This is a genomic window from Hydrogenophaga sp. L310 (assembly GCF_055703065.1).
Map to the genome: position 1 here is coordinate 53378 of NZ_JBVPZA010000008.1, position 55018 is coordinate 108395.

54 protein-coding genes, 1 pseudogene and 1 riboswitch (2 of these 56 cut by a window edge) are annotated in these 55018 nt (G+C 66.2%); of the genes and pseudogenes, 26 read left to right on the top strand and 29 right to left on the bottom strand.

All coding sequences use genetic code 11. The annotated features are described in order from the left end of the window. The 7 genes in view from AC0GNO_RS14385 to AC0GNO_RS14415 are tightly spaced (at most 52 nt apart) and all read right to left on the bottom strand, a layout consistent with a single transcriptional unit that may run on beyond the window. On the bottom strand, nucleotides 1-162 hold the 5' end (the start) of the coding sequence (locus AC0GNO_RS14385) for a tripartite tricarboxylate transporter substrate binding protein (protein WP_472904434.1). The gene continues 834 nt to the left of window position 1, outside the view; 162 of the gene's 996 nt are visible here — the first part of the coding sequence; its start codon is at nucleotides 160-162; the stop codon falls past the left edge of the window. A 52-nt stretch (nucleotides 163-214) separates the two neighbouring features. Beyond that, complete coding sequence (locus AC0GNO_RS14390) at nucleotides 215-1195, bottom strand: Bug family tripartite tricarboxylate transporter substrate binding protein (protein ID WP_472904435.1); 981 nt, start codon at nucleotides 1193-1195, stop codon at nucleotides 215-217. Nucleotides 1196-1224: 29 nt separating this feature from the next. Then, complete coding sequence (locus AC0GNO_RS14395) at nucleotides 1225-1968, bottom strand: enoyl-CoA hydratase/isomerase family protein (protein WP_472888293.1); 744 nt, start codon at nucleotides 1966-1968, stop codon at nucleotides 1225-1227. A 44-nt stretch (nucleotides 1969-2012) separates the two neighbouring features. Further along, nucleotides 2013-3212, bottom strand: coding sequence for a CaiB/BaiF CoA transferase family protein (locus tag AC0GNO_RS14400; protein WP_472888294.1), 1200 nt, complete (start codon nucleotides 3210-3212; stop codon nucleotides 2013-2015). An 11-nt stretch (nucleotides 3213-3223) separates the two neighbouring features. Next, nucleotides 3224-3940, bottom strand: a complete 717-nt coding sequence (locus AC0GNO_RS14405) for an enoyl-CoA hydratase/isomerase family protein (RefSeq protein ID WP_177134183.1) — start codon at nucleotides 3938-3940, stop codon at nucleotides 3224-3226. Further along, on the bottom strand, nucleotides 3940-4575 hold the full coding sequence (locus tag AC0GNO_RS14410) for a cysteine dioxygenase family protein (RefSeq protein ID WP_472904436.1): 636 nt from the start codon (nucleotides 4573-4575) through the stop codon (nucleotides 3940-3942). Before AC0GNO_RS14410 ends, AC0GNO_RS14405 begins: the two co-directional genes overlap by 1 nt. Nucleotides 4576-4578: 3 nt before the next feature. After that, nucleotides 4579-5730 (bottom strand): CaiB/BaiF CoA transferase family protein, encoded by a 1152-nt coding sequence (locus AC0GNO_RS14415; protein WP_472888296.1) that lies wholly within the window; start codon nucleotides 5728-5730, stop codon nucleotides 4579-4581. A 185-nt stretch (nucleotides 5731-5915) separates the two neighbouring features. On the opposite strand from AC0GNO_RS14415, the gene AC0GNO_RS14420 reads away from it, so the two are divergent. The 4 genes from AC0GNO_RS14420 (at nucleotide 5916) to AC0GNO_RS14435 (ending at nucleotide 9191) form a co-directional block, all read left to right on the top strand. Further along, a complete protein-coding gene (locus AC0GNO_RS14420; RefSeq protein WP_472888297.1) occupies nucleotides 5916-6689 on the top strand; it encodes an IclR family transcriptional regulator in 774 nt (257 codons plus the stop codon). Nucleotides 6690-6691: 2 nt separating this feature from the next. Further along, a complete protein-coding gene (locus tag AC0GNO_RS14425; RefSeq protein ID WP_472888298.1) occupies nucleotides 6692-7732 on the top strand; it encodes a YeiH family protein in 1041 nt (346 codons plus the stop codon). 186 nt (nucleotides 7733-7918) lie between these two features. Continuing rightward, nucleotides 7919-8194: a DUF2164 domain-containing protein gene (locus AC0GNO_RS14430; RefSeq protein WP_472904437.1), complete on the top strand. Its 276-nt coding sequence runs from the start codon at nucleotides 7919-7921 to the stop codon at nucleotides 8192-8194. 34 nt (nucleotides 8195-8228) lie between these two features. After that, nucleotides 8229-9191: a D-hexose-6-phosphate mutarotase gene (locus AC0GNO_RS14435; RefSeq protein ID WP_472904438.1), complete on the top strand. Its 963-nt coding sequence runs from the start codon at nucleotides 8229-8231 to the stop codon at nucleotides 9189-9191. Here the strand turns inward: AC0GNO_RS14435 and AC0GNO_RS14440 are convergent. The 3 genes and pseudogenes from AC0GNO_RS14440 to metH form a co-directional block, all read right to left on the bottom strand. Beyond that, nucleotides 9142-9873 carry a hypothetical protein gene (locus tag AC0GNO_RS14440; RefSeq protein ID WP_472904562.1) on the bottom strand — a complete coding sequence of 244 codons (732 nt, stop codon included), beginning with the start codon at nucleotides 9871-9873 and terminating at the stop codon, nucleotides 9142-9144. The genes AC0GNO_RS14435 and AC0GNO_RS14440 overlap by 50 nt on opposite strands. A gap of 12 nt (nucleotides 9874-9885) precedes the next feature. Next, a pseudogene (locus tag AC0GNO_RS14445) lies at nucleotides 9886-10062 on the bottom strand (DUF7577 domain-containing protein); the annotation flags it as partial. A 136-nt stretch (nucleotides 10063-10198) separates the two neighbouring features. Then, nucleotides 10199-12895: a methionine synthase gene (gene metH / locus AC0GNO_RS14450; RefSeq protein ID WP_472904556.1), complete on the bottom strand. Its 2697-nt coding sequence runs from the start codon at nucleotides 12893-12895 to the stop codon at nucleotides 10199-10201. Between the two features lie 60 nt (nucleotides 12896-12955). Then, nucleotides 12956-13075: riboswitch (S-adenosyl-L-homocysteine riboswitch) on the bottom strand. A 64-nt stretch (nucleotides 13076-13139) separates the two neighbouring features. On the opposite strand from metH, the gene AC0GNO_RS14455 reads away from it, so the two are divergent. Both AC0GNO_RS14455 and AC0GNO_RS14460 read left to right on the top strand, forming a co-directional pair. Next, on the top strand, nucleotides 13140-14735 hold the full coding sequence (locus AC0GNO_RS14455) for a sigma-54-dependent Fis family transcriptional regulator (RefSeq protein ID WP_472904439.1): 1596 nt from the start codon (nucleotides 13140-13142) through the stop codon (nucleotides 14733-14735). A gap of 98 nt (nucleotides 14736-14833) precedes the next feature. Beyond that, complete coding sequence (locus AC0GNO_RS14460) at nucleotides 14834-15052, top strand: hypothetical protein (protein ID WP_472904440.1); 219 nt, start codon at nucleotides 14834-14836, stop codon at nucleotides 15050-15052. 179 nt (nucleotides 15053-15231) lie between these two features. Here the strand turns inward: AC0GNO_RS14460 and AC0GNO_RS14465 are convergent, their stop codons facing one another. Together AC0GNO_RS14465 and AC0GNO_RS14470 are read right to left on the bottom strand one after the other, a co-directional pair. Further along, a complete protein-coding gene (locus tag AC0GNO_RS14465; protein WP_472904441.1) occupies nucleotides 15232-16392 on the bottom strand; it encodes a hypothetical protein in 1161 nt (386 codons plus the stop codon). After that, nucleotides 16393-17433 carry a DNA-methyltransferase gene (locus AC0GNO_RS14470; RefSeq protein WP_472904442.1) on the bottom strand — a complete coding sequence of 347 codons (1041 nt, stop codon included), beginning with the start codon at nucleotides 17431-17433 and terminating at the stop codon, nucleotides 16393-16395. A 617-nt stretch (nucleotides 17434-18050) separates the two neighbouring features. On the opposite strand from AC0GNO_RS14470, the gene AC0GNO_RS14475 reads away from it, so the two are divergent. Genes AC0GNO_RS14475 through rd form a run of 4 tightly spaced genes read left to right on the top strand, consistent with a single transcriptional unit; the run spans nucleotide 18051 to nucleotide 21990 of the window. Further along, nucleotides 18051-18941 (top strand): sulfurtransferase, encoded by an 891-nt coding sequence (locus tag AC0GNO_RS14475; protein ID WP_472904443.1) that lies wholly within the window; start codon nucleotides 18051-18053, stop codon nucleotides 18939-18941. A gap of 46 nt (nucleotides 18942-18987) precedes the next feature. Next, complete coding sequence (locus tag AC0GNO_RS14480; protein ID WP_210829838.1) at nucleotides 18988-19557, top strand: OsmC family protein; 570 nt, start codon at nucleotides 18988-18990, stop codon at nucleotides 19555-19557. A gap of 10 nt (nucleotides 19558-19567) precedes the next feature. Beyond that, nucleotides 19568-20710 (top strand): acyl-CoA dehydrogenase family protein, encoded by a 1143-nt coding sequence (locus AC0GNO_RS14485; RefSeq protein ID WP_472904444.1) that lies wholly within the window; start codon nucleotides 19568-19570, stop codon nucleotides 20708-20710. Next, on the top strand, nucleotides 20707-21990 hold the full coding sequence (rd, locus tag AC0GNO_RS14490) for a rubredoxin (protein ID WP_472904445.1): 1284 nt from the start codon (nucleotides 20707-20709) through the stop codon (nucleotides 21988-21990). Before AC0GNO_RS14485 ends, rd begins: the two co-directional genes overlap by 4 nt. A gap of 17 nt (nucleotides 21991-22007) precedes the next feature. Here rd and AC0GNO_RS14495 read toward each other — a convergent pair whose 3' ends face one another. Together AC0GNO_RS14495 and AC0GNO_RS14500 are read right to left on the bottom strand one after the other, a co-directional pair. Next, a complete protein-coding gene (locus AC0GNO_RS14495) occupies nucleotides 22008-23156 on the bottom strand; it encodes a Fic family protein (protein WP_472904446.1) in 1149 nt (382 codons plus the stop codon). A gap of 88 nt (nucleotides 23157-23244) precedes the next feature. Next, nucleotides 23245-23646 carry a transcriptional regulator gene (locus AC0GNO_RS14500; protein WP_472889020.1) on the bottom strand — a complete coding sequence of 134 codons (402 nt, stop codon included), beginning with the start codon at nucleotides 23644-23646 and terminating at the stop codon, nucleotides 23245-23247. A 91-nt stretch (nucleotides 23647-23737) separates the two neighbouring features. On the opposite strand from AC0GNO_RS14500, the gene AC0GNO_RS14505 reads away from it, so the two are divergent. Then, entirely contained in the window at nucleotides 23738-24241 is a 504-nt protein-coding gene (locus tag AC0GNO_RS14505; RefSeq protein WP_472904447.1) for a hypothetical protein, read from the top strand. 68 nt (nucleotides 24242-24309) lie between these two features. Further along, entirely contained in the window at nucleotides 24310-24696 is a 387-nt protein-coding gene (locus AC0GNO_RS14510) for a hypothetical protein (protein ID WP_472889018.1), read from the top strand. 39 nt (nucleotides 24697-24735) lie between these two features. On the opposite strand, the gene AC0GNO_RS14515 is transcribed toward AC0GNO_RS14510, so the two are convergent. Then, complete coding sequence (locus AC0GNO_RS14515; protein ID WP_472904448.1) at nucleotides 24736-25770, bottom strand: RNA methyltransferase; 1035 nt, start codon at nucleotides 25768-25770, stop codon at nucleotides 24736-24738. Nucleotides 25771-25869: 99 nt separating this feature from the next. Here AC0GNO_RS14515 and AC0GNO_RS14520 point away from each other — a divergent pair, with 99 nt between their 5' ends. Both AC0GNO_RS14520 and AC0GNO_RS14525 read left to right on the top strand, forming a co-directional pair. Beyond that, complete coding sequence (locus AC0GNO_RS14520) at nucleotides 25870-26730, top strand: pirin family protein (RefSeq protein WP_472904449.1); 861 nt, start codon at nucleotides 25870-25872, stop codon at nucleotides 26728-26730. A gap of 25 nt (nucleotides 26731-26755) precedes the next feature. Continuing rightward, nucleotides 26756-27625 carry a pirin family protein gene (locus AC0GNO_RS14525; RefSeq protein WP_472904450.1) on the top strand — a complete coding sequence of 290 codons (870 nt, stop codon included), beginning with the start codon at nucleotides 26756-26758 and terminating at the stop codon, nucleotides 27623-27625. A gap of 6 nt (nucleotides 27626-27631) precedes the next feature. Here the strand turns inward: AC0GNO_RS14525 and AC0GNO_RS14530 are convergent, their stop codons facing one another. From AC0GNO_RS14530 to AC0GNO_RS14570, 9 genes are all read right to left on the bottom strand, one after another. Then, nucleotides 27632-28099 carry a nuclear transport factor 2 family protein gene (locus AC0GNO_RS14530; protein WP_472904451.1) on the bottom strand — a complete coding sequence of 156 codons (468 nt, stop codon included), beginning with the start codon at nucleotides 28097-28099 and terminating at the stop codon, nucleotides 27632-27634. Continuing rightward, nucleotides 28099-28542 carry a cyanase gene (cynS, locus tag AC0GNO_RS14535; RefSeq protein WP_177136509.1) on the bottom strand — a complete coding sequence of 148 codons (444 nt, stop codon included), beginning with the start codon at nucleotides 28540-28542 and terminating at the stop codon, nucleotides 28099-28101. The genes AC0GNO_RS14530 and cynS overlap by 1 nt, the downstream gene beginning before the upstream one ends. 139 nt (nucleotides 28543-28681) lie before the next feature. Beyond that, the gene (locus AC0GNO_RS14540) at nucleotides 28682-29476 is read right to left on the bottom strand and encodes an ABC transporter ATP-binding protein (RefSeq protein WP_472904452.1); all 795 of its coding nucleotides are present in this window, start codon (nucleotides 29474-29476) and stop codon (nucleotides 28682-28684) included. Between the two features lie 67 nt (nucleotides 29477-29543). Further along, nucleotides 29544-30407 (bottom strand): nitrate ABC transporter permease, encoded by an 864-nt coding sequence (gene ntrB, locus AC0GNO_RS14545; RefSeq protein WP_472904453.1) that lies wholly within the window; start codon nucleotides 30405-30407, stop codon nucleotides 29544-29546. Nucleotide 30408: 1 nt separating this feature from the next. Further along, complete coding sequence (locus AC0GNO_RS14550) at nucleotides 30409-31812, bottom strand: CmpA/NrtA family ABC transporter substrate-binding protein (RefSeq protein ID WP_472889011.1); 1404 nt, start codon at nucleotides 31810-31812, stop codon at nucleotides 30409-30411. Nucleotides 31813-31957: 145 nt separating this feature from the next. After that, nucleotides 31958-32635: a response regulator gene (locus AC0GNO_RS14555; RefSeq protein WP_472904454.1), complete on the bottom strand. Its 678-nt coding sequence runs from the start codon at nucleotides 32633-32635 to the stop codon at nucleotides 31958-31960. Continuing rightward, entirely contained in the window at nucleotides 32632-33837 is a 1206-nt protein-coding gene (locus AC0GNO_RS14560; RefSeq protein WP_472904455.1) for a sensor histidine kinase, read from the bottom strand. Before AC0GNO_RS14560 ends, AC0GNO_RS14555 begins: the two co-directional genes overlap by 4 nt. A gap of 157 nt (nucleotides 33838-33994) precedes the next feature. Beyond that, complete coding sequence (locus tag AC0GNO_RS14565) at nucleotides 33995-34945, bottom strand: TerC family protein (protein ID WP_472889008.1); 951 nt, start codon at nucleotides 34943-34945, stop codon at nucleotides 33995-33997. A gap of 269 nt (nucleotides 34946-35214) precedes the next feature. Further along, complete coding sequence (locus tag AC0GNO_RS14570) at nucleotides 35215-36261, bottom strand: homocysteine S-methyltransferase family protein (protein ID WP_472904456.1); 1047 nt, start codon at nucleotides 36259-36261, stop codon at nucleotides 35215-35217. 79 nt (nucleotides 36262-36340) lie between these two features. Between AC0GNO_RS14570 and AC0GNO_RS14575 the strand changes: the two genes are divergently transcribed. Next, nucleotides 36341-36760, top strand: coding sequence for a rhodanese-like domain-containing protein (locus tag AC0GNO_RS14575; protein ID WP_472889006.1), 420 nt, complete (start codon nucleotides 36341-36343; stop codon nucleotides 36758-36760). A gap of 4 nt (nucleotides 36761-36764) precedes the next feature. After that, entirely contained in the window at nucleotides 36765-38678 is a 1914-nt protein-coding gene (recQ, locus tag AC0GNO_RS14580; protein ID WP_472904457.1) for a DNA helicase RecQ, read from the top strand. 45 nt (nucleotides 38679-38723) lie between these two features. Here the strand turns inward: recQ and AC0GNO_RS14585 are convergent, their stop codons facing one another. After that, entirely contained in the window at nucleotides 38724-40988 is a 2265-nt protein-coding gene (locus AC0GNO_RS14585; RefSeq protein WP_472904557.1) for an ATP-binding protein, read from the bottom strand. A gap of 317 nt (nucleotides 40989-41305) precedes the next feature. Between AC0GNO_RS14585 and AC0GNO_RS14590 the strand changes: the two genes are divergently transcribed. The 5 genes from AC0GNO_RS14590 (at nucleotide 41306) to AC0GNO_RS14610 (ending at nucleotide 47181) form a co-directional block, all read left to right on the top strand. After that, nucleotides 41306-42505 carry a threonine ammonia-lyase gene (locus tag AC0GNO_RS14590; RefSeq protein WP_472904458.1) on the top strand — a complete coding sequence of 400 codons (1200 nt, stop codon included), beginning with the start codon at nucleotides 41306-41308 and terminating at the stop codon, nucleotides 42503-42505. Nucleotides 42506-42735: 230 nt separating this feature from the next. Next, on the top strand, nucleotides 42736-44202 hold the full coding sequence (locus tag AC0GNO_RS14595; RefSeq protein ID WP_472889003.1) for a mechanosensitive ion channel: 1467 nt from the start codon (nucleotides 42736-42738) through the stop codon (nucleotides 44200-44202). Nucleotides 44203-44263: 61 nt separating this feature from the next. Next, nucleotides 44264-44689, top strand: coding sequence for a PaaI family thioesterase (locus AC0GNO_RS14600; protein ID WP_472889002.1), 426 nt, complete (start codon nucleotides 44264-44266; stop codon nucleotides 44687-44689). A gap of 90 nt (nucleotides 44690-44779) precedes the next feature. Then, nucleotides 44780-44923 (top strand): hypothetical protein, encoded by a 144-nt coding sequence (locus AC0GNO_RS14605; RefSeq protein WP_472889001.1) that lies wholly within the window; start codon nucleotides 44780-44782, stop codon nucleotides 44921-44923. 383 nt (nucleotides 44924-45306) lie between these two features. Continuing rightward, the gene (locus tag AC0GNO_RS14610; protein WP_472904459.1) at nucleotides 45307-47181 is read left to right on the top strand and encodes a phosphoenolpyruvate carboxykinase (GTP); all 1875 of its coding nucleotides are present in this window, start codon (nucleotides 45307-45309) and stop codon (nucleotides 47179-47181) included. Nucleotides 47182-47312: 131 nt separating this feature from the next. On the opposite strand, the gene AC0GNO_RS14615 is transcribed toward AC0GNO_RS14610, so the two are convergent. Then, complete coding sequence (locus tag AC0GNO_RS14615) at nucleotides 47313-47873, bottom strand: hypothetical protein (protein ID WP_472904460.1); 561 nt, start codon at nucleotides 47871-47873, stop codon at nucleotides 47313-47315. Nucleotides 47874-47977: 104 nt separating this feature from the next. Between AC0GNO_RS14615 and AC0GNO_RS14620 the strand changes: the two genes are divergently transcribed. The 3 genes from AC0GNO_RS14620 (at nucleotide 47978) to AC0GNO_RS14630 (ending at nucleotide 50463) form a co-directional block, all read left to right on the top strand. Continuing rightward, nucleotides 47978-48943 carry a LysR family transcriptional regulator gene (locus AC0GNO_RS14620; protein ID WP_472888998.1) on the top strand — a complete coding sequence of 322 codons (966 nt, stop codon included), beginning with the start codon at nucleotides 47978-47980 and terminating at the stop codon, nucleotides 48941-48943. A 186-nt stretch (nucleotides 48944-49129) separates the two neighbouring features. Continuing rightward, entirely contained in the window at nucleotides 49130-49981 is an 852-nt protein-coding gene (locus AC0GNO_RS14625; RefSeq protein ID WP_472904461.1) for a metallophosphoesterase, read from the top strand. Between the two features lie 59 nt (nucleotides 49982-50040). Beyond that, nucleotides 50041-50463, top strand: a complete 423-nt coding sequence (locus AC0GNO_RS14630) for a universal stress protein (protein WP_305361991.1) — start codon at nucleotides 50041-50043, stop codon at nucleotides 50461-50463. A 58-nt stretch (nucleotides 50464-50521) separates the two neighbouring features. Here the strand turns inward: AC0GNO_RS14630 and AC0GNO_RS14635 are convergent, their stop codons facing one another. Next, nucleotides 50522-51160 carry a TetR/AcrR family transcriptional regulator gene (locus AC0GNO_RS14635; protein WP_472888996.1) on the bottom strand — a complete coding sequence of 213 codons (639 nt, stop codon included), beginning with the start codon at nucleotides 51158-51160 and terminating at the stop codon, nucleotides 50522-50524. 277 nt (nucleotides 51161-51437) lie between these two features. Here AC0GNO_RS14635 and AC0GNO_RS14640 point away from each other — a divergent pair, with 277 nt between their 5' ends. Beyond that, nucleotides 51438-51890: a fasciclin domain-containing protein gene (locus AC0GNO_RS14640; RefSeq protein WP_177136539.1), complete on the top strand. Its 453-nt coding sequence runs from the start codon at nucleotides 51438-51440 to the stop codon at nucleotides 51888-51890. 41 nt (nucleotides 51891-51931) lie between these two features. On the opposite strand, the gene AC0GNO_RS14645 is transcribed toward AC0GNO_RS14640, so the two are convergent. Next, the gene (locus AC0GNO_RS14645; RefSeq protein WP_472888995.1) at nucleotides 51932-52852 is read right to left on the bottom strand and encodes a LysR family transcriptional regulator ArgP; all 921 of its coding nucleotides are present in this window, start codon (nucleotides 52850-52852) and stop codon (nucleotides 51932-51934) included. Between the two features lie 139 nt (nucleotides 52853-52991). Between AC0GNO_RS14645 and AC0GNO_RS14650 the strand changes: the two genes are divergently transcribed. Next, nucleotides 52992-54350, top strand: a complete 1359-nt coding sequence (locus AC0GNO_RS14650; protein ID WP_472904462.1) for a D-amino acid dehydrogenase — start codon at nucleotides 52992-52994, stop codon at nucleotides 54348-54350. Here the strand turns inward: AC0GNO_RS14650 and AC0GNO_RS14655 are convergent. Beyond that, nucleotides 54300-55018 carry the 3' portion of a M14 family zinc carboxypeptidase gene (locus AC0GNO_RS14655; RefSeq protein ID WP_472904463.1) on the bottom strand. 301 nt of this gene lie beyond the right edge of the window, so only the last 719 of its 1020 coding nucleotides appear in the window; its start codon lies off the right edge, out of view — the gene reads right to left on this strand; its stop codon occupies nucleotides 54300-54302. The two genes, AC0GNO_RS14650 and AC0GNO_RS14655, sit on opposite strands and share 51 nt — an antisense overlap.

A 55018-nucleotide genomic window follows, 5' to 3' on the forward strand; every position in this document is an offset into this window, starting at 1 on the left:
GTTGCCACCGGCCGGGTACGGCACGATGACCTTGATGGGCTGGGCTGGCCAGGCGGCCTGAGCCTGAGCCTGGGCTCCGGCGGCGGCCAGCGCGGCCGTCAGACCCACGGCCGTCAGCATGCCCAGACGGGTGAAGCGGGAAGTGACTTGCAGCAGTTTCATGGTTCGGGATCTTTCTTTGGTTCGATAACGTCGGTGCCAGGCTTTCGGCCTCTCAGTCCTCGGCATTCAGGCCGATGGCGGGCAGCAGTTCGCCGTAGAAGCGGAAGTCGTTGTCTACCCCGCGCATCAGTTCGGCCGGCGAGCCCCAGGCGGGCATGGCGCTGATGCGCTGCATGCGTGCCTGCGTGTCCGGCTCGGCCAGGGCGCGCTCCAGCGCCTTTGCCAGCTTGTCGGCAATGGCCTTGGGTGTGCCGGCGGGGGCAAACAGCCCCCACGACGCGCCGGTGGGCCGCTTCACCTGCAGCCCGGTCTCGGGCAGGCTGGGCACGTTGGGCAGCTCGGGATGGCGCTTGTCGGAGAAAGCAAACAGCGCCACGGCCCGCGCGCCCTTGGCCAGTTGCACGGTGGTGCCGTCGATCAGGAAGTCGATCTGCCCGCCCGTCAGCGCCGCCGCCGCGTCGGCTGAGCCCTTGAAGGGAACGTGCAGCATGTCGATGCCGGCATCGCGCTTGATGATTTCACCAGCGATATGCCCGAAGGACGAAAGGCCGGCCGATCCATACGTCAGCTTGCCCGGGTTGGCCTTGGCGACGCGGACCAGATCCGCCAGCGTGGCCACGCCCAGGTCCTTTCGCGCAGCCGCCACCGCCACGTAGTCGGCAATCGCGCCCAGCGGTTCGAAGCTGCGCTTAGGATCAAAAGGCAACTTCTTGCGCAGGTGCGGCAGCACGGTGAAGGCCGTGATCGCGCCGAGTAGCAGCGTGTAGCCATCAGGGGCGGCGCGTGCCACCAGTTCGGTGCCGATCTGGGTCGTGCCGCCGGGTTTGTTGTCCACGATGATGGTGGCGTTGAGCTGGGCAGCGATCCGCTCGGCCACGATGCGGCCAAGGTTGTCGCTGTTGCCGCCCGGTGGGTAAGGCACCACCAGCTTGATCGGCCGGCTGGGCCAGTTGTCCTGCGCGAAGGCCAGGCGTGTTGCGGGCAGGGCCAGCAGCAGGGCGGTGGCGTGGCGGCGTGAAATGGAAAGGGTCATGGTGCGGGTTCTTTCTTTCAGGTGGAGGTTCATCGGCCCTGGAAACTGGGGCGGCGCTTTTCCTTGAAGGCCCGCAGCGATTCCTCGGCGTCGGCGCTGTCGCGCACGATGGCGAGGTCGCGGTTGGCCCGGGCCATGCGCTCGGACGGGCCCTGCGGCAACACGCCCTCGTTCACAAAACGCTTGAGCGTCCTGAGCACCAGGGGCGAGAAGGTGGCAATCTCGCGCGCCATGGCCAGCGCACGCTCCACCTGCTGCCCGGTGGGAACGATTTCGTTAGCCAGGCCCACGTGGTAGGCACGCTGTGCGTCCAGCGTCTTGCACAGCAGGATCATCTCCATGGCCACCTTGTGCGGGATGCGCGCGGCCAGACCGGCGATCATCCCGCCGGTGAACCCCACGGCCGCCTCGGGGTAGGAGAACTTCGCGTTGTCGGCGGCGACCAGCAGGTCGCACATCATCACCAGCACCAGGGCCCCGCCGACGCAGTGCCCGCCCACGGCGGCAATCACGGGCTTTTCAGTGGTGATGCCCACCGTGGGAATGCAGCGCCAGAGCTCGGGAATGTTGGTGAGGTCAGCGCCACCGGAAAAAGCAGCGTCACCGGTGCCCGTGACGACGGCCACACGCTGGCTGTCGGTGGCGTCAAAGGCGGCGAAGGCCTGTTGCAGTTCGATGGCCGTGGTGGCGCAGATGGCGTTGCGCTTTTCCGGGCGGTTGATGGCGATCAGCGTGGTGCCGTCGGGGAAATCGGTGACGGAGACTTTTTCCATGAAGGATTCCTTGCGTCGTGAATGGGCAGTGGAAGGGTGAAGGTTCAGACGACGCCGACCTGGTGCAGGCGGGCCACCTCGGCCTCGGGGTAACCGAGTTCGGACAGGATCTCGTCGGTGTTGGCGCCCGGCAGCACGGCCGGCCGGTCGATGCCGCCGCTGCCATGCGCCAGGGTGAAGGCGGGCCCGACCAGTTGCACCGGGCCGTGGGGGGTTGCGGTCTCGCGCAGCAGGCCGCGATGCACCACCTGCGGATGCGCCAGGATCTCCGGCAGGGTGTACACGGTGGCGCAGGGCACGTCGGCGGCGGTCAGGCGTTGTTCCCAGACCTTGGGGTCGCCGCCATCCATCGCGCTTTCGATGATCTCGCGCAACACCTGGGCGTTCTCGGTACGGGTGAACCAGTCGGCAAAGCGCGCGTCGTCCAGCAGGTCGGCACGCCCCAGGGCTTCCAGCATCTTGTTGAACTGCTTGTCGGTCAGCACCGCTAGCACGATGAAGCCATCGCCGCAGCGGAAGCGGTCCGCGGTAGGCTTGCGGCTCACCGAGCGGTTGCCGAACTGGGTGTGCCGGAAACCATCCACCGTGTACTCGGCCACAGGCAGGCTGAGAAAGTTCAGCATCGAGTCCAGCATGGACACGTCAACGAACTGCCCTTCGCCGGTGTGCGTGCGCTGGTAGAGCGCCGTGGCCACGGCGAACGCGGCCATCATGCCGGCCGTCACGTCGGCGGCGGCAAAGCCAGCGCGCATGGGACCGCCCTCGGGGTCTCCCGTAAGCGACATCAGCCCGGACATGGCCTGGATCTTGCCGTCGAAGCTGGCCGTGCCCCGCTCGGGCCCGGTGCTGCCGAAGCCGGAGATGGCGCAGTAGATCAGGCGCGGGTTGAGTGCGCTGAGCTGCTGGTAGCCCATGCCCAGGCGCTCCAGCACGCCGGGGCGGAAGTTCTCGCAGACCACGTCGGCCTCGGCCGCCAGTTTGTGGATGATCTCCACGGCCTCGGGCTTGGACAGGTCCAGCACCATGCTGCGCTTGTTGGCATTGACGGCCATCCAGCCGGGTGACAGACCGCGATCCGACCAGGTCTTGGACACCGGTGACAGGCGCATGCCGTCCCCGCCCTGCGGCTCGATCTTGATCACATCGGCGCCCTGCAGCGCGAGCTGGAACGTGCCAAAGGGGCCGGCCAGGTAGTGGGTGAAGTCCAGGATGCGGACGTTGGAGAAGGCTTTGGCGTTGTTCATGGGTCGGGCTTTCAGGCGCGCAGTGCGGCCAAGTAATCGGTCATGCGTTGTTTCAGTCCGGGCCGCGCAGCGGAGGCCACCAGTTCGTCCATGTCACGCCCGGCGGCATCGGCCCGGGTGAGTCGCCGGATGGCGCCGGCGGTGGTGCGGTCGATGGGTCCGGGCAGGTGCTCGCGCCATGCCTCGGCGAGGTGCTCCGCCTCCACGAGGTCCGTGGCCAGCCCCGCCGCGCAGGCGGCCCCGGCATCGACGTGGGCGCTGTCGAGCACCCAGCGGCGCGCGGCGTCGCCACCGACTCGCTCGGCCAGCCGCCGCGTGCCCAGCACGATGCCGAAGCGCGCGCCGGGAAAACGGAAGCTGGCTCCTGGCGTGGCCAGGCGCAGCTCGCAGGCGGCAAACAGGTCGGCGCCCGCGCCCCAAGTGCGACCCTGCGCCAGCGCGATGGTGCGGATGGGCGCCTGCCAGACGGCCTGCAGCAGTTGCTCCACCCGCACGAAGCGCTGCAGCAGGTCGGCCTCGCTGCTGGTGGCCAGGTCGGAGAGATCGAAGCCGGTGCAGAAATGCGCGCCGCTGGCCTGGAACACCAGGCTGTCGACGCCGGGGTCGCTGCTGAGTTGCAGCACCTGTTCCAGCAACGCGTCCACCAGCTCGACCGACAGCGCGTTGCCTCGCGCGGGACGGTCCAGCGTCAGCACCGCCGTGCGGTCATGCCGTTCGTGCCGCAGCATCAGGACACCGCCTTGCGGGCTTCGGCCGAACGGTCCCACAGGTTGGGCACCACGGTGGACGAGTAGCCCGAGACGAAAGGCCGTTCCACGCCATCGGCGTCGAGCAGGCTGCGGTGGATCGCGCCAATGTTGCCGCCATAGACGTGGATGCTGATCGAGGACTGGCCCTCCAGCGCATTGCCCACGCGGTGCCAGTCGCCCACCGTGGGCGAGACGGCCTCGATGGCCCCGGCCTTCAGCGCGTGGGTCAGGCCCGTGGAGCGCACGCCGTCGGCCGTGGGCTCGAACTCGTCGCAGGTCTCCTGCCCGCGCAGCACGCCGACCACGCCCCAGACGGTGTGGTTGTGGACCGGCGTGCGCTGCCCCGGCCCCCAGACAAAGCTCACCACGGAGAAACGCTCCAGCGGATCGCAATGCAGCAGGTGCTGGGCGTAGGTGCCCTGGCCGGGCTGGGCAAAGGCCTCGGGCAGCCAGCGGTCACTGGCGATCAGTTGGGCCATCAGCGTTCGGACCTGCGGCAGCAGCGCGCCCTCGGGCAGGTCCTGCCCGACCAGCGCGGTCATGCCAGCCACGAACTCGCGCAGCGGGCGGATGGTGTCGGTCTCGGTGTCCGTCGGGTTCGTCGGGTTCGTCATGGCTCAGTCTTTCCGGAGCAAGGCCTTGAGGGCCTCGGTGTCTTCGCCCAGGGCGGGCGGACGGGTTTCGTGCGGGATGGGTTCGCCGTTGATGCGGATCGGCGAACCCACGGTACGCGTGGCGCGGCCATTGGGCAGCGTCATGTCGCGCACCAGCTGCAGGTGCACGGTCTGCGGATCGGCCAGGGCCTCGGCATAACCGTTGATCGGCGCGCTGGGCACGCCGGCCGCGGCGAAGTGTTCGAGCCAGTGGGCCACGGGCCGCGCCGCGAAGGGACCGTCGAGCAGCGCCTTCAGGGCCGCCTGGTTGGCGGCGCGCAGCGTGGGGGTGGTGAAGCGCGGGTCGTCGAGCAGTTCGGCCGTGCCGACGACATCGCACACCGAACGCCACAGCTTGTTGTTGCCCGCGGCGATCGCGAACCAGCCGTCGCTGGCCTGGTAGGCCTGGTAAGGCGCGTTGCGCGGATGGGCCGACCCCAGCTTGCGGGGGTTCTGGCCGGTGCCGAAATACTCGCTGGTCTGCAACGCCGAGATGGCGATGGTCGCGCCGACCATCGGCACGTCGATCCAGCCGCCCGGACCACCGGCGCGCACCCGGCTGAGCATGGCGCTGATCGCATAGGCCGCATACAGCCCGGAAGCAAAGTCGGCGATCGGCACGCCAGCCTTGACCGGTGCGCCGTCGGGCTCGCCCGTGACGCTCATGACGCCGGCACCGGCCTGGATGGTCAGGTCGAACCCGCCTTCGGCTCCGCGCGGGCCGTCCTGCCCGTAGGCCGAGATCGAGCAGTAGATCAGTGACGGCTTGCGCGAAGCAAACCAGTCCCAGTCCAGCCCCAGGCGCCGCATCACGCCGGGGCGCGTGTTCTCGACCAGCACGTCGGACCGCAGCACCAGGTCGCGCGCCAGGTCGCGGTCCACGGGATTCTTCAGGTCCAGCACCACCGATTTCTTCCCCCGGTTGATGGAGGCGAAGTTCTCGCTGTAGCCCTGGGTCAGCGGTGGCCACTGGCGCATGGCATCGCCCTCGGGCGGCTCGACCTTGGTGACCGAGGCGCCGAAGTCGGCCAGCAACATGCCGCAGAAGGGCCCCGCGGCAACCTGGCAGAACTCGACCACCTGGACACCTTGCAGAAGTGGGAGTGCACCGGTCATCGGGACACCTGCCTGCGCGCCACATCGGGTTGGCGCATCCGGATTGAGATTGGAGGATTCATGCCGAAAATTTACGGCGTTCCCAAATAAGGGACAAATGTTCCGTTTTGTAGAACTTCATAGAATTTGCATATGCACCGAACATCTGAACGAACCACCGGATCTGCCACCGGGAGGGTGGGGCCATGAACAACACGCTGATCAAGGGCCTGGCACTGCTGGAGGTCGTGGCCCGCGCGCAAAGGCCCCTGGGCGTCACGGAGCTGGCAGCACAGCTGGGCATCGCCAAGAGCCATGCGCACCGCCTGCTGCAGGGGCTGGTCGAGCTGAAATACGTACAGCACGACCCGGCCACCCGGGGTTACGCCGCGTCGGTGCGGCTGTGGGAACTGGGCAGCTCGGTGCTGGAGGGGCTGGACCTGCGGCGGATTGCTCAGCCGTACATGGAGGCCCTGCTGGAGCAGACGCGTGAGACCGTCCACCTGTCGGTGCTGGATGGCGCCGAAGTCGTGTACGTGCACAAGATCGAGAGCCACGAACCGGTGCGCGCCTACAGCCAGATCGGCGGCCGCGCGCCAGCGCATTGCGTGGCCACGGGCAAGGCCCTGCTCGCCTGGCTGGGCGCGGCGCGCTTGGCCGATCTGGCGAGCGGCATCGAGCGCTACACGCCCCGCACCATCGTTGAAGAAGCGGCCTTCCTGCGCGAGATGGATCGGGTGCGCAAGCAGGGCTACGCCGTCAACCGCGGCGAGTGGCGCGAGAGCGTGGGCGGAATTGGCGCACCGATCCGCGACATCCAGGGCCATGTGATCGCCGCCGTCGGCATCTCGGGCCCCATCGCGCGCATCAAGCCGTCCATGTTCAAGGCCCTCGCAGGCCCGGTGGTGGCGGCGGCACAGTGCATTTCCGTGGGCCTGGGGGCCAACCCCCTGGCCAACCAGCAGCTCTGGAACACCTGAGCATGTGGCGCGCCCCCTGGAACCGTGCCCGGCGCCTCGCCCCGGGCCTGCTGCTGTGCGCCGTGGTGGCGCTGTCGGCCACCTTCGTGGCCGAGCACTACGGTGGCCCTCAGCTGCTCTATGCCCTGCTCATCGGCCTGGCCTTTCACTTCCTCTCGCGCGACCCCAAAATCCGGCCTGGCATCGATTTCTGCGGGCGCACCCTGTTGCGCGCCGGCGTCGCCCTGCTGGGCCTGCGCATCACGTTCACCCAGATCTCCGCCCTGGGCTGGGGCACCGGCGCACTCACCGCCCTGGGTGTGGTCTCCACCATCGCCCTGGGCCTGTTGCTGGCCCACCTGCTGCGCCGCCCGGTGGCCGAGGGTCTGGTCTCAGGCTGCGCCGTGGGCATCTGCGGCGCCTCCGCCGCGCTGGCCGTCTCCTCCGTGCTGCCCCAGACCCGCGAGAACGAGCGCTTCACGCTGCTGGCCGTGGTCGGCGTGACGCTGTTGTCCACCCTTGCCATGGTGCTGTACCCCCTGGCTTCCTCCCTGATGGGCCTGACACCCGCACAAGCCGGCGTGTTCTTCGGCGCCACCATCCATGACGTGGCCCAGGTGGTGGCCGCCGGCATGATGCTGTCGAATGCGGGCGACACGGCCGCAGCCGACAGTGCCACCGTGATCAAGGTGTTCCGCGTGATGCTGCTGATGCCCGTGGTGCTGCTCGTGGCCATGGCGATGCGCCCGCCCGCCAGCGCCGCCGGTGCCGTCGACAAGGCGTCCGAAGACCTGTCGGTACCGCTGGTACCGGGTTTTCTGCTGGCGTTCATCGTGTGCATGCTGCTCGCCACTTCGGGTCTGGTACCTGCGGCGGTTTCCAGCACGGCCAGCCAGGCTTCACGCTGGCTGCTGGTGGTGGCGATTGCCGCGGCCGGGGTGAAGACCAGTTTCGAGGACCTGTTCCGGCTTGGCTGGATGCCCGTGGCCATGCTGGTCACCGAGACCCTGTGGATCGCGCTCTTCGCCGGTGCCGGGCTGTTGTTGATGGCGCGCCTGGGCTGAGCGCCGACAGCTCGCGGGACCGGTGTCAGCGAAGCGCAGGTCGACCGCACCGCCACCCCCCGCAGAGACATTGCCTTCGATGTTCACGCCCTCTGGCAGGACAACGTGTTCGACTTCCGCCCCCCGACCTCGCCGAAACATCCGCTCGACACGCCCAGCACCCATGCCAGCACAAGGCCACCCACCATGACCATCGAACTCTCCAAAGAAGCCCGCCAGCAGGCGATCAGCTCCATCGAACGCTATTTCCGCGAACACATGGACGAGCCCATCGGCAACGTGGCCGCGGGTGGCTTGCTGAACTTCTTCCTGAAAGAGATTGGCCCCTGCGTCTACAACCGGGCGGTGGCCGATGCCCAGGAGCGCATGCTGGCCCGGACGCAAGAGCTGGACATTGACGTGCACGAGGACGAGTTCGGTTATTGGAAGGCCGCCGTCCGCCCCACGGGCCGCCGCACCTGAGGCGGCACCGGCCCCGCCCGCTACAGTCGGGGCCATGGACGCACCCGACACCGCCCTTCTCGACACCCTGAACGCCCGCCACGGGCTGCCCGGCCAGCTGCGGTTTGCCGCAGGGCCTGGTGGCCTGCCTTTCGTGCAGATCCACAACGGGCACGCCGAGGCGCAGGTGTCGGTCTATGGCGGCCAGGTGTTGCGGTTCCGGCAGCGCGGTGCCGTCAGCGACCTGCTGTTCGTGAGCCCACAGGCCACGTACCAGACCGGCAAGGCGATCCGGGGCGGCGTGCCGGTGTGCTGGCCCTGGTTCGGCGCCGACCCGCAAGCGCTGGGTCGGCCCAACCACGGCCTGGCGCGCACGCGCCTGTGGTCGGTGGCCAGCACGGCGACCCTGCCGGATGGCGCCACCCGCCTCACCCTGGCGCTGACGGACACACCCGACACACGCGCCGTCTGGCCCCACGCCTTTGAGCTGACACTGGAGATCACGGTGGGCGCCGCGCTGCGGCTATCGCTGAGCACGCGCAACACGGGCGGGGCACCCTTCGCCATCACGCAGGCGCTGCACACCTACCTCGCCGTGAGCGATGTGGCGCAAACCACCGTGAACGGGCTCGACGGCTGCCGCTACCTGGACAAGGCCGCCGGCGCCCACGGCGCGATCACACAGCAGCAAGGCGCGGTGCGCTTCGCGGGCGAAGTGGACCGCATCTACACCGGGGCACCCGCCGAACTGGACATCGTGGATGGCGCTTCAGGCCATACGCTGCGCATCAGCGCCGAGGGCAGCCGCACCGCCGTGGTGTGGAACCCGGGGGCGGCGCTGGCGGCCGGCATGGCCGACCTGGCGGACGGCGACTACCGGCGCTTTGTCTGCGTGGAAACCGCCAACGCGGCGGACGAGGTGGTGACGCTGCCACCCGGCGGCGAGCACCGGCTGGTGGCCCAGATGTTCACTGTGCCGACGCGCTTCGGCGGTCCTCTTCCATCTCACGGAACCTGACGCAGGTCGGGTCACGGGCAAACGACGCTTTGCCGCACTCGCGCAGGCGACACAGGTCCCGGGTGAAAAAGTTGCTGCTGCTGGCGCAGGCGAGTTCCACCGTGGCGGCCGGCGCCGCGGGCGGCGCGGCGGCTCCGGTTGTTGCCACCGCTGGCGTCGCCGCCGAGGGCTGTGGCGGCGATGCCGCTGTGGGTGCCGCCGGGGCGGCAGAAGCCGCTGCCGTGGCCGCCGCTGTGGCTTCGGCGCGGCGCCTGGCCAGCTCGGCGCGCCGGTGCTGCTCCGCCGCCGCGGCCGCGCGCTGTTGCTCCAGCGCTGCGGTGTGTGCCCGGTCCTCGCGCTCCAGGCGTTCCAGCGACAGCCGCAGGCGCTCGGCCTCCGAGAGGTGCGCCGCGTCGCCGGGCGCCGGTAAGGTGTCGGCGAGGTCCACCGTGACGAACCCTCCGGGGGCTGCCTGGGTCTGCGCCGGGGCCAGCGCCGCAGGTCCTTTCGCTGGCGCCGGTGCGGTGGCCTCGGGCGTGGCGGCCCGCGATGCCGACCCGCTGGTGTGGCTCAGCTTCCACCAGGTGCCGACGCCCGCGAGCACCAGCACCAGCCCCCAGAGCACCACCTTCCGTTTCGCGGCACCCGCGGCCGGCAACGCCGGCATCGAACGGTGCGACGCAGAAGCGGGCAAGAGGGGCACACCGCAAGCCTGACAAAACCGGGCGGTGGCCGGGTTGTTCGTCTGACAGGCCGGGCAGACGGGCTTCGATGGCAGGGGGCGCGTGTGAGCCGCATGGGGCACGGCAACCGGTGCCAGGGGCGCAGTGCATCCCCGGCAAAACCTTGCCCTGTCCCGGTTCTCCGCACCGCACGCCTGACACACCACCATGGTTCATCCACCCGCTGAAGCTCAGGGCGCTTTCTAGCACGGCGTGCGACAGGTGCACAACCGCCGGCGTGCCAGCGGGTGAATCACTGGCGCGGGCGGTTGGTCGGCGCCCGGAACGGACGTCCGGTCGGGGTGCTCAGAGGTTGGTGCCGAGCCAGCGCTTGAGCTCACCCTCGGCCACGCCGCTGCGCTGCGCCAGGTCCTGCACCTGGTCATCGCCCAGCTTGCCGACGTTGAAGTAGGTGCTGTCGGGGTGGCTCAGGTAGAAGCCGCTGACGCTGGCGGCGGGCGTCATGGCGAGGCTTTCGGTCAGGGCCATGCCGATCTCGTCGGCCTGCAGCAGCGCGAACATCGCGCGCTTGACCGAGTGGTCCGGGCAGGCCGGGTAGCCGGGCGCGGGGCGGATGCCCTGGTACTTCTCCTTGATCAGGTCTTCGCTACCGAGCGCTTCATCGGCCGCGTAGCCCCAGAGGTCGGTGCGCACGCGGTGGTGCAGGCACTCGGCGAAGGACTCGGCCAGGCGGTCGGCCAGCGCCTTGAACAGGATGGCGTTGTAGTCGTCGTGCGCATCGAGGAACTGCTGCTCTTTCTTCTCGGCGCCCAGGCCGGCGGTGACGGCGAACAGGCCCACGTAGTCGTCGGCCACGCCCTTGGGCGCCACGAAGTCGGCCAGGCAGCGGCTCGGGCGCATGACGCCGTCCACGTCCTGCTTCTCGGTCTGCTGGCGCAGGCCGTGCCAGGTGAGCGCGACCTGGCTGCGGGTTTCGTCGGTGTAGAGCTGGATGTCGTCGTCGTTCACCGTGTTGGCCGGGTAGAGGCCGATCACGCCGTTGGCGCTGAGCCAGCGGCCTTCGATGATCTTCTTCAGCATGGCCTGCGCGTCGGCAAACACCTTGCGCGCCTGCTCGCCCACCACTTCATCTTGCAGGATGGCGGGGTACGGGCCGGCCAAATCCCAGGTCTGGAAGAACGGCGCCCAGTCGATGTATTTCGCGATCTCGGCGAGGTCGAAGTTCTTGAACTGGCGCTTGCCGATGAACTTGGGTTGGGTGGGTTTGAAGCTGGCCCAGTCGATCGGTGTCTTGTTGGCGCGCGCCTTGTCCAGCGGCCACAGCGTGACCTGCTTCTTGTTGGCGTGTTGTGTGCGCACCTTGTTGTAGTCGGCGTTGAGCTCGGCGATGTAGGTCGCAGCCTGGTCGCTCAGCAGGCCCTGCGCCACGCTCACGCTGCGCGACGCGTCCGGCACGTACACCACAGGGCCGCTGTAGTGCGGCGCGATCTTCACGGCGGTGTGCACGCGGCTGCAGGTGGCGCCGCCGATCAGCAGCGGGATCTGCTTCTCGCGGAAGTGCGCGTCCTTCTCCATCTCGCTGGCCACGTACTGCATCTCTTCGAGGCTGGGCGTGATCAGGCCCGAGAGGCCCACGATGTCCGCGCCCTCTTCCCTGGCCTTGGCCAGGATCTCGTGGCAGGGCACCATCACGCCCATGTTCACGACCTCGAAGTTGTTGCACTGGAGCACGACGGTGACGATGTTCTTGCCGATGTCGTGCACGTCGCCCTTGACGGTGGCGATGACGATCTTGCCCTTGGTCTTCACGTCCTGGCCGGCGGCGGCCTGGGCCAGCTTTTCGGCTTCGATGTAGGGCAGCAGGTGGGCCACGGCCTGCTTCATCACGCGCGCGCTTTTCACCACCTGCGGCAGGAACATCTTGCCCTGGCCGAACAGGTCGCCGACCACGTTCATGCCGTCCATCAGCGGGCCTTCGATCACGTTCAGCGGGCGGCCGCCGTCGCGCTCGATCTCGCGCCACATTTCCTCGGTGTCTTCGCTGATGAACTCGTTCATGCCGCGCACCAGCGCGTGGCTCAGGCGCTCGCGGATCGGCAGCGCGCGCCACTCGTTCTTCTTGCTGTCGTCCTTGGCCGCACCCTTGGCGTTTTCGGCCACTTCAACGAGCCGCTCGCCGGCGTCGGGCCGGCGGTTCAAGACCACGTCTTCCACCCGCTCGCGCAGTTCGGGCTCCAGCTCGTCGTACACGCCCACCATGCCGGCGTTGACGATGCCCATGTCCATGCCGGCTTTGATGGCGTGGTACAGGAACACGGTGTGGATGGCCTCGCGCACCGGGTCGTTGCCGCGGAAGCTGAACGACACGTTGGACACGCCGCCGCTCACCTTGGCACCCGGCAGGTGTTGCTTGATCCAGCGCGTGGCGTTGATGAAATCGACCGCGTAGTTGTTGTGCTCTTCGATGCCGGTGGCAATCGCAAAAATGTTGGGGTCGAAGATGATGTCTTCGGGCGGAAAGCCGACCTCGTCCACCAGGATGCGGTAGGCGCGCTCGCAGATCTCGATCTTGCGTTGATAGGTATCGGCCTGGCCCTTTTCGTCGAAGGCCATCACCACCGCGGCGGCGCCGTAGCGCTTGACCAGCCCGGCCTGGCGCTTGAACTCGTCCACGCCCTCTTTCATGCTGATCGAGTTGACGACGCCCTTGCCCTGCACGCAGCGCAGACCGGCCTCGATCACCTCCCACTTCGAGCTGTCCACCATCACCGGCACGCGCGCGATGTCGGGCTCGCCAGCGATCAGGTTCAGGAACTTCACCATCGCGGCCTTGCTGTCGAGCATGGCCTCGTCCATGTTGATGTCGATCACCTGCGCGCCGTTTTCCACCTGCTGGCGCGCCACGGCCAGCGCCTGCTCGTACTCGCCGTTCAGGATCATGCGGGCGAAGGCCTTGGAGCCGGTGACGTTGGTGCGCTCGCCCACGTTGACGAACAGGCTGCCTTCGCCGATGCGCAGCGGCTCCAGGCCGGACAGCAGCATGGGGGGAACGGGTACGGAAGAAATCACGTCGGACATGGGGCTCACCAGAAAGGGTTCTGAAACTGGTGAGCGCCGTTGGGGCCGGTCTGGCCGGCAGGGCGATGAAAGCCCGGACTCTCAAGCCTGACACCGGCCCCGACACAAGCGCGTCGGGGTGGCGCTGCAGCGCTCCTTGAGAGGCCATGATTTTAGCCGCCAACCGCCAGCGCACGCATCTGGTGCGATGTTTGCTAGCTCCCCGGGCATGCCCCCCCACCGCACCGACCCCGACACCCCCGCCACCGACTGGCACGCCCAGGAGCTGCTGCTCATGCGCGAGGTGATGAAGCTGGTGGGCCGCAGCCTGGCGCCGGCTTTCGTGCTGCGCGAGATGCTGCACCTCATGAGCGAGCTGCTGGGCCTGAACCGGGGCCGCATGGTGCTGGCCGACGAACCGGTGCCGGGGCAGGAGCGCACGGCCTCCGTCCGCCACGCCTACGGCCTCACCGCCCTTGAGGCGGCGCGCGGCGTGTTCCGCTGGGGCGAAGGCATCACCGGGCGGGTGCTGGCCAGCGGGTTGCCGGCCATCGTGCAGGATGTGGACGCCGAGCCGCTGTTCCTCTTTCGCACCGTCACTCGCACCGAGATGCCGCCGCAGACCGTGGCCTTCATCGCGCTGCCGATCGAGGTGAACGGCGCCACCGTCGGCGTGCTGGCCTGCCACCGCATCCGCAGCCGCCAGCGCCACCTGAACGACGACCTGGCGCTGCTGCGCATCCTGGCCACGCTGGCCGGCCAGCTGCTGCAGCTGGAGCAGCTGGTGGCCGAAGAGCGGCGCCAACTGGCCGCGCGCAACGAAGCGCTGGAGCACGCGCTCGACGTGGGCAGCGCGCGCTACGGACTGATCGGCCGCTCGCCCGCGCTGCTGCAGGCGCTGGGCGAGCTGGAGCGCGTCTCGCAGTCGCAGGCCACGGTGCTGCTGCTGGGCGAATCGGGCACCGGCAAGGAGCTGTTTGCCCGCGCGGTGCACCTGGCCAGCGGCCGGCGCGACCAGCCTTTCATCAAGGTCAACTGTTCGGCCATTCCGGACACGCTGTTTGAATCGGAACTGTTCGGCTACGAGCGCGGTGCCTTCACCGGCGCGAGCACGGCGCGCGCGGGCTGGTTCGAGCAGGCCAACAGCGGCACCATCTTCCTGGACGAGATCGGCGAACTGCCACTGGCCATGCAGAGCAAGCTGCTGCGCACCCTGCAGGAAGGCACGCTGGTGCGCCTGGGCGGCACGCGCGAGATCCGCATCGACGTGCGGCTGGTCGCGGCCACCAACCGCGACCTGGCGCGCGAGGTGCAGGCCGGCGGCTTCCGGCAGGACCTGTATTACCGCCTCAACGTGATCCCGATCCGCCTGCCCAGCCTGCGCGAGCGGCGCGAAGACGTGCGCGCGCTGGCGCTGCATTTCGTGAGCCGCGCCAACCAGGCGCACCAGCGCAACGTCAACCTCGCGCCCGACGCGCTGGCGCGGCTGGAAGCGCACGACTGGCCCGGCAACATCCGCGAGCTGGGCAATTTGATCGAGCGCCTGGTGCTGCTGGCCGACCACACGCTGGTGACGGCCGCGGCGCTGGAGCGCTTCATGCCCGAGGCGCTGGCCGACGCGGCGCCCGCCTCGGCCCCGATCGCGCCCGCCCAGCCCGCCGGCGCCGGGCTGGTGCGCGACTACCAAAGCGCGGGCTCACACAACGCGCAGACCCTGCAAGAAGCGCTGACCCGCCACCAGGGCAACCAGTCGCGCGCGGCGCAAAGCCTGGGGCTCACGCTGCGGCAGTTTGGCTACCGGCTGAGGAAGGCGGGTTTGCGGTGAAGGGCCGGGGTGAAGGCCTGGAGTGAAAGCCCGCGCCAGCGATCTGTGACAGCATCTGTGCCATTCCCCAAGACCCCCAAGACCGATCCGAAGCCGCCATGAAAACAATCGACGAGATGCTGCACCTGGCATTGCTGACGCCCGACGAGCACCAACAGATCAGCCGCTGGATCGCTCAGGCCGACACGCCCGACGAGATTTTGAAGATGCCGCCCTTGCTGTGGCGGGCCGTCGAACGGGCCAGCGCTGTGATGGGCATCGACGAAGACCTGATGCGCCCGCCTGCGCTGGATGCTGACGACCTGGTTTGCCGATAGACGACGGGCTGAACGGATTGCGTGCCGATTCATCTGCAAAGACGGTCGGGGTGAGCATGTCACTCACGGCCCAGAGCAAACAACAGTTGATGAACGTAAAAAAGTGTGAAGTACATCGGCCGTGAGGAGTACTGTGCTTTACCTGTACCGCCCTTACCCGAATTTCCAATTCCATCAAGCTATAGCGCAATGAGATTACGTAAAAATCCCTTTGCATAGTCTATGTCAATCTCAGCCCGGGGCTTTCGGATAATAGATTCGATGGTCCTGCCTTCAAACTGCGATACGCCTCGCGAGTTCCGACCACTCCAGTGCTTTAGCAAGATCGTTGACGCGAGCAAATCAGCCTGGAACATGGACACCAGTACTGTGTTCGCGATCCTCGCCGGATCGACACCTACGAAATAGAACATGAATACGGTCTTTTCGGTGGCCAGAAATTCCAATATTTTATCAAGGTTGTAGGCCTTTGGATTCGATGATAGCACCATGATTTTGGTCTTCACGTCAGTCTCGGTGACGTATTCTTCGAAGATTCGTTGATAGTCGCCGAGGGTATTATTGGTTTTGAAAGCCGGGATGCCTTTCGATGTTTCCCGATTTTGCAAAGTTGTAATGAGCTGCTGACGCAAGGCATCATCCTCGCCCGCAATAAGATACTCGATAATACGACCTCGCACGTTCACGTTCTCGATCATTGAGGCGACGAGGATTTCGTTCTTGAATCGCTCGACTCGCTCGTCGAGTTCTCGTTTCAACGCCACCGCATCTGCCGAGGCGACGAATCGTGCCGCTCGTTCCGGGGCTTCTAAGATGCGAAATTCAGCATCAGGTGAGACAATGAATTTGCGTCCTGTGGGGATAATGTTGTTTGTCGCTTCCACCAAGCGTGGAAGATTGTCCTCGAAACCAATTTCTCGGTGAACATCGAACAGCCTCTGGATGTTCTCGGGCACATTGTAAATGCCTTCCAACTCTCGAATGATATCGGAACCATTGAAACTACCCCTGATATTATCTACTCGGAGTTGTTGGCTTGAATGGCTGATCTTGCGCAAGAAGGTCGAGTTGGCGACAAGTACGTGGTTTTCTGTGGGAGTGACCAAGCACACGAGGAAGGGGATATGATCCACCTTCTTCAAGTTTGACAACGATAGAATCGTGTTTGAAAAGCTAGGGCCAGCACCGGACGAAAACCGGATGGCGAAGTCGTTGCAGTAATAGACTGATCGATCTTGGGTGAGGCCAAACTTCTCCACGATTAACTTCGTGAGTTTGGTTTTGTCATTGATGCCACGGTGCGTCGCTACAAATTGGAGAAGTGCAGGGAGTTTGCTCATCTAGAAAAGATTCAGAGTTTCTTCGGTGGACTCAGGCTGGACCATGCGCGGTCGCCCCCGTCGCCTCGCGGCCTCAGCCGGTTTTTCGGGCGTATCTGCTTTTGTCAAAAGGGAATCGGAAGCCTTTGGTGAAGCTGTTAGAGCTGCTTTAGTTGCTTCCGTCTTTTGATTGGCAAGCGAGTTACGCTCCCAAAAAACTCCGTCCGCGTAACCTTGGATAGTGGGATCAAGACCAGCGAGAGCGAGCCGTTTCATCGTCCAGCAGCAATACTCGGTGTTTTGCTCTACACCCACGAACCGGCGCGACAGTTTTTTGCAGACTACCGCCGTAGTGCCGCTACCGAGGAAAGGATCAAAAACAACGCTTCCCACGTTAGTGCTCGCCAGCACGAGTTTAGCAATCAGTTTTTCTGGTTTTTGGGTTGGATGATCCGTGTTCTCTGGCATCGACCAAAATGGAATCGTGATGTCCGTCCAGATGTTCGATGGGTGTGTGAGACGGTAGTTGCCATCTTGATCTTCGTCCCAATCTTTTGGTCTTCCTTCGGCATCACGGTAAGGCGCAATTACCTTCCGTTTGAGCTTGACGGCATCTACATTAAAGATGTAGTCGTCGCCTTTCGATTTTGTGCAAAACCAAATGTCCTCGGTATTGTTCTTCCAATTGGTCTTCGCCCCGCGACCCTTTTCGCGCTCCCAGGTGATCCGGTTCCGGACGCAAAGGCGATCTTCCAAAATTGGGGCAATGTGCATTGACGTCCTCCAGTCCGAGCAAACGTAAACTGTGCCATTCGGTTTGAGGGCAGGTAATACGGCGTCAAGGATCACACCGAAATACTCAGCATACTCATCCTTTTCTTTCCCCTTGAAGACGTGGCCATGGAAATTTTTGGAAAGGTTGTATGGTGGGTCGAGGACTATGAGATCGGCAAATGCCTCAGGAAGAAACTTCGCCACCTCGAAAAGGTCTTGATTGATTACTTTACCGTCCAGAGCGCTTGGCGCTGCTGGGAGGTCGAATACGGCAAGTTCTTTCGACAAGCTTTCAATCTCCTCTGCTGAGCAGATGAGCGTCCGATTTCTGGGTGCGCGTTGTTTATCAGGCATAAAGATATTTGCAAACTGGCTATAAGATGTAACCGTAACGAGCTGCGAAACAGTGCTCTTTGGTTGTTTGCGAAATTTGAGTTAAACGACAATACAAAGGATTAACACATCGCCGCTGTTATGCAAAGTCGCGGAATTTCATAATTTGGTCGAATGATTTACGTAGTACATCATGATGCACTTCTATAGGAGTTGGCATAAACACCTTGCTGACTGCGCTGCTTCGACACCTGCGTAGATCATAGGCCGAAAATGCTTGACCAGTCACACAGCTGAACGTCTGCTCAGGGTCAAAACCCGGCATTGCCCTCCCGCACCCCAAACAGCAAATCCTGGCGCCCAACCGAAAGCACCTCCATTGTGTCGACAGTGTGTCAACACAGTGGCGATTCTCAGCAGCGACAGCACCCGGCGCATTCGGTCGCCAAATCCCCATAAACCCAAATAAATCAACGGCTTGAACACGTTGACTTAGCCGCGCGCCGCCCTGGCACGACCGTTGCAAAAGAGCACCCAGGCCATCCTGCCTTTGCCCTTTTTCAGAGGTCCCCATGAGCATTGAAGCCACCCTGATCGCACCCGATCAACTCGCCGCCATGCAAGCCGCCGAACCGGTGGTGATCATCGACACCCGCGACGCCGACACCTTTGCGGCCGGCCACATTCCCGGCGCGGTGAACCTGCGCGAGGTGTTCACGTTTCTCGCCACCTCCACGCCCGAAGGCCTGCAGGCCCTCAAGGCCACCTTTGCCGACGCGCTGGGCAAGGCCGGCCTCTCGGGCGCCGAGACGGCCGTGTTTTACGAAGACGCGATGAACGGCGGCTACGGCCAGTCGTGCCGGGGCTACTACCTGCTCACCTGGCTGGGCTACCCCAAGATCAAGGTGCTCAACGGCGGCTTCAGCGCCTGGAAGGCGGCCGGCCTGCCGGTGTCGACCGAAGCGGCCACGCCCACGCCCGCCACCTTCCCCGAGCTGCCGATGAGCGACGTGATGCTCACGCAGGCCGATGTGATGGCCGCGCTGGGCACCGACACGGTGTTGCTCGACGTGCGCGATGTGGACGAGTGGATCGGCGACAGCTCTTCGCCCTACGGCAAAGATTTCGCGCCGCGCAAGGGCCGCCTGCCCGGCGCCAAGTGGGTGGAGTGGTACCGCTTCATGAAGCCCTCGGCCCAGGGCCCGGTGTTCAAGACGCCGGACGAGGTGAAGGCCGAGTGCGCCACCGCCGGCATCGCGCCCGACGACACGGTCTACCTCTATTGCTTCAAGGGCGCGCGCGCGTCCAACACCTTCCTTGCGCTCAAGCAGGCCGGGTTCTCGGACGTGCGCATGTACTTCGGCTCGTGGAACGAGTGGTCGCGTGACGACACCCTGCCCATCGAGACCGGCCTGCCAGTCGCCCCGTCCAGCAAGACCGCCAGCCTGGCGATGGCAGCCTGAACCGCTTTCCTCCACCCCCTTCTCTTCTCAACCTTCAGGAAATTTCATGTCCTCCACCGACACCCTCGAACCCACCGCGCCCGTGACCACCGTCAAGACCTACCTGCGCCCGATCGACGGCAAAGGCCTGGCCGAATTCGCCGCCGGCGGCAAAGCCAACCCGGCCCGGCGCGGCACCAACAAGGTCCACACCGTGATGGAGGGCCAGTACCGCTCGCTGTCGCACGTGGGTGAGAAGCACGTGGTGGTGGTGGACGAGCCGCTGCACCTGTTCGGCGAAGACACGGCGCCCGCGCCGGGCGAGATCGTGCTCTCGGGCCTGGGCGGCTGTATTGCCGTGGGCGTGACGGCCGTCGCGACCTGGAAGGGCGTGAAGCTGAGCAAGCTGGAAGTGTTTCTGGAAGGCGACATCGGCAACCCGGCGGCCTGGGGCGCGGGCGGCGCGCTGGAGAAGACGGCGCCCGAGATGGGCTTTCAGGCGATCCGCGTGAAGGTGCTGGTCGAAGGCGACGCGAGCCGCGAGGTGCTGGACGAGATCGTGCAGCACGCGAACTTCTACTCGCCCGTGGCCAACACCATGCGCAACCCGATCCCGTTCGAGATCTCGATGGCTTGAGGACACTGTCATGAACCCCGCCGACCTGCCCCCCGAACTCGCTGCCCAACCCGCCAACCTCATCGATGCCGTGCGCGCCATCGCCCAGGGCCCGCTGGCCGAACAGGCTTACGCCATCGACCGCGGGGCCTACCCGGTGGACGTGATGAAACAGCTGGCGGCGGCCGGCGCCATGAGCGCGCACCTGCCGCAGGCCGACGGCACGCCGGGCGACTACGGCCAGGCGATCCTGGCGATGGCCGAGGCGTCCAAGGTCTGCGGCGCCACGGGCTTCATGATGTGGTGCCAGTGCGTGGCCGGGCTCTACATGCAGGCCTCGGGCAACCCGGCGCTGACGGGCGAGCGGCTGGCGCGCCACGTGCGCGGCGAGACGCTGGGCGGCACCGGCCTCTCCAACCCCATGAAGAGCTTCGCGCAGATCGAAAGCCTGCTGCTCAAGGCCACGCCGGTCGACGGCGGATACCTGGTGAACGGCACCCTGCCCTGGGTCAGCAACCTCGGGCCTGACCACTACTTTGGCGCCATCGCGTCGGTGCAGGTGGACGGCGCCTGCGCGGGCCGCGAGATGATGTTCATGCTGCGCTGCGACGCGCCGGGCGTCACGCTCAAGACCTGCCCCGAGTTCTCGGGCATGGAAGGCACGGGCACCTACAGCGTGCACTGCAAAGACCTGTTCGTCGGCACCGACGACGTGGTGGCCGACCCGGCCAAACCTTACATCGCGCGCATCCGTGGCGGCTTCGTGCTGCTGCAGTGCGGCATCGCGGCGGGCATCATCCAGGGCGCGATCGACAGCATGTGGGCGGTGGAAGTCCAGCTTGGCCACGTGAACCAGTACCTGGAAGACCGGCCCGCCGAGCTGCAGGCCGAATTCGACGCGCTGGTGGCCCGCATCATGAAGCTGGCCGAGACGCCCTTCGACACCTCGACCGACTACTTCATCGACGTGCTCGACGCACGCGCCCACGGCGCCGAGCTCTGCCTGCGCGCCGCCAACTCCGCGCTGATGCACCAGGGCGCGCGCGGCTACCTCATGAGCTCCGAGGTACAGCGCCGCGTGCGCGAGGCGCAGTTCGTCGCCATCGTCACGCCGGCCATCAAGCACCTGCGCAAAGAGATCGCGCGGCTGTCGGCCGAGGAGATGCCGGCATGACCCCCGCCATCCAACCCACCCCGGTGGCCCAGGTCGTCGCAGCCCTGGGGGCACCCGCCTTCAACAAGTACATCTGCCACGCCTGCGGCTACATCTACGACGAGGCCGAAGGCGACCCCGACAGCGGCCTGGCTGCAGGCACGCGCTTCGAAGACATTCCCGACGACTGGGCCTGCCCGCTCTGCGGCGTGACCAAGAGCGACTTCGAGCCCTACAGCGCACCGAGCCTCGACGAACTGCGCGCGCGCGCTGGCGGCGCAGCCCCGGTGGCGAAACGCGGCGGCACGCCGGGCGTGCTCATCGTCGGTGGCGGCCGCGCCGGCTGGCAGATGGCCGAAGCCCTGCGCGCGCTCGACGCCGCGCTGCCCATCACCCTGGTGAGCGCCTGCGCCGCCGACGTGTACGACAAGCCCCTGCTCTCGGTAGCCGTGGCGCGCCAGATGGATCCCGGCAAGCTCGTCAAGGAAACCGGCGCTGACGCCGCGAAGCGTCTGGGCGTGCGCCTGCTCGCGCACACCGACGCCGTGCGCATCTGCCCCGACACGCGAAGCCTGCGCACCACGCGCGGCACGCTGCGCTACGACCAGCTGGTGCTGGCCCACGGCGCGCAGGCCGCGCTGCCGCCCGCCCTGCCCGCCGCCCACTGCTGGCGCATCAACCACCTGGGCGCGTACCAGCGCCTGCGCGCGGCGCTCGGCACCGTGGAGCAGTCCGGGGCGAAAGACGTGGTCATCGTCGGCGCCGGCCTGATCGGCAGCGAACTCGCCAACGACCTCGCACTCGGCGGCCACCGCATCACCCTGCTCGACGTGATGGCCGAACCGCTCGCGCGCTGGCAGGCACAACAGGCCGGCGCGCAACTGCTCGGTGCCTGGCAAGACCTGCCCATCCGCTTCGTCGGCGGCGTGCAGGTGGCCAGCGTGGAGAAGCTGGGCGACCGCTACCGCATCACCACCGCCTGCGGTCAGCAGTTCGTCGCCAACCAGGTGATCGCCGCCGCCGGCCTGATGACCCCGCCGCGCCTGGCGCAAAGCGCCGCGCTGGACTGGAACAACGGCATCGCCGTGGACGCGGCCACGCTGCGCACCAGCGATCAGCGCATCCACGCCCTGGGCGACTGCATCAGCGTCAACGGCCAGACCAGCCGATACATCGAGCCCATTGCGCGGCAGGCGCGGGCGATTGCGGCGCACATCTGCGGGGGTGATCCGGTGCCCTACGAAGCGAAGCCTGCGGTGGTGCGGGTGAAGACCACCTCGCACCCGATGACGCTGCACTGAAGCGGCTCACCGCACGCTCAGCGGCTGAGCAGATCGATGTACGCCTGGTAGCTGAAGCTGCGGTTCTTCTTCTGCCCGGTGACTTCGGTCACGATGCCCATCTCCTGCAGCAGCTTGATGGCCGCGCTGGCGGTGGGGAAGGTGGTGCTCAAAGCTGCCCGAGCCCTTTCCACGCTGAAGCGCGGCATGGTGGGCAGCAGTTCGAACAGGCGGTAGCTGGCCGGGCCCGCCTTGGCGTGCTGCAGCAGGCGGCGGCGGTCGGCGGCCACCAGGCTGGCCAGCGCCACCACGTCCTTTTCAGCCTCGGCAGCGGCCACCTCGACCCCCTCCAGAAAGAAGCCGACCCAGCCCTCCCAGTCGCCCTCGGTGCGCACAGCCGACAGGTGCCGGTAGTAGGTGCTCTGGTGCCGTTTGAGGTACCCGCTCAAGTACATCAAGGGCTCGGGCAGCAGGCCCCAATGCTCCAGCAAGGCCGCAATCAGCAGACGGCCCATGCGCCCGTTGCCGTCCAGAAACGGGTGGATCGTCTCGAACTGCGCATGCACCAGGGCCACCTTGACCAAGGGCGGCAAATCGCCGTCGGGCGCGTGGATGAAACGCTCCAGATCGGCCAGCAGACGTGGCACCTGCTCGGCCGGCGGCGGCACGAACACCGCGTTGCCCGGTCGCGTGCTACCGATCCAGTTTTGCGAGCGGCGCAGCTCGCCCGGTTGTTTGCCGGTGCCGCGCACGCCGCTCCGCAGCAAGCGGTGCGCGTCGCACAGCAGGCGCACGCTGATGGGCAGGCCCGCCGCATCGCGCAGGTTGTCCTGCACCAGCCGGAAGGCCCGCAGATAGTTGGTGACCTCTTCCACATCGTCGGTGTTGCTCACGGCCAGACCGGCTTCTTCGTCGAACAGGTCGGTCAGCGTGGCCTGCGTGCCCTCGATCTGCGAGGTCATCAGGGCCTCCTTGCGGATGGCGCTGTAGAGCAGCCAGTCCACCGAAGGCACCAGCCCCGCCACGGCAGCCAGGCGCGCCAGCGCCATTTGCGCCGCGCGGTTGTGCTCAACCCAGGCAGATTCGGCCAGACCCGGTGCGGACGGCGGCAAGGGATGGGGAATGAAAGCCTTGACCGGCTCCCCAAGGGTGGTTGTGGTGGCGTAGGTGCCTGTGGTGCGCGCCATATGCAAGCCTTCTTGACACGAAGTCTTACATATTAAAGTAAGTTTTAATTTGAAGCCAGCGTTTTAAAGCGGGCTTTCACACAGACGCTCAAGACTCCGGCGCCGCATGCGCCTTCGCGAACGCCAGGATCACCTCGCGCACGATCTTGCGTTGCGGGGCCGGCAGCTTCAGGTAGGTATCGATGACTTCACGCTCGACAAAACCGACCCCTTCGTCCCAACGCTTCTGGTATTCCCGCACCTGACGCCGTACTGCATCACCAAACCGCAGAACCTCAGGTTCCAACTTGAGCCACTCGGCCAGCACCTGCAGCTTGTCCTGTGTAGGAATGGAACGGCTGTTGAGCCAGCCCCAAGCCGCCTGGTTACTGATGGAGCGGCCGTGCCAACGCAGATTGAATTCGTGCTCCAGCACCGACGGACTGACGACGTAGCCCATACGGGCCATCGCGTCTCGCAGGCGCTGGGAGAACTCCATCTTTTCGTTCATGCCCCCAAGCTACGGGGTGCTTGAAAAATTTCTCTATTTTCTGTTGTATAAGATACCAACAATTACTTGATTTTTGCTTCAACAACGATTGATGCTCACGCTGCCTTTGCCCTTCCCCACTCCATCTGCTCTGATCGCTGTCGCGCTGGCGCTGGCGCTGTTGGCAGGCTGCTCCACCACGCAAGAGATCACGCTGGGCGCCCAGGTGCCTACCAAGGTCATAGTTACAGTCGCGCAGGTCCAAAACGATGGCAACTCGTCGCAGATGACCAGCCTGTTGGAGGAAGCGCTGCTCAAAGAGAAACTGGCAGTCGTTGGAGCCCTTCCCTCGGGCACCCGAACCGCGCCCGGTCTCGACGCGCTTGTGAGCTATACGGACGTCTGGCGTTGGGACCTCATGATGTACCTCAAGCACCTCACTGTTCAGCTGTACGACGCCGAAACGGGGCAACTGGTCGCCTTGGGCCGATGGTCCGATTCGCCCTTACACGGCTTCAGGGACCCAAAGACCGTCATGGATGGCCTGATCTCGGATCTCGTCGCCCGGGTACGCGGGGCCAAACCCAGCGCCGCGATCTCCGTCAGCGCCCCTTAACGTCATTCACATGAACTCAACGGGAAACGTGGCCCGCCAACCACTTACTCAACTGGAGGAGCCTCGTCATGAAACACATCGCCAAAAAAATCTTCGCCGCCTCAGCCATCGCGCTACTGACCGCCTGCGGCGGTGGTAGCGATGAACCAAGCAAGGATCTGTTCAGCATCTGGACCCGGGATGGGACGGGCGCAACGATGGACATTCGCGGCGCCAGCTTTGGCTCCCCGCACTATCTGTATGCGTTTGCCCAAGACGGCACAAAGTGCATCTGTCAATTGACCGTTATCGGTGAACAGGACAAGGGTAGCTTTGCACTGTCCAGTTGCATCTCGACCCCGTACAACAGTGCCAAGAATCCCCAATGCGAAGCCATGAACGTGGCCGGCAACTACACGAACGTGAGCGCCATTCTCACGTTGAGCACACAAAGAGGAACCGCCACCTATCGGTGATCAACTTCCGGCCCTATGAAGCAATGTGGCCTCCTGCGTTCAGGGCCGCACCGAGATGGGTATCGTCTTGCGCGCCGGCCTCTCCGCTCGCGCCCTCAGCTGCCCACAGCCGCCGTCCACGTCCTGCCCGGCGGACTGGCGCAGTTTGGTCAGGATGCCGCGGCGGTGCAGGCGGCGGGCGATGTCGGCCGCCTTCTCCCAGCTCGGGCGCGTGAACGGCATGCCCTCGACGCTGTTGAACGGGATCATGTTCAGGATCGCGTACTTGCCCGTGAGCAGGCGCACGATGCCGTCGAGTTCTTCATCCGTATCGTTGATGCCGTCGAGCAGCGTCCACTGGTATTGGATCGGGTAGTCGGTGGCGCGGGCGTAGATCTCGCCCGCTTCCACCAGTTCTTCCGGCGACAGACGCGGCGCGCGCGGCAGCAGCTGCTCGCGCAGATCGGCCCGCGTGGTGTGCAGCGAGAGCGCGAGAGCCGGCTTCACGCGACCCCGCGGCAGCGCCTCGAACACGCGCGGGTCGCCGACGGTGGAGAACACCAGGTTCTTGTGGCCGATGTTGCCCTCCGTGCCCAACAGGTCGATGGCTTCGAGCACGTTGTCGAGGTTGTGCGCGGGCTCGCCCATGCCCATGAACACCACCTTCTTCACCGGCCGCATTGAGCGCGCCAGCACCACCTGCGCCACGATCTCGGCGCTGCCCACCTGGCGGATCAGGCCGGTGGTGCCGGTCATGCAGAACACACAGCCCACGGCGCAGCCGATCTGGGTGGAGACGCAGACCCCGTCGCGCGGCAGCAGCACGGTCTCGACCATCTGGCCGTCACCCAGCCTCACCAGCAGGCGCGCCGCGCCGTCTTCGCCCGGGTGTTGTGATTCGAGCGTGGCCAGCGCGGCCAGCTCGTCGGCGATGGCCGGCAGCTCGGCCACCAGGGCAGAGGGCAGAAAGTGCTCCACCTGGCGCCGGCCGCTGGTCTGCGGCAGGGCGAGGCTCCACAGGCGCAGAACGCGCTGCTGGTGACGGGAGTTGGCGCCGAGCGCGTGCAGGCGCTCGCGCAGTTGTTCGATGCGCATGGGGTGGATTGTCCCAGCAAGTACCACAAGCACCATGCCCACGTCGGTGGAAGAATCCGCCGCCGCGGCGGACAATGCGTTTCCTCAGGAGACCCCACGATGAAATCCGTGTCCCACATCCAGCGCAACCCGCACGGCCATTGGGTCGGCGACGGCTTTCCGGTGCGCAGCATCTTTTCGTATGACGACAACCCTGCGGCGTTCTCACCCTTCCTGCTGCTCGATTTCGGCGGCCCCACCACCTTCGACCCGACGACGAAACGCCGCGGCGTCGGCGCCCACCCGCACCGCGGTTTCGAGACCGTGACCATCGTCTACGACGGCGAGGTCTCGCACCGCGACTCCACCGGTGCGGGCGGCACCATCGGCCCCGGCGACGTGCAGTGGATGACGGCTGCCGCCGGCATCGTGCACGAGGAGTTCCACAGCGAAGCCTTCGGCCGCAGTGGCGGGCCGTTCCAGATGGTGCAGCTGTGGGTGAACCTGCCGGCGCGCGACAAGATGGCACCGCCCGGCTACCAGGGCATCACCGCCGCGATGACGCCCACGGTGGACCTGCCCGATGGCGCCGGCACGGCGCGCCTGATCGCGGGCTCGCTGCTCGGCGCACAAGGCCCGGCCAGGACCTTCACCCCCATGCAGGTGTGGGATGTGCAGATCAAGGCCGGCCACACCGTGACCCTGCCCGCACCCGAAGGCCACACCACCGTGCCGCTGGTGCTCAAAGGCCGGGTGAAGACGCAGGGCGGCGCCGAAGCCACCGACGCCGAGATGATCGTCTACGAGCGTGCGGGCGAGGGTGTGACGCTCACCGCGGTGACCGACACCACCCTGCTCTGGCTGGCGGGTGAACCGATCGACGAACCGGTGGTGGGTTATGGGCCGTTCGTGATGAACAGCGAGGCGGAGATCCACCAGGCGTTCGCTGATTTTCAGAGCGGCCGCATGGGACGGCTTTGAAACACCTGAACAAAAGGAGAACACGATGCTCGACATGGTGATCAACGCCCGCGCCGCCGACCTCGGCCACGGCCTGACGGTGCGGCGCGTGCTGCCCTTTGCGAAGCGCCGCAACGTCGGCCCCTTCGTGTTCCTGGACCACGCCGGCCCGGTGCCGCTGCCGCCGCAGTACGACCGCGCCGCCGACGTGCGCCCGCACCCGCACATCGGCCTGTCCACGGTGAGCTATTTGCTCAGCGGCCAGATCACGCACCGCGACAGCCTGGGCACGCTGCAGGTCATCCGCCCCGGCGAGGTGAACTGGATGACGGCCGGGCGCGGCATCTCGCACAGCGAACGCTTCACGTACCCCGATTCGTATGCCGACGGCGGACTGGAACTGATGCAGCTCTGGGTGGCGCTGCCCGAGGCCGACGAAGAGTGCGAACCCGCCTTCACCCACTACCCCGCCACCGACCTGCCGGTGATCGAATCGGACGGCGTTTGGATGCGCCTGGTGGCGGGCAGCGCCTACGGCGAGAGCAGCCCGGTGCGCACCCACTCTCCCCTGTTCTACCTGCACACCGAGTGGCAGGCCGGCGCCAGCAAGGCCCTGCCCGGTGGCCACAGCGAACAGGCGGTGTACGTGGCCAAAGGGGAAATCGAACACGCGGGCGAGGTCTACCAGCCCGGCCAGCTGCTGGTGTTCGGCGACGACGTGGACGCGGTGATCACCGCGCGCACGCCCGCCACGCTGATGCTCTTTGGCGGCGAGCCGCTGGGCGAGCGCCACATCTTCTGGAACTTCGTGTCCTCGCGCAAGGAGCGCATCGAACAGGCCAAAGCCGACTGGGCGGCCGGCCGCATTGCGCTGCCACCGGACGACAAGGACGAGTGGATTCCGCTGCCGGGCTGAGACCGCTCAGAGCCCCAGCTCGGTCAACCCGGGATGGTCATTGGGGCGGCGCCCCAGCGGCCAGTGAAACAGCCGCTCGCTTTCATGGATCGGGCGGTCGTTGATGCTGGCGTGGCGCTGCTCCATGTAGCCCAGTTCGTTGAACTGCCAGTTCTCGTTGCCGTGCGAACGGAACCACTGCCCCGAATCGTCGCGCCATTCGTAGACGAAGCGCACCGCGATGCGGTGGCCGTCAAACGCCCACAGCTCCTTGATGAGCCGGTAGTCCAGTTCCTTCGCCCACTTGCGCACCAGGAAGGCGTGCACCTCGGCCCGGCCCACCGGGAACTCCGCGCGGTTGCGCCAGCGCGTGTCCTCGGTGTAGACCTTGACCACCCGGTCCGGGTCGCGCGAATTCCACGCATCCTCGGCCCCGCGCACCTTCTGCGCGGCGGTCTCGGCGGTGAAAGGCGGCAGCGGTGGGCGCGGTTCCATCAGTACTGCTTGTAGGGGAGAAATTTGCCCGACATCACGATGTTCACGCGGTCGCCATTCGGGTCGGCCTGGCGCTGCATGTCCATCTTGAAATCGATCGCGCTCATGATGCCGTCGCCGAACTCTTCGTGGATCAGCTCCTTGAAGGTGGTGCCGTACACGCTCACCAGTTCGTAGAAGCGGTAGATCAGCGGATCGGTCGGCACGCTGGTGGGCAGCGAGCCCTTGTAGGGCACGACCATCAGCCACTTCTGCTCGTCGGCAGAGAGGCCGAAGATCTTGCCCAGCACCTTGGCCTGCGCCGGGGTGGCTGTCATCTGGCCCAGGCACAGGGCCGTGGTCCATTCCTTGGACTGGCCCACCTTCTTGGCCACGTCGGCCCAGCTCAGGCCTTTGCTGACTTTGGTGGAGATGATTTTTTCGGTGACGTCGAGTCGGCTCATGTGTTGCCTCTTGGTGGTTAAAACAGAAGGAAGAAGTAGGGGAAGAAAAGGTGTTTCGCCGAGGGCGCCGCGGAACTGGCTTTGCCAGGCCGCCAGCGCCGCCCCCTTGAGGGGGTCGCGCGCAGCGCGGCGGGGGTGGTCAATGAGCCCTTGCGCGGCTGACCAGAAAATCAACGATGTGATTTCTGAGGTCGTAGTAGCCATCGAGGTGGTGCAGCTGCGCACGCGTGCGGCTGCGTGGCAGCGGGTTGACCACCACCTCGGCCATGCCGCCGGGCCGGTAACCCTGGTCGGTCTCCTGGCCGTTGGTCATGAGCAGGATGCGGTCGGCCAGCAGGATGGCTTCGTCCACGTCGTGCGTGATCATGAAGACGGTCTGGTGCGTCTCGCGCACGATGCCCATCAGCTCGTCCTGGATGGTGCCACGGGTGAGCGCGTCGAGCGCGCCGAAGGGCTCGTCGAGCAGCAGCATCTTGGGGCTGATCGCAAACGCGCGCGCAATGCCCACGCGCTGCTTCATGCCGCCCGAAAGCTGGCTGGGCTTCTTGTCGATGGCGGGCAGCAGGCCGACCATGCCCACGTGTTTTTCGACCTGCTGGTGAATCTGCGCCTTGCTCCAGTCGGGCCAGCGCGATTTGACGGCGAACGCGATGTTCTGCCGCACCGTGAGCCAGGGCATGAGCGCGTGGCTCTGGAACACCACGCCGCGCTCCAGGCTGGGGCCGTTGATCTCACGACCGTCCATGAAACAGTGGCCGCTGGTCGCGGTGTCGAGCCCCGCGAGCACGTTGAGGATGGTGGTCTTGCCGCAGCCGCTGTGGCCGATGATGCAGACGAATTCGCCCTTGTCGATGGCGAACGAGACGTCGGCAAACACCGGCTTGTCGGCCTGGTAAGCCTTGGCGAGCTGTTCGACTTTGAGGAAACCGGACATCGGGGAGACCTTTTCGGTTGGGGTGGTCACCGGGACCACACGGGCTGCGCTTTCACGCACGCTGGACTCACTCCACATAGGTCACCGCCTTCTGCAGTTGGGCAAACATCAGGTCGAGCAGCATGCCGACCACGCCGATCACCAGCACGGCAAAGATCACGTTGGTGAGCGAGAGGTTGTTCCACTCGTTCCACACGAAGTAGCCGATGCCTGTGCCGCCCACCAGCATCTCGGCCGCCACGATCACCAGCCAGGCGATGCCCATGCTGATGCGCATGCCGGTCAGGATGGTGGGCGCCGCGGCCGGCAGGATCACCTGGAAGGCCTTGCGCAGCGGGCTCACCTCCAGCGTGCTGGCCACGTTGAGCCAGTCGCGCTTGACCCCGGCCACGCCGAACGCGGTGTTGATCAGCATCGGCCAGATCGAGCAGATGAAGATGACGAAGATGCCGCTCACGTCGGAGTCTTTCAGCGCGTAGAGCGCCAGCGGCATCCAGGCCAGCGGGCTGATGGGCTTCAACACCTGCACGAAGGGGTCGAGCGCCTTGCGCATCAGCGGCGACATGCCGATCAGGAAGCCCAGCGGGATCGCCACCACCATGGCCAGCAGGTAGCCCGCCGCCACGCGCGCCAGCGAATGCCCGAGCTGGATGCCGATGCCCTTGTCGTTCGGACCCTTGTCGTAGAACGGGTCCGACAGGTGCACCCAGCTCGCCTGCGCCACGGCCAGCGGCCCGGGCACGCCGGCTGTCTTTTCGGCACCCGGGTCCTTGCCCATCATCTGCTGGTATTCGATCTCTTCGGCCGTCAGGCCGGCCGACGAACCGCCGACCGACGCAGCATCGGTGGCGAGTTCCCAGATGCCGAGAAAGCAGACCAGCAGCAGCAGCGAGACCACCGCTGCGCGTGCGTTGAGGCTGATGCGTTTCATGTCAGGCTTTCGAGATGGCGAAGCTCTTGGCGTAGGCGGCGGCCTTGGCCGGATCGAACTCCTTGCCCATGATCTGGTGCTTGGTGTAGGTCGGGCCGGCCTTGAACTCCTGCCCCAGGTCCTTCATGTGCTTGCGCGCGTCGGTGATCAGGAACACCTTCTCGGCGATCGCCTTGTAGTCGACATCGCCTTTCACATAGCCCCAGCGCTGCATCTGCGTGAGCATCCACACCGCCATGCTCTGCCAGGGCATGGGGTCGAAATCGGCGCGGTCGGGCACTTTCTGGATCTTGCCCAGGCCGTCGGCGTAGGTGCCGGTGAGCACCTGCCTGACCACGATCTCGGGCTGGTTCAGGTACTGCGACGGCGCGATCACCTTGGCAATGAGTTCGCGGTTTTTCGGCTGGCGCGCCATGGCCGCGGCCGTGAGCACGGCGCGGTAGAGCGCGGCGAACGTGTTCGGGTTCTTCTGGATGAACTCGGTGGTGGTGCCGAAGGCGCAGCAGGGGTGGCCGTGCCACAGGTCTTTGGTGAGCGTGTGCAGGTAGCCCACCTCTTCGTAGACCGCGCGCTGGTTGAACGGATCCGGACCGAGGAAGCCGTCGATGTTGCCGGCGCGCAGGTTGGCCACCATCTCGGGCGGCGCGATCACGCGCAGCTGCACGTCGGTGTCGGGGTTGATGCCGTGCTCGGCCAGGAAGTAGCGCAGCAGGAAGTTGTGCATCGAGTAGTCGAACGGGATGCCGAACTTCATGCCCTTCCAGTTCTTCGGATCGCGGTTGTCCTTGTGGCGGATCGACATCGTGATGGCCTGGCCATTGATGTTCTGGATCGTCGCCACGTTGGTGGGCACGGCGTTGGAGCCCAGGCCCATGCTCATGGCCAGCGGCATGGGGCTGAGGAAGTGCGAAGCGTCGTATTCCTTGTTGATCACCTTGTCGCGGATCAGCGCCCAGCCGGCCGTCTTGGTGACTTCGACCTTGAGGCCCTGCTTCTCGTAGAAGCCCAGCGGGTGCGCCATGATCAGCGGCGTGGCGCAGGTGATCGGGATGAAGCCGATCTTGAGGTTGGTTTTTTCCAGCGCGCCCTTGTCCTGCGCCATGGCCTGCATGGTGCCCACCGGCAGCACGCTGGCGATGGCCGCCATGGCGGTGCCCTTGCCGACCGCGCGCAGGAACAGGCGGCGCTGCTCGTCGTGCGGGAACAGCGCTTTCACGAGCGTGGCTTCGATGAACTCGTTGCTGTAGGCCTCGAACTCGCTGCTCTCGCTGCGGCGGCGCAGCTCGATGGCCGCGCTGTCGGCCGACACCTCGGCGTGGTGGTCGGCCACGGTGTGGTCGCGCCCACAGCTGCACTTCATCATGAGCGGACGGTCGGCGTTGTAGGGATCGAAGAATTCGGACATGGCACACCTCGTGAGTTGATGACGGGGTGTGCATTGCAAGCGACGGGCCAGCAGCGGGCCTGATCAGCAGATTTCGGGGCGCTGGCCGCATTTCGCAGACACCCCACCGACCCGGTGTAGGGCTGGCCCTACACGGGCGGCCGTTTCAGGGCGTTTTGGGCGCGCGCGCGTGGCGCTCGGCGTACAGCGCGAGCTCCACGTCGTTCTTGGTGCCGGTCTTTTCCAGGATGCGCGCACGGTAGGTGCTCACCGTGTTGGGGGCCAGCCCGAGTTGCGCACCAATTTCGCTCACGGTTCGGCCCTGCGTGAGCAGGCGGTAGACCTGGTGCTCGCGGTGCGAGAGCGCTTCGGGCCCGGCCTGCGCACCGCTCTGGCCCACCGCGGCGGCCAGCGCTTCGGCCGTGGTCGGTGTGAGGAACACCCCGCCCGCCGCCACCTTGCGCACCGCGGCGAGCATGTCGTCCGGGTCGGCGCTCTTGTTCAGGTAGCCGCTGGCGCCGAGCTTGATGCAGCGCACGGCGTACTGCTTCTCGGGGTAGGTGCTGAGCATGAGCACCGGCAGCTTCGGGTGCTCGCGCTTGAGCGCCTGCAGCACGTCGAGCCCGTCGATGCCGGGCAGCGCGATGTCGAGCAGCACCAGGTCCAGCCCGGTGCGGCCCTGCAACGCAGCCACCTGCTCCAGCACCTCGGGACCGCTCTGCGCCTCGGCCACCACCACCACGTCGGGCGCATCGGCCAGGATCTGCTTGAGCCCTTCGCGCACGATGCGGTGGTCGTCGCCGATCAGCACGCGGAGGGTGTCGGTGGTGACAGCGGCGTTCATGTGCCTCCCCGCGGCAAGGCGATGGTGAGGCACATGCGCGTGCCCTCGCCCGGTGCGCTGGTGATGTCGATGCGGCCACCGAAGTGGCGCGCGCGCTCGCGCATGCCCATCACACCGTAGGCGTCCGCCGCCTCGAAGGCCTGGGCCGCCGCGCCCACGCCGTCGTCCTGCACCTGCAGCGAGAGTTCGCCACCGGTCACCTGGATCGCCACCCGCAGGTGCTGCGCGCGCGCATGCCGGCCCACGTTGCTGAGCATCTCCTGGAAGATGCGGAACACCGCCATGGCCAGCGGCTCGGGCGGGTCGGGTGCGTCGTCCACGTCCATGCACCATTCCAGTGCGAGCTCGGCCGAGGCCACGAACTCCTGCGCCTGCCACTCCAGCGCGGCCCACAGGCCCTGGTGGTCCAGGATGCTGGGGCGCAGGTCGGTGATGATGCGGCCCACGTTGTCGACCGCGTTCTCGATCAGACGGCTCATGTTCTGACACTTGCAGCGCATGCGCGTGCGCATGTCTTCGGCCGCGTCGGCGCTGCGCTGCGCCTGCTCGGCCAGGCGCTTGTCCATCCAGTTGACGTCCATCTTCAGCGCCACCAGCAGGCTGCCGAGCTCGTCGTGCACCTCGCGGGCGATGCGCGTGCGCTCGTCCTCGCGCACGGATTCCGACCAGGCGGCCAGCTCGCGCACCTGTTTCAAAGCGGTAGCCAACGCGAGCGTGCGTTCACTTACTTTTTCTTCCAGCTGGTCTTTGGCGCGCTGCAGCGCGTCGGCGGCGCGGCGGCGCTCGGTGATGTCCACGAAGGTGATCACCGCGCCGAGCACCTGGCCGTGTTCCACGATGGGGTGGCTCGAGTACTCGACCGGAAAGGCCGTGCCGTCGCGGCGCCAGAACACCTCGCTGTCGATCCGGCAGGGCAGGCCCTGGCGGAAAGCGTTGAAGATCGGGCACTCCGCCTCCGGGTAGGCGCTGCCGTCGGGGCGGGAGTGGTGCGTGAGATCGTGCATGTTGAGCCCGATCAGCTCTTCGGGCTCGAAGCCGATCAGGCGCGCACCGGCCGGGTTGATGAAGACACAAGCCCCGTCGAGGTCGACGCCGTAGATGCCTTCGCCCGTGGATCCGAGCAACAGCGCCAGCGGGTCGCGCCAGGCCTCGGCCGGCGGGGCCTGCGGGTGGCGGAACTGCGCATGGGTGTCGACGTGCATGCCCAACACAAGCAATCGATGTGCCAAAGCAGCCATGAAAGTCCATCCTCGGCGCCTCCCACGACAACACCCGCTTATCCCCCGGTGTGCTGCACACGGCACCGGACACGCTTGACTGCACCGGGCGGCACCCAGGATCCGCCCACGCCCGGAAGCTTCAGGTGTTCGGCGCCGTCTTCGCACTCCAGACCATGGTGATCGCCAGGATGCCGATCACCACACCCAGTGACACCGCCACCGGGATCTTGAAGATGTCGATCAGCACCATCTTGCTGCCGATGAACACCAGGATCACGGCCAGGCCGTAGTTCAGCAGGTGGAAGCGGCTGGCCGCGGCCTGCAGCAGGAAGAACATGGCGCGCAGGCCCAGGATGGCGAACACGTTGCTGGTCAGCACGATGAACGGGTCCTTGGTGATGGCGAAGATGGCGGGGATCGAGTCCACGGCAAAAATCACGTCCGTCAGGCCCACCATGGCGATCACCATCAGCAGCGGGGTGGCGATCTTCTTGCCGTTCTCCATCGTCCAGAACTTCTCACCGTCGTAGTGCTTGCTGACGGGCAGCAGCCTGCGCAGCAGCTTCAGGGCCGGGTTGTCGTTCAGCGCCGGCTCATCGCCCGCCCCGCGCCACATCTTCACGCCGGTGAGGATCAGGAAGGCGCCGAACACATACAGGATCCAGTGGAACTGGGCCAGCAGCCAGCCGCCCACCAGGATCATCACCGTGCGCAGCACGATGGCGCCGATGATGCCGATCATCAGCACCCGCTTCTGGTAGGTCGGCGGCACCGCGAAGTAGCTGAAGATCAGCAGGAAGACAAAGATGTTGTCCACCGCCAGGCTCTTCTCGATCAGGTAGCCGGTCAGGAACTCCAGCGACTTCTGGTTCGCCAGATCGGTGGAGCCCGTGCTGTCCTTCACCGCCCACCACAGCAGGCCGTTGAACAGAAAACTCAGACCCACCCAGATCAGCGACCAGTTGACCGCCTCCTTCACGCCCACCGCGTGGGCGCCCTGCTTCTTGAGCACGACGAAATCGACAAACAGCGCCGCCAGCACGAAGCCGACGAACACCAGCCAGAGCCACAGGGGCGCGATGGTTTCCATGAATGACAAGACCTTTTCTGAACGGACGGTGTTGATGGACAAACACCCTCCAAGGTCTGGCCGGAACCGGGCATGGCGCCCGACCCGGGGTTTCCGGCGGCCTTTTCCTGAAGGATCGGGCCGCGTACTGACGGAAACCCCACCCGCCGGAGGCCGGCAATGTGGCCGGTGGCGGGATGGTTACTCCCCTTGATGGGAGCCGCGATTGTCGGGGAGGACGCCCAGCCCCACAAACTGAAAGACCTTCAGGATTTTCCTGAAGATCGTGCTCAGGCCGCTTCCCTGTAGAACACCCCGCGCTGGAGACCACGCGGCGCCTGGCTCGCCACCGCGTCGTGAATCGCCCCGATGTGCTGCGGCGTCGTGCCACAGCAGCCACCCACGATGTTCACCAGCCCCTCGGCGGCGAACTCGCGCAGCAGGCGGCTGGTGACGTCGGGCGTTTCGTCGAAGCCGGTGTCGCTCATGGGGTTGGGCAGGCCGGCGTTGGGGTAGCAGCTGATGAAGGTGTCGCCCGCGACCTTGGCCAGTTCCTGGATGTAGGGGCGCATGAGCGTGGCGCCGAGTGCGCAGTTCAGGCCCACGGCCAGCGGCTGGATGTGGCGCACGCTGGCCCAGAAGGCGGTGACGGTCTGGCCACTCAGGATGCGGCCCGAGGCGTCGGTCACGGTGCCGCTGATGATGACGGGCAGGCGCTCGCCGCTGGCCTCGAAATACTCGTCGATGGCGAACAGCGCGGCCTTGGCGTTGAGGGTGTCGAAGATGGTTTCGACCAGCAGCACGTCGGCCCCGCCCTCGACCAGCGCTTCCACCTGTTCGTAGTAGGCGGCGCGCAACTGCTCGAAGGTCACGTTGCGGGCACCGGCGTCGTTCACGTCGGGGCTGATGCTGGCGGTCTTGGGCGTCGGGCCCAGGGCGCCGGCCACGAAGCGCGGTTTGTCGGGCGTGCTGAACTTGTCGCAGGCGGCACGGGCGAGGCGGGCCGAGGCGAGGTTCATCTCGCGCGCGAGGTGGGCCATGTCGTAGTCCTCCTGCGCGATCGAGGTGGCGCCGAAGGTGTTGGTCTCGATCAGGTCGGCACCGGCGGCGAGGTAGCTCTCGTGGATGTCGGTGATCACGTCCGGCCGCGTGAGGCTCAGCAACTCGTTGTTGCCCTTGACATCCTTGTGGAAGTCCTTGAACCGCTCGCCCCGGTACTGCGCCTCGTCGAGTTTGAAGCGCTGGATCATGGTGCCCATGGCGCCATCGAGGATGGCGATGCGTTGCGAGAGGATGGCGGGCAGCGCCTGGGCGCGGGTGTAGGCGGTCGATTTCATGCCCCGATTGTAGGAAGCCCCCTCGCCACAAGCCGCCCGCCCGCCGGGAGCCCCGCCCGTATCCCCGACAATAGCCGCCATGAAACACCTGCTCCCAAAGGAAGCCTGGGCCTGGCTGCAGGCCGAAACCGAGCGCCGCGCGGCGCTGGGCCAGGACGCACCCTTGTTTGTCGACGTTCGCATGGAGATCGAATCGCTCTATGTCGGCCGTCCGCCCGGCGTGGAGAACATCCCCTGGTACGAATACCCCGACCTCACGCCCGACCCGGACCGCTTTGCTTCGGTCGTGGCCACGGAAGCGGGCGCGAAAGACCGCCCGGTGCTGCTGATCTGCCGCAGTGGCAAGCGCACGCTGGACGCCGGAGCGGCGCTGGAGGCGGCCGGTTTCGCCGAAGTGGCGCACGTGGTGCACGGCTTTGAGGGCGACCTGAACGAGGCGTTCAAGCGCTCCAGCCTGAACGGCTGGCGGCATGACGGTTTGCCGTGGGAGCAGATGTAGCTTGATGAGCAACGCCATCGACATCTCCAGCGCGGGAGAAACCCTGGAAGCCTGCGCCGGTGTTCTGCAGGAAGTGTTCGGCTACGACGCCTTCCGCGGCCCGCAGGCCGACATCGTGCGCCACGTGAGCGAAGGCGGCGACGCGCTGGTGCTGATGCCCACGGGCGGCGGCAAGTCGCTCTGTTTCCAGATCCCGGCCATCGTGCGCGAGCGCGCCGGCCACGGGCTGACCGTGGTGGTCTCGCCGCTGATCGCGCTGATGCACGACCAGGTGGGCGCGTTGCTCGAAGCGGGTGTGGCGGCGGCCTTCCTGAACTCCAGCCTCAGCAGCGAGGAAGCGCAGGCGATCGAGAAGCAGATGCTGCGCGGCGAGATCACCCTGCTCTACGCGGCGCCCGAGCGCCTGACCACGCCGCGTTTCCTGGCGCTGCTGGACGCGCTGCACGAGCGCGGCAAGCTCTCGATGTTTGCGATCGACGAAGCGCACTGCGTGAGCCAGTGGGGCCACGACTTCCGGCCCGAGTACCGCGCACTGGTGGTGTTGCATGAGCGCTTTGCCGGCGTGCCGCGCGTGGCGCTCACCGCCACCGCCGACGACCTGACGCGCGAAGACATCGTGACGCACCTGCAGCTGCAGGACGCACGCCGCTTCATCAGCAGTTTCGACCGGCCGAACATCCGCTACACCATCGTCGAGAAGAAGGACGGCTCGACCCAGTTGCTGCGCTTCATCCGCGACGAGCACATGGGCGCCAGTGGCCACGACGCCGGCATCGTCTACTGCCAGTCGCGCAAGCGGGTGGAAGAAGTGGCGAGCATGCTGTGCGACACCGGCCTGAATGCCCTGCCTTACCACGCCGGCCTGGACGCGGCCGTGCGGCAGCGACACCAGGACCGCTTCCTGCGCGAAGAAGGCTTGATCATGGTGGCCACGATCGCTTTCGGCATGGGCATCGACAAGCCCGACGTGCGCTTCGTGGCGCATCTGGACATGCCCAAGAACATCGAAGGCTACTACCAGGAAACCGGCCGCGCCGGGCGCGACGGCGAGCCCGCCACTGCGTGGATGGTCTACGGCCTGCAGGACGTGGTGAACCAGCGCCGCATGATCGACGAGAGCCCCGCGGCCGACGAGTTCAAGCAGGTGCTGCGCGGCAAGCTCGACGCCCTGCTCACACTGGCCGAAGCGAGCGACTGCCGGCGTGTGCGCCTGCTCGCCTACTTTGGCGAAACCAGCACGCCCTGCGGCAATTGCGACAACTGCATCAGCCCGCCCGCGCTGGACGACGGCACCGAGTCCGCGCGCAAACTGCTCTCCTGCATCTACCGCGTGCAGCAGTCCAGCGGCATGGCGTTCGGCGCTGGCCACATCATGGACATCCTGCGCGGCAAGGTGACCGAGAAGGTGACGCAGTACGGCCACGACAAGCTCAGCACCTTCGGCATCGGCGCCGACCTGGGCGAGACGCAGTGGCGCGCGCTGATGCGCCAGCTGGTCGCGCGCGAAGCGATTCACGTCGATTCGGCCCACTTCAACACCCTGCACCTGGCCGACGCAGCGCGTGCCATCCTCAAGGGCGAAGCCCAGGTCTGGCTGCGGCCACTGAGCGAGAAAAAGAAAGTGTCGTCGCGCAGCAAGAGCGGCCGCAGCAGCCAGGCGGCGCTGGCGCCCGACGGCCAGCCGCTCTCGCTGGCCGAACGCGAATGCCTGGACGCGCTCAAGGCCTGGCGCGCCGAGGTGGCGCGCGAACACAACCTGCCGGCGTTCGTGATCTTTCACGACGCCACCCTGCGCGCGATCGCCGCTCAGAAACCACGCTCAATGGCCGATCTGGATGGTGTGGCCGGCATCGGCCAGAAAAAGCGCGAGGCCTATGGCGCCGAGGTGCTGCGGGTTGTGGGTGCTTTTTCCGGGTAAGCCCGGGCACACCCCTTCTGCGACCGGCCTGCGCGATGGCGGCGATCAAAAACCGATTTTTCTCGCCTCGCGCACGCCCGGTTTGATGCGGTGCTCGGCCTCCAGCTGGGCCAGGAATTCGGTCGGCTCGATGGACTCGCCCAGGATCTCCACCTGGCGCTTCACCGCCGCAAAGTCACCCGGACACAGCTGATCGAGCTTGCCCAGCCGCTCGCGCAGCGCGGGTTCCAGCGCCGCCGCGTCGCCGCCCAGCGCCTCCACGACAAACATGGTTTCTCGCTGCGGGGCGGTCAGCGGCTTGAAGTGGATCTTGAAGGTGAAGCGCCTCAGCGCCGCCTGGTCGATGCTGTCCATCAGGTTGGTGGTGCAGATGAAGATGCCGTCGTAGCGCTCCATGCCTTGCAGCATCTCGTTGACCTCGGTCACCTCGTAGGTGCGCTGGGCACCACGCCGGTCCTGCAGAAAGCTGTCGGCTTCGTCGAGCAGCAAGACCGCTTTTTCGGCCTGCGCCTCTCGGAACATGGCGGCCATCTGCTGCTCGGTTTCACCCACGAACTTGCTCACCAGATCGCTGGCACGTCGGATCATGAGCGGGCGCTCCAGCTGCTGGGCGATGTGCTCGGCCAGCGCGGTCTTGCCGGTGCCGGGCGCACCGTGAAAACACAGGCAGCCATGCCCGCGCGCCTTGAGCGCGGTGACGATGCGCGGCAGCTCGTAACGCGATTCGACGTTGAGCATGTCCAGGCTGTACTGCGTCACGCTCGGGCGCAACGCGAGGTCGGGCTGCCGCCCGAGGGCCTGGTCGGCGTTCTTCAGCTGGCGTTCGATCAGGTCGTCGAGCATCGGGGCATCGGCCGCTCGCTTTTTGGCGCCCCGGCGTGCCGCGGGTTTGGCCGGATGGGCCGCGAGCTGCGCAAAGCGCAGGGCGGTGCGGATCTGGGCCGGCGTGAGCCCCTTGCGCTCGGTGAGGCGCGCGACCAGGGCGTCGGACACCGCAGCGCCTTCGAGTGTCTTGCGCACCAGTTGCTCGCGCGCGCCGGGCGGCGGGCTCTTGAGTTCGAGGTGGTAGGCAAAACGGCGGCGGAAGGCCGGGTCGATCTGTTCGATGCGGTTGGTGACCCACAGCGTGGGCACGGCGTTGGATTCGAGGATCTGGTTGACCCAGGCCTTGCCACTGACGCTGCCCGTGTGGGGCGCGGCGACGTGTTCGGCGCGCGCAATGATCTGCGCCGCTTCGCTGGAGATGGGCGGGAAGACGTCTTCCACCTCGTCGAACAGCAGCGCGGACTGCGCCGTGCCCTTGAGGAACACCTGCGCGATCTGCAGCGAGCGGTAGCGGTCACGACCGCTGAGCGCGTTGCCATCGCGGTCGGCGTATTCCACCTCGAACAGCTCCAGCCCCGCCGCCTGCGCCACCACGCGCGCGAGCTCGGTCTTGCCGGTGCCGGGCGGGCCGTAGAGCAGCACGTTGACGCCGGGTTCCTTGCGCGCCACCGCTTCGCGCAACAGAGCGCAGAGCAGGCGCACGTCTTCGCCCACGTATTCAAAGTCCTTGCTGGTGAGCGCGGAGCGCGCGGCCGGGCGGGTGAACACCGCCATCAGCTCGCTCTGGTTGCGGTACTCGCGCATCAGCACAGGCGGCAGTTTTTCGCTGACCTTCATGAGGTCGGCGAGGTCGGTGATGTTGTGCTCGGAGATCAGGTTCTCCACCATGCCGATGCGCTCCAGCCGCGAGCCGGCGCGCAGCGCCTCGCCCACCTCGCTGGCCTTGACGCCGGCCACGTCGGCGATCGCCGCATAGGCCTCGGGTGCGTTGTTGACCTTGAACTCCACCAGGATGGAGCGCAGGTCGCGCTGGTAGCGCGCCAGCGTGCCGTAGAGCAGCAGGGCGCGTTCGGCGCGGTTGAGCTGCAGCAGGCCGGCCAGGGCGTCGATGTTCTTCTCCACCAGGGTGGACTGCTTCTTGAGCGACTGGCTCAGCCAGTCACCGGTCACGGCGAGCACGGCGAGCAGGTCCTTCGGCGACTCCTTGGCGTATTCGTCAAGGTAGAAGAACAGCGTGCCTTCCTCATAGGGTCCACGCCAGACGCCGTAGCGCTCCATGAACGCCGCGGTGGACAGTTTCTCGAAACCGCTCCAGAGTTCGTTGCCTTTGCAGCGGCGCTCCAGGAAGTCCCGCAGGCGGTGCAACACCGTCAGCGGCCAGATGAGGTGGCGCCCGGCCAGCGCGAGCAGGGTGTTGAGGTCGCGCCGCACATTGAAACGCGGCCCCTGGCGCGCCGCCAGGCTGAGCACGAAGTGCGAACACATGAGGTCCAGCACCGGCGCCTGGCGCAGCCCGTGCGGCACGAACACGCGAGCATCCGGCGACACCGCGTGGCGCGGCTCGGCACCCGCGCGCGGCTCGGACACCGTGCGTGTCACAGGCCCGACAGGCTGCAACAGGCGTTTGCTCATTCGGACTTCCTCCAGTCGTGACAACAGGGGACGGCGGACCAGATGCCGGCTTTGAAGCGGACCATAACCCAGCTTGATCCATCATGGAAGTGAATGATGGAGCATGTGTGACGAATTTGTGGGGCTATTCCCGGGGGCCGATTCCGGGCTTGCCGGTCCACAATCGCGCCATGCTGGAACTCAAAGACATTGAAGCCGCCGCGTTGCGGATCGCGGGCCAGGTGCTCGACACACCCTGCGTGGAATCGCGCACCCTCTCCCAGCTGCTCGGCTGCCAGGTGTACCTGAAGTTCGAGAACCTGCAGTACACCGCCTCGTTCAAGGAGCGCGGCGCCTGCAACAAGCTCTCGCAGCTCGGCGCCGACGAACGGGCCCGTGGCGTGGTGGCCATGAGCGCCGGCAACCATGCCCAGGGCGTGGCGTACCACGCCCAGCGCCTGGGCATTCGCGCGTTGATCGTCATGCCGCGCTTCACGCCGGGCGTGAAGGTTGAACGCACACGCGGCTTTGGCGCCGAAGTGGTGCTGCACGGCGACACGCTGGACGAGGCGCGGACCCACGCGCGCGAGCTGTCGGCGCGCGACGGCCTGGTGTTTGTGCACCCTTACGACGACGAAGCCATCGTGGCCGGGCAAGGCACGGTGGCGCTGGAGATGCTGCGCGTCCAGCCCGATCTGGACACGCTGGTGGTCGCGGTCGGCGGCGGCGGCCTGATCGCTGGCATGGCCACCGCAGCGCGTGCGATCCGGCCAGACATTGAAATCGTGGGCGTGCAGACCGAGCGCTTCCCGGCCATGTACAACGCCATCAAGGGCACGCACCTGCCCCAGGGCAACAGCACCATTGCCGAAGGCATCGCCGTCGGCACACCCGGCACGATCACCGAAGCCATCATCCGGGACAAGGTGGACGACCTGGTGCTGGTCGATGAGGGCGACGTCGAGCAGGCCATCGTGATGCTGCTGGAGATCGAGAAGACCCTGGTGGAAGGCGCAGGCGCGGCGGGGCTCGCGGCCCTGATCAAACACCCGCAGCGCTTTGCCGGCAAGAAGGTCGGGCTGGTGCTCTGCGGCGGCAACATCGACCCGCTGCTGCTGGCCTCCATCATCGAGCGCGGCATGGTGCGCGCCGGGCGGCTGGCGCGCATCCTCGTCAACGCGCGCGATGTGCCGGGCAACCTGGCCCGCATCACGGCCATCGTGGCCGACGCCGGCGCCAACGTCGACGAGGTGCACCACCAGCGTGCCTTCACACTGCTGGCGGCGCAGAACGTGGCGATCGAACTGGTGCTGCAGACGCGCGGCCGGGAACACCTGGCGCTGGTGATCAAGCACCTGCAAGACGCTGGCTTCGACGCGGCCGTGGTCTGAACAGCTGCGCGTCTTTCGTCCGGGCCGAATCACGCTCGGCCACTGAAACACCCAGCTTCGCTGACGCCGGAACGCCCGGTGCTCGGCACATCTGCCGACTACGGCTGACATCTTCTCGCGTTCCGGCTTCAACCCCGGAGAAAACCACCGGCATGCCAATCAAAGGTTGACGTGTCATTCCCCTGCTTGCATCATGGTCCGGTGTTTGACCCGTTCACAGGAGAAAGACCATGAACATGAACGCCTTGTGGGAGTCCTTGCAGAACAGCCTGGGCGGCCACATTCCCCAGTTGCTCGGCGCCATGGCCATTTTCGTGCTGGGCTGGTTTGTCGCCGTGCTGGTGCGCGCCGCCGTGCGCAAGAGCCTGGGCTTCGCCGGCGTCAACCAGCGTTTCAGCCGCCTCACCGGCAACGGCGTGGACATCGAGGGCGCAGTGGCCCTGGGCCTGTTCTGGGCGGTGATCCTGGTCACGCTGATGGCGGTCTTCAATTCGCTCGACCTGGCGATGGTGTCCGGCCCCTTCAGCGCGCTGATCACCAAGGTGTTCGAATACGCGCCGCGCCTGCTCGCGGGCCTGGTGCTGGCGCTGGTCGCCTGGCTGGTGGCCAGCCTGGTGCGCACGATGACGCAGAAGCTGCTGGACCGCACCTCACTCGACGAAAAGCTGTCTGAACACGCCGACATGTCACCCATCAGCGAAAGCCTGTCCGGTGCCCTGTTCTGGCTGGTCATCCTGCTGTTTGTGCCCGCCATCCTGGGCGCGCTGGAGATGCAGGGCCTGCTGGATCCGCTGCGCGACATGGTGGCCAAGACACTGGACATGCTGCCCAACGCGGTGGCCGCTTTCGTGATCGGCGGTGTGGGCTGGATCGTGGCCACCGTGCTGCGCAACCTCACCACCAACCTCACGCGCACCGCGGGCATCGACAAGGTTGGCAGCCGGGCCGGACTGGCCAGCTCGGTGCAACTCTCGGGCGTGATCGGCCTGCTGGTGTTCGTCGCGGTGTTCCTGCCGTCGCTGATTGCCGCACTGGACGCGCTCAAGATCGAAGCCATCTCGCAGCCTGCCACGCAGATGCTGGCCATGATCCTGGCCGCCGTGCCGCACATCATTGCCGCCGCGCTGATCCTGGTGATCACCTGGCTGGTGGCGTCGTTCGCCAGCAAGCTGCTCGCCAGCCTGCTGGCCACCGTGGGCTTCGACACCCTGCCCGCGCGCATCGGCATGGCCCACGCCTTCGAGAAGACCAGCGCCTCCAGCTTCGTCGGCCATGTCGCGCTGTTTTTCGCCATGTTGTTCGCCACCGTCGAAGCCGCCGGCCAGCTGGGCTTCAGCCAGGTCAGTGGCGTCGTCACCACCTTCATCACCTTTGGCGGTGACGTGCTGCTCGGATCGGCCATCCTGGTCATCGGCTTCTGGCTCGCCAACGTGGCCTATACCGCCATCGACCGCGCCAGCGGCCCGAACACCAAGGGGCTGGCCCGCATCGCGCGCTTCGCCATCCTGGCGCTGGTGCTGGCGATGGGCCTGCGCGCCATGGGCATCGCCGACGACATCGTCAACCTGGCCTTTGGTCTCACGCTCGGTGCCGTGGCGGTGGCCGTGGCCCTGTCCTTCGGCCTGGGTGGGCGCGAGGCGGCTGGCCAGCTGATGGCGCACTGGCTGGCCCGGTTCCGCAAGGAGGATGAGGCATGAGCGCCGCTCGGCCGTTCCGAAGGCGCTCAGCCCCGCAGTGCGCAGCACGGAGGGTAGTCCAGTGAGCACGCTGGCACCCGACATCGGCGTCGACACGCTGCACCTGGCGCTGGGTGACTGGTTTGCTCCCTGGGTGCAGGCCCTGGGCCTGCGCGTCGAGTCTTTTGCCGCCGGTGAGGTCACCCTGCGCCTGCCGCAGAACCCCGAACTCAGCCGCATCGGCGGCATGGTGTGTGGCCAGGCGCTGATGGCGGCGGCCGACACCGCCATGGTGCTGGCCATCGTGACGCAGCTGGGCAACCAGCGCCCCATGACCACCGTGCAGCTCAACACCAGCTTCCTGAAACCGCTGGTCAACCAGGACGCGCTGGTCACGGCCCGCGTGGTCCGTGCGGGCAAGAACCTGGTGTTCGGCGAGATCGACATCGTGGCCGCGAGCGACAACAAGAGTGTCTGCCGGGCGAGCACCACCTATGCGCTGCTGTAGTCAGGGTATGTCACAAGTCCCGGGTCTGTACCCCGTCGGCACGCTGCCCTTAAAATCAAATTGATATTTGTCAAATACCCTGGAGAAACCATGTCCCACCACGAACACGACAGCCACAGCGACCAGCCTCAGGACGTGGTGGAGTCCATCGTTCCGCTCATGCCCATCGTGCTGCCTGTGGCCGGTGCCGTGCTGATTTTCTTGCTGGCCTTCATCGCCGTCTTCATGGCCTGAACCCTCGGCAGCCCCCCAAGGCCGAACGCCCGGCAGGGCCATCGGCCTTTTTTCTTGCCTGCAGCGTTGGGGTCACGGCTCTTCCGGAACCGCCACGGATCAATTGGCGCATCAGGTTATGCATGTTTTGCATGTAACTTGCCGGTAACTGACCGTCGACTTTCATAAAATTGGTGTTTTGGCCGACACACGGAGCAAAACCCGGGTCCATCCACCCGCCTTTTGCCCATCTGGCTGCACCTGCCATCCGCACCGCAGCACCGAGCGCCGACCGCCCTTATTTGCCCAGGGGATCTCGACCAGCCGCCCGCCCACCTGTTTGTGGCCAGCGGCTGTTGGTGTCTCTTGGGCTTGCCGCTTTACAAACTTCTGGAGCCATTTCCATGAATTCACCCGTGATGCAGGGCCTCAACCTCAACACACCCGTCTACGTGAAAAATGCCCGGCTGATCGCCTGGGTGGCCGACATGGTTGCCCTGTGCAAGCCGGCCGACGTGGTCTGGTGCGATGGCAGCGAGCAGGAATACAACCGCCTGTGCCAGCAGCTGGTGGACGCCGGTACCTTCAAGAAACTCAACCCCGCCAAGCGCCCGGGCAGCTTCCTGGCCTGCTCCGACCCGTCGGACGTGGCGCGCGTGGAAGACCGCACCTTCATCTGCTCCGAGAAGAAGGAAAACGCCGGCCCGACCAACAACTGGATGGACCCGGCCGAGATGCGCCAGACCCTGCAGCCGCTGTTTGACGGCTGCATGAAGGGCCGCACGATGTACGTGGTGCCCTTCTCCATGGGCCCGCTGGGTTCGCACATTGCCCACATCGGCATCGAGCTGACCGACAGCGCCTACGTGGCCGTGAACCAGAAACTGATGACCCGCATGGGCAAGGCCGTGTACGACGTGCTCGGCACCGACGGCGCCTTCGTGCCCTGCATGCACACCGTCGGCGCACCGCTGGCCGAAGGCCAGAAGGACAGCAGCACCTGGCCCTGCAACCCGACCACCAAGTACATCGTGCACTTCCCCGAGACGCGCGAAATCTGGAGCTACGGTTCGGGCTACGGCGGCAACGCCCTGCTGGGCAAGAAGTGTTTTGCACTGCGCATCGCCTCCAACATGGGCCGCGACCAGGGCTGGCTGGCCGAACACATGCTGATCCTCGGCGTGACCAATCCCGAAGGCAAGAAGTACCACGTCGCCGCTGCGTTCCCCAGCGCCTGCGGCAAGACCAACTTCTCCATGCTGGTGCCGCCGGAAGCCGGTTTCGCCGGCTGGAAGGTCACCACCATCGGCGACGACATCGCCTGGATCAAGCCGCACGCCGACGGCAAGCTCTACGCCATCAACCCCGAAGCGGGTTACTTCGGCGTCGCCCCCGGCACCAACATGCACACCAACCCGAACTGCATGCGCTCGCTGGACAAGAACGTGATCTTCACCAACGTGGCGCTGACCGATGACGGCGACGTGTGGTGGGAAGGCATGGAGAAAGACGGTGGCGGCGTGCCCGCGCACCTGATCGACTGGCAAGGCAAGGACTGGACGCCCGAGATCGCCAAGGCCACCGGCGCCAAGGCCGCGCACCCGAACTCGCGCTTCACCGTGGCCGCCACCAACAACCCCGCACTCGATCCGCAGTGGGACGACGCCAACGGCGTGGCCATCGACGCCTTCATGTTCGGCGGCCGCCGCAGCACCACCGTGCCGCTGGTGACCGAAGCCCGCAGCTGGACCGAAGGCGTGTACATGGCCGCGACCATGGGCAGCGAAACCACCGCCGCCGCCTTTGGCGCCCAGGGTGTGGTGCGCCGCGACCCGTTCGCCATGCTGCCCTTCTGCGGCTACAACATGAGCGACTACTTCCAGCACTGGCTCGACATGGGCAACCAGCTGCAGACCCAGGGCCATGCGCTGCCCAGGATGTTCTGCGTGAACTGGTTCCGCAAGGGTGCCGATGGCAAGTTCGTCTGGCCCGGCTACGGCGACAACATGCGCGTGCTCAAGTGGATGATCGACCGCATCGAAGGCCAGGCCCAGGGCGAAACCACGATGTTCGGCACCGCCCCGACCTACGCCGAAATCAACTGGACCGGCCTGGACTTCAGCGCCGAACAGTTCAAGACCGTGACCAGCATCGACAAGGCCGCCTGGGTGGACGAACTCAAGCTGCACGACGCCCACTTCGAGCAACTGGCGTACCACCTGCCCCAGGAGCTGGTGGCCACCAAGGCCGAGCTGGAAAAGCGTCTGGCGGCCTGCTGACTGCGCCCCACACCGTCTGTGATTCGCTGGACGGCACGATCTGCCGGCCAGCGCCACGCCCCCGGATGAACGGTCCGGGCCAAAAAAAAGCCACCTGACCCGGTGGCTTTTTTGCTGTGGCGCCGATGGCGTCAGATGTAATAGAGGTGGATGTTGCGGGCACGGCTTTCGGCGAGCCGCTCCGGGAAACGACCCCAGCCGCTGACCGGCTTCTGCACCGCACCGGATTCCAGCCCCATGGGCGCCAGCGCGGTTTCAAAGTCGCCGTCGTCCGTGTCACGCATGCGGGCCTGCATCAGCTCCGCCATGAGGCGCGGGTCGCGGCGGGCCAGTTCCCACAGGCGCATCTCGGCACGGGCTTCAGCCAGCGTGGCCGACCAGCTGTCCAGCGAACGCAGGGTGCGCTGCGCCAGGTTGCGGGCGGTGCCGGCGAACAGGGCCGAGCCGGCAAAAATCACCACCCAGAGGATCACCCAGCCCAGGAACAGGTGGCTGTCGGCCCAGGTGCTCACCAACTGGTCGGCCAGCACCACCAGCACCACCAGCGCGGCCACAGCGGCGGCCAGCAACATCGCGGCCAGCCCGCGGGAACCGTCCAGGCTGCTGCGCGGGTTGTCGGAACCCTGAGACGCGTTGGCCGTGGCGGTGTTCAGGCCCAACGAGGCGGGAGAAGGTGAAAAGGCGGTGCTCATGGCGGACTCCTTGGAAAACAAATGTCTTTTGGACAGGCGAATACTAGGGTTAACCCGCATGTCACGCCAATTTATTTTTGTGATGAATTACATTCACAAAACGCATGAATGAATTGAACTTTCGCACCCTCGACCTGAACCTGCTGCGCGTCTTCGACGAAGTCATGGTCGAACGCAACCTCACACGCGCGGCCCACAACCTGGCCATGACCCAGCCGGCCGTGAGCAATGCCCTCAAGCGGCTGCGCGAGAAGCTGGGCGACGAGCTGGTGCGGCGCTCGGGCTACGGCGTGGAACCCACGCCCATGGCGCTGACGCTGTGGCCCACGGTGCGCGACGCGCTGCAGCAGCTGCGCGAGTCGCTGGCGCCAGGCGGTTTTGACCCGGCCAAGGCCCACAACGCCTTCGTGCTCGCCATGGCCGATGCCACCGCCGCCAAGCTGGTGCCGGGCATGATGGACATCCTGGAGAACGAGGCCCCCGGAGTGAACCTGCGGGTGCTGCCGCTGACCACGCGCGACCCGCGCGACCTGCTCGAATCCGGATTGGCGGATCTGGCGATTGGCCATTTCCCCGGCGTGCTGGCCGAACTCGGCGCCTCCCACCTGCAGGAGCACAGCCCCCGCTTCCTGAACCAGCGCCTGTACGACGGCGAGTACGTGGTCGTGATGCGCCGAGGCCACCCGCTGGCCGGGCGCCCCATGGATCTGGACAGCTATTGCGACGCACGCCACCTGCTGGTGAGTTTCTCCGGCCGACCGTTCGGCTTTGTGGACGAGGCGCTGGCCGCCCTCTCGCGCCAGCGGCGCGTGGTGCTGACCGTGAACCAGTTTTTCACCGCCGGGCGCGTCGTCGCCACCACCGACCTGCTGACGGTGCTGCCGCGCCATTTCGTGGGCGCCACGGGCATGGAAGATGAACTGGCCCTAAGCGATCTGCCCCTGCCGGTGCCGGCGGTGCATGTGGACACGCTGTGGCACCGCCAGACCTCCCACAGCAGTGCCCACAGCTGGTTGAGGCACACGGTGGTGCGGGCTTCAGTCCAGGGGTTTCGTGCCGGCAAGGGATGAAAACGGGACGGCGTGGTGGCCAGGCAGTTCCAGCGCCACCTGCCCGCCATGGGCTGCCGCGACCCATCGGCGATCGCAAGCATCAGGATGGGCCCGGTCACCGCCGAGGTGCTGGCCCGCTCACGCGTCCCGTGTGCTGATCGTGCGCTGCAAACCCCGTCCCGTTGTTGGGTCGACAATCCGGGCATGAACATCCAGCTTCTGAGCGATCTCCACCTCGAAGCCAACCCCGACTTTGCCGCCATCCCTGCCCCGGGTGCCGACCTGCTGGTGCTCGCTGGCGACATCGGCTCCTACCAGACCCGGCGCGACGGCAGCGTGATGGCCGAGCCCGACTGGTGCCTGCAGCGCTTCTCGCCCCTGCCGCAGTACGCGGCCTGGCCGGTGCCGGTGGTCTATGTGCCCGGCAACCACGAATACGATGCGCTGGATGTGGACGAGGCGCACGCGGGCTTGCGCGCCAGTTGCGACCGGCTGGGCATCCAGTGGCTGGAGCGCGAAACACAAGTGTTCGACGGGGTGCGGCTGATCGGCACCACGCTGTGGAGCGACTACGACGCCCTGGCCACGCAGGCACCGGCCAAGGGCCCCCTCCGCGATCCGCTCGCCCACCGCCTGCACCAGCGCCAGAAAGCCTGCCGCGCGGCCAACTTCTACCTGAGCAAGATGAACGGGCAGCGCCACGGGCGCCTGTTCGATGCCGCGGCCATGCGCGAGCTCGGGCTGGAATGCCAGCACTGGCTGCGGCAGGCGCTGGCCCAGCCGTTCGAGGGCCCCACGGTGGTGGTCACCCACTTTGCCCCGACCCTGCACAGTGCCGACCCGCGCTACGGCCTGAGCCCGGGCACCGCCGGGTTCTGCAATGCGCTGGACGACCTGCTGCCGCTGGCCGATCTGTGGCTGCACGGTCATCTGCACTGCCCCACCGATCAGCGGGTGGGCCGTTGCCGCATCGTGGCCAATCCGCTCGGCTACGCCAGCAAGGGCGAGCAGGCGTTGTTCAGGCCCACGCTGACGATCGATGTGGAAAACCGGTAGAGACATTGCAGGGCCACGGCGTACACTGCCACGTTGACCCGTCAATCAGGAGATGAACCGTGAAAATCTTGCTCGCAGTGGATGGCAGCACCTACACCAAAAAAATGCTCGCCTACGTGACCACCCACGAAGAGGTGTTCGGCACACACAACGACCTCACCCTGTTCACCGTGCAACTCCCCTTGCCGGCACGTGCGCGCGCTGCGGTGGGCGCCGAGGTGGCCAACGGCTATTACGCCGATGAAGCCGAGAAGGTCACGGCCCCCGTGGTCAAGTTTTTCAAGCGCCACGGCATCGAACCCAAGGTGGTGCACAAGGTCGGGCAGCCCGGCGAACAGATCGCCAAGGCCGCCAACGCCGGCAAGTTCGACATGGTGGTGATGGGCTCACACGGCCACAGCGCCCTGGGCAATCTCGTCATGGGGTCGGTGGCCACCCAGGTGCTGGCGCACTGCGAAGTGCCGGTGCTGCTGGTGAGGTAAAGAGCCCCCTGCGCCGCAGGATTTGACTCCCCCCGCGCCGCCTGCGGCGCGGGGGGAGTCACCGTTTCCGCAATCCGTCGAAGCAGGTGCTGAGCACCATCTCGATGATCTGCTCGTTGCTGTAGAGCTCCGCCCCCTTGAGGAACCCCAGCACCGGATCGCAGGCGCGCGCATACAGGGTGTAGAGCACCGCGATCGGCGGCAGCGCGGTGTTCAGGCTGCCATTGGCCTGGGCTGCGGTGATCCACGCGCCCAGGCGATCACTCACATCCATCAGGCCATCGACGTAGGCCTTGTTGGTGGTCAGCGCCGCGCGCAGGCTGGAGTTTTCGCTCGGCAGCGAAGGCATTTCGCCCGCCAGTTGCACCGCCATCGTCCAGCGGGCCACCTCGCGCAGCAGCTCCAGCGGCGGGCGCTGGGTATCCAGCGTGTCCAGGAACGCACGCGCCCGGTCCATCACACGCACCATGGCCGCGGCCGCCAGGTCTTCCTTGCTCGGGAAGTGCTTGTACAGGCTGGCCTTGGCGATGCCGACTTCGGCCGCCACTTCGTCCACCGTCATCGCCTCAAAGCCCTTTTCGGCCAGCAACCGGTTCACGGCCGACACGATCGCGTCCTCGCGCGCGATGTGCATCTGTTCCCGGAAGCTGCGCTTGGGCGGGACGGGCGGAGACGACTTGAGGGCAACACTGACCATGGACAACCTTTGAATACGAGCCCGGATTCTGCCTGAAATTGACGACAAGGTCGACAACAACACCAATAAGTCTTGTTACATACTGATCAGTATCTTTTTATCCGAATCAGTGTAATATCCAGCCTGACGGCCGACTTTGCCGGGGTGAGCCAGCTTGGCAAGCCACCCGGTGACGCTGTTGTTCCGAAGCCTGGTCAGCGCGAAAGCGTCAGCGGCAACCCCGCTGCCCCGCTCTGCCGGCCACCATCCCTGTTGTTCAACCTCACTGGAGTTCCGTATGAAAAAGACCCTCATCGCCGCCACGCTCGCCTTCGGCGCCTTCACCGCGCAAGCCGCCGACATCGTGGACACGGCCGTCGCAGCCGGTTCGTTCAAAACCCTGGCCACGGCACTGCAGGCCGCCGGCCTGGTGGACACGCTCAAGGGCAAGGGCCCGTTCACCGTGTTCGCCCCCACCGATGAAGCCTTCGCCAAGGTGCCCAAGGCGGATCTGGACGCCTTGCTGAAAGACAAGGCCAAGCTCACCGCTGTGCTGACCTACCACGTGGTCGCGGGCAAGGTGATGGCGGCCGACGTGAAGGCCGGCAAAGTGAAAACGGTGCAGGGCAGCGAGCTGACCGTGAGCACCATGGGCGGCGTCAAGGTGGACGCGGCCAACGTGGTGAAGACCGACATCGTGGCCGACAACGGTGTGATCCACGTGATCGACAGCGTGGTCATGCCCAAGTAACCCCGCGGGCGCGCAGGGAAGCCCCGCCCGGCGGGGCTTTTTTACGCCTGCGCTTTACCCAGGTTCTGCGCCGCGGCGCTGCGCAGCGCGCTGCTCAGCGCATCCAGCACATCCGAACTCAGGTTCCAGCAGTGCCAATACAGGGCCACCGACAGCCGGTGCCGCGGTGCGAGGTTGACCAGCTCGCCGCTGGCAATGAACTCGCGCACGCTCAGCTCGGGCAACACGCTCACGCCCCAGCCCGCCCGCACCGCGCGCACCTGGCCTTCGCTGGAGGGCACGAAGAGCTGTTTGAGCATGACGCGCGGCAGCTCGAAGGCCTGCTCCACGAAGCCGTGCTGGAGGTGGTCTTTGCGGTTGAAGGCGATGAAGGGCAGTTTGTGGAAATTGTGTGCGTTCAGGCCCTTGGGGCAGTGCGCTGCGGCGTAGGCCGCCTGCGCCACCACCACGTAGTCCATGGTGCCCAGCGCTTCCATCTTGCAGCCGCGCAACGCCTGGCCGAGCGAGGTGACACAGCCCAGCACCTGGCCTTCGCGCAGCCACTCGTGGGTGAACTCCTGGTCGTCGGTGATGATCTCGATCGGCAGGCCGCCCTGGGCCAGCGCGTTGAGCGCGGGCAGGGCCCAGGTGGCGATGCTGTCGGCGTTGATGGCCACCGAGATGCGTTCTTCTTCGCGGCCGTTGCCGGTGGAACTCGGCGCGAGTTCCTTGAGGTCCTTCTCCAGGTCGGCGCGCAACAGCCGCTGCATCTTGGCGTGCTTGAGCATGAGCTGTCCGGCCGGCGTGGGCTTGAGCGGCCGGCTGCGCACGATCAGCACCGTGCCCACCTGGGCTTCCAGCGCGCGCAGGCGCTGCGAGACGGCCGACTGGGTGATGGACAGGCGCTGCGCGGCGCGCTCGAAACCGCCCTCTTCAATGATGGCCGCCAGGCATTCCAGGGCGTCGGGATCGAAAGTGCTCATGGCTTGTTGGAAAAAAAAGAAGCGACCAGACTTCATTAGCTAATCTGATGCCAAAAATTTTAAGTTAATTTCACTTCACTTGTAGGCGGGTTTTTCCCATACTCGCGCCCGGTTGTCTCATTTTTTGCTGGAGCGGATCATGCAAGTCGTCGTACTGGGTGCCGGGATCATCGGGGTGAGCACGGCGTGGCATCTGCTGCAGCGGGGTCACGAGGTCACGCTGGTCGACCGGCAGGCAGACGCCGCGCTGGAGACCAGTTTCGGCAACGCGGCGCAGATTTCGGTCAGCTACTGCGAGCCCTGGGCCAACCGCGAGGCGCCGCTGAAGGCGCTGAAGTGGCTGTTCGACCCGGAAGGCCCGCTCAAATTCCGCCCCCAGCTCGACCCGGCCCAGTGGCTATGGGGCGTGCAATTCCTGGGCCAGTGCAACGACGCCGCCTTCGAGCGCAACGTCGCGCAACTCGTCGCGCTGGGCAGCTACAGCCACGCCGCACTCAAGGACGTGGTGGCCAGCACCGGCCTGCAATACAACCGGCTCACCAAAGGCATCGCGCACTACTACACCAGCCAGAAGTCGTTCGACGAAGCGGGCAGCGCGGCCGAACTGATGCGCCGCCACGGCGTGAACCGCAAGGTGGTGAGCAAGGACGAACTGCTGAAGATCGAACCGGCCCTGCGCAGTTTTGCCGACCGCATCGTGGGTGGCACCTACACCGAGAGCGACGAGTCGGGCGACTGCCTGGCCTTCACCCAGAAGCTCGCCCAGCTGTGCCGCGACAAGGGCATGTTGTCCCTGATGGGCCACGACATCCAGCGCATCCGGTCCAGCGGCGGTCAGGTGGCATCGGTCAGCGTGCGCGACCGCGCCACCGGCCAGACGCGGGAACTCCAGGCTGACGCCTTCGTGGTCGCCGCCGGCTCCTACTCCACCGCGCTGCTGCGACAGGTGGGTGTGCGCGTGCCGATCTACCCCGGCAAGGGCTACAGCGCCACGCTCAAATTGCTCAAGCCGGAAGCCGCGTCGCAGGTCAGCCTGCTGGACGACCAGCTCAAGATTGCGATCTCGCGCCTGGGCGACCAGCTGCGCGTGGCCGGCACCATCGAGCTCGGCGGCTTCGACCTCTCGCTGGACACGCCGCTGGCGCGCACCCGCGCGCAGATGCTGGTGCGCCGCATCGAGCAGGTGTTCCCCGGCGTGGCCGACACCCGCACGCCCGAAGAAGGCGGCGACCCGCAGTTCTGGTGTGGCCTGCGCCCGGCCACGCCGACCAACATCCCGCTGATCGGCCGCACCAAGGTGGGCAAGCTCTGGATCAACGCCGGCCACGGCACCCTGGGCTGGACGCACGGCGCCGGCTCGGGCAAGGCCCTGGCCGAGCTCATCAGCGGCGAGGTACCGGCGATGAACTTCGGCTTCCATGGCCAGCCCCTGGCGCCACGCGCCACCTCAGCCGGAAAGAGCCGGCTGCGCCACGCCGCACCACCGCAGCAAGTCTGAGAGGCTTCCCCCAACAGCCGGGAGCGAATGCACTCGGCTGGTGGCTTTCCTGGCCTTCACCGGCACCACCAGCGGGTCCGGCTGCTCGGGCACGATGCGTTCGCTCATCCAGCGCAGCAGGTCGAGCCACATCTGGCGCATCTCGGCGTCCAGCGGCGTGCGAAAAGCACTCGGCAATTCGATGGTGACCACTGGCATGCCCTTGTGCACGCCGCCGAAATTGCCCAGGCTGCCGGGGAAGATGCCGACCTGGTCGAGGTAGAGGCGCCCGAGGCGGGCCGGCGGCACGCTCGGGCCGTCGAAATCCAGCACGCCATAGGGCGCGTGGATGCTGACGATCAGGTCGGGCTGGAAGCGCTCCATCTCGTCGTACAGGTACTGCGACTCGGGTTCGGACAGCGGCCTGGGACCTGGCCAGCGGCGCGGGTCCTTCCTAGTGCGGTCCTCCCAGTAGACCTTGGCATCGCGTCTCCAGTTGGGTGTGGGGAAGTTGCGGTTCAGGTCCACGCCGTTGGCGTTCACGCGCTTGGCCGGACGCACCATCAGACCGTCCGGGTTGAGTGCGGGAATGAAGCGCCAGTGCGCGTTGGAGGGGGTTTGCAGGGCGAGCTGGATCCAGTGCAGGGCCACCGAGGCCGACGACAGTTCGTCACCGTGCATGGCCCCGA

Coding starts and splice junctions, on each gene's coding strand:
- AC0GNO_RS14525 (WP_472904450.1), top strand. CDS start 26,756: ATGCTCGACATGGTGATCAACGCCCGCGCCGCCGACCTCGGCCACGGC.
- AC0GNO_RS14550 (WP_472889011.1), bottom strand. CDS start 31,812: ATGTCCGAATTCTTCGATCCCTACAACGCCGACCGTCCGCTCATGATG.
- AC0GNO_RS14425 (WP_472888298.1), top strand. CDS start 6,692: ATGTGGCGCGCCCCCTGGAACCGTGCCCGGCGCCTCGCCCCGGGCCTG.
- AC0GNO_RS14395 (WP_472888293.1), bottom strand. CDS start 1,968: ATGGAAAAAGTCTCCGTCACCGATTTCCCCGACGGCACCACGCTGATC.
- AC0GNO_RS14560 (WP_472904455.1), bottom strand. CDS start 33,837: ATGCACGTCGACACCCATGCGCAGTTCCGCCACCCGCAGGCCCCGCCG.
- AC0GNO_RS14415 (WP_472888296.1), bottom strand. CDS start 5,730: ATGACCGGTGCACTCCCACTTCTGCAAGGTGTCCAGGTGGTCGAGTTC.
- AC0GNO_RS14405 (WP_177134183.1), bottom strand. CDS start 3,940: ATGCTGCGGCACGAACGGCATGACCGCACGGCGGTGCTGACGCTGGAC.
- AC0GNO_RS14485 (WP_472904444.1), top strand. CDS start 19,568: ATGAACCCCGCCGACCTGCCCCCCGAACTCGCTGCCCAACCCGCCAAC.
- AC0GNO_RS14605 (WP_472889001.1), top strand. CDS start 44,780: ATGTCCCACCACGAACACGACAGCCACAGCGACCAGCCTCAGGACGTG.
- AC0GNO_RS14650 (WP_472904462.1), top strand. CDS start 52,992: ATGCAAGTCGTCGTACTGGGTGCCGGGATCATCGGGGTGAGCACGGCG.
- AC0GNO_RS14595 (WP_472889003.1), top strand. CDS start 42,736: ATGAACATGAACGCCTTGTGGGAGTCCTTGCAGAACAGCCTGGGCGGC.
- AC0GNO_RS14435 (WP_472904438.1), top strand. CDS start 8,229: ATGGACGCACCCGACACCGCCCTTCTCGACACCCTGAACGCCCGCCAC.
- AC0GNO_RS14520 (WP_472904449.1), top strand. CDS start 25,870: ATGAAATCCGTGTCCCACATCCAGCGCAACCCGCACGGCCATTGGGTC.
- AC0GNO_RS14475 (WP_472904443.1), top strand. CDS start 18,051: ATGAGCATTGAAGCCACCCTGATCGCACCCGATCAACTCGCCGCCATG.
- AC0GNO_RS14640 (WP_177136539.1), top strand. CDS start 51,438: ATGAAAAAGACCCTCATCGCCGCCACGCTCGCCTTCGGCGCCTTCACC.
- AC0GNO_RS14570 (WP_472904456.1), bottom strand. CDS start 36,261: ATGAAATCGACCGCCTACACCCGCGCCCAGGCGCTGCCCGCCATCCTC.
- AC0GNO_RS14430 (WP_472904437.1), top strand. CDS start 7,919: ATGACCATCGAACTCTCCAAAGAAGCCCGCCAGCAGGCGATCAGCTCC.
- AC0GNO_RS14620 (WP_472888998.1), top strand. CDS start 47,978: ATGAATGAATTGAACTTTCGCACCCTCGACCTGAACCTGCTGCGCGTC.
- AC0GNO_RS14495 (WP_472904446.1), bottom strand. CDS start 23,156: ATGGCGCGCACCACAGGCACCTACGCCACCACAACCACCCTTGGGGAG.
- AC0GNO_RS14480 (WP_210829838.1), top strand. CDS start 18,988: ATGTCCTCCACCGACACCCTCGAACCCACCGCGCCCGTGACCACCGTC.
- AC0GNO_RS14565 (WP_472889008.1), bottom strand. CDS start 34,945: ATGGAAACCATCGCGCCCCTGTGGCTCTGGCTGGTGTTCGTCGGCTTC.
- AC0GNO_RS14505 (WP_472904447.1), top strand. CDS start 23,738: ATGCTCACGCTGCCTTTGCCCTTCCCCACTCCATCTGCTCTGATCGCT.
- cynS (WP_177136509.1), bottom strand. CDS start 28,542: ATGAGCCGACTCGACGTCACCGAAAAAATCATCTCCACCAAAGTCAGC.
- AC0GNO_RS14585 (WP_472904557.1), bottom strand. CDS start 40,988: ATGTGTTCGCACTTCGTGCTCAGCCTGGCGGCGCGCCAGGGGCCGCGT.
- AC0GNO_RS14530 (WP_472904451.1), bottom strand. CDS start 28,099: ATGGAACCGCGCCCACCGCTGCCGCCTTTCACCGCCGAGACCGCCGCG.
- AC0GNO_RS14465 (WP_472904441.1), bottom strand. CDS start 16,392: ATGAGCAAACTCCCTGCACTTCTCCAATTTGTAGCGACGCACCGTGGC.
- AC0GNO_RS14590 (WP_472904458.1), top strand. CDS start 41,306: ATGCTGGAACTCAAAGACATTGAAGCCGCCGCGTTGCGGATCGCGGGC.
- AC0GNO_RS14615 (WP_472904460.1), bottom strand. CDS start 47,873: ATGAGCACCGCCTTTTCACCTTCTCCCGCCTCGTTGGGCCTGAACACC.
- AC0GNO_RS14635 (WP_472888996.1), bottom strand. CDS start 51,160: ATGGTCAGTGTTGCCCTCAAGTCGTCTCCGCCCGTCCCGCCCAAGCGC.
- AC0GNO_RS14645 (WP_472888995.1), bottom strand. CDS start 52,852: ATGAGCACTTTCGATCCCGACGCCCTGGAATGCCTGGCGGCCATCATT.
- recQ (WP_472904457.1), top strand. CDS start 36,765: ATGAGCAACGCCATCGACATCTCCAGCGCGGGAGAAACCCTGGAAGCC.
- AC0GNO_RS14455 (WP_472904439.1), top strand. CDS start 13,140: ATGCCCCCCCACCGCACCGACCCCGACACCCCCGCCACCGACTGGCAC.
- AC0GNO_RS14510 (WP_472889018.1), top strand. CDS start 24,310: ATGAAACACATCGCCAAAAAAATCTTCGCCGCCTCAGCCATCGCGCTA.
- AC0GNO_RS14555 (WP_472904454.1), bottom strand. CDS start 32,635: ATGAACGCCGCTGTCACCACCGACACCCTCCGCGTGCTGATCGGCGAC.
- AC0GNO_RS14420 (WP_472888297.1), top strand. CDS start 5,916: ATGAACAACACGCTGATCAAGGGCCTGGCACTGCTGGAGGTCGTGGCC.
- rd (WP_472904445.1), top strand. CDS start 20,707: ATGACCCCCGCCATCCAACCCACCCCGGTGGCCCAGGTCGTCGCAGCC.
- AC0GNO_RS14500 (WP_472889020.1), bottom strand. CDS start 23,646: ATGAACGAAAAGATGGAGTTCTCCCAGCGCCTGCGAGACGCGATGGCC.
- AC0GNO_RS14540 (WP_472904452.1), bottom strand. CDS start 29,476: ATGTCCGGTTTCCTCAAAGTCGAACAGCTCGCCAAGGCTTACCAGGCC.
- metH (WP_472904556.1), bottom strand. CDS start 12,895: ATGCTGCTGTCCGGCCTGGAGCCGCTGCGCATCGGCGAAGGCAGCCTG.
- AC0GNO_RS14610 (WP_472904459.1), top strand. CDS start 45,307: ATGAATTCACCCGTGATGCAGGGCCTCAACCTCAACACACCCGTCTAC.
- AC0GNO_RS14515 (WP_472904448.1), bottom strand. CDS start 25,770: ATGCGCATCGAACAACTGCGCGAGCGCCTGCACGCGCTCGGCGCCAAC.
- AC0GNO_RS14575 (WP_472889006.1), top strand. CDS start 36,341: ATGAAACACCTGCTCCCAAAGGAAGCCTGGGCCTGGCTGCAGGCCGAA.
- AC0GNO_RS14625 (WP_472904461.1), top strand. CDS start 49,130: ATGAACATCCAGCTTCTGAGCGATCTCCACCTCGAAGCCAACCCCGAC.
- AC0GNO_RS14400 (WP_472888294.1), bottom strand. CDS start 3,212: ATGAACAACGCCAAAGCCTTCTCCAACGTCCGCATCCTGGACTTCACC.
- AC0GNO_RS14410 (WP_472904436.1), bottom strand. CDS start 4,575: ATGACGAACCCGACGAACCCGACGGACACCGAGACCGACACCATCCGC.
- AC0GNO_RS14390 (WP_472904435.1), bottom strand. CDS start 1,195: ATGACCCTTTCCATTTCACGCCGCCACGCCACCGCCCTGCTGCTGGCC.
- AC0GNO_RS14460 (WP_472904440.1), top strand. CDS start 14,834: ATGAAAACAATCGACGAGATGCTGCACCTGGCATTGCTGACGCCCGAC.
- ntrB (WP_472904453.1), bottom strand. CDS start 30,407: ATGAAACGCATCAGCCTCAACGCACGCGCAGCGGTGGTCTCGCTGCTG.